This is a genomic window from Sporofaciens sp. SGI.106 (assembly GCF_050314255.1).
Taxonomy (GTDB): Bacteria; Bacillota; Clostridia; order Lachnospirales; family Lachnospiraceae; genus Claveliimonas.
This window is the reverse complement of record NZ_JBNPMZ010000023.1, coordinates 1-46,342: the sequence shown is the minus strand read 5'-3', so window position 1 is coordinate 46,342 and position 46,342 is coordinate 1. Positions and strand designations below refer to the sequence as shown.

The 46,342-nt window shown below is 44.4% G+C and carries 41 protein-coding genes; 39 read left to right on the top strand and 2 right to left on the bottom strand.

The features are described 5' to 3' along the window. Positions 1 to 95: 95 nt before the first annotated feature. The 13 genes from ACQRCC_RS13565 to ACQRCC_RS13505 all read left to right on the top strand — a co-directional run bounded on the left by ACQRCC_RS13565 (position 96) and on the right by ACQRCC_RS13505 (position 17,066). Positions 96 to 2,015: a phage tail spike protein gene (locus tag ACQRCC_RS13565; protein WP_427851296.1), complete on the top strand. Its 1,920-nt coding sequence runs from the start codon at positions 96 to 98 to the stop codon at positions 2,013 to 2,015. Then, the gene (locus ACQRCC_RS13560) at positions 2,015 to 2,437 is read left to right on the top strand and encodes a hypothetical protein (protein ID WP_427851295.1); all 423 of its coding nucleotides are present in this window, start codon (positions 2,015 to 2,017) and stop codon (positions 2,435 to 2,437) included. Before ACQRCC_RS13565 ends, ACQRCC_RS13560 begins: the two co-directional genes overlap by 1 nt. Then, positions 2,430 to 6,089, top strand: coding sequence for a hypothetical protein (locus ACQRCC_RS13555; protein ID WP_427851294.1), 3,660 nt, complete (start codon positions 2,430 to 2,432; stop codon positions 6,087 to 6,089). Before ACQRCC_RS13560 ends, ACQRCC_RS13555 begins: the two co-directional genes overlap by 8 nt. Then, positions 6,082 to 8,487 (top strand): leucine-rich repeat domain-containing protein, encoded by a 2,406-nt coding sequence (locus ACQRCC_RS13550; protein WP_427851293.1) that lies wholly within the window; start codon positions 6,082 to 6,084, stop codon positions 8,485 to 8,487. Before ACQRCC_RS13555 ends, ACQRCC_RS13550 begins: the two co-directional genes overlap by 8 nt. Before the next feature lie 14 nt (positions 8,488 to 8,501). After that, a complete protein-coding gene (locus ACQRCC_RS13545) occupies positions 8,502 to 9,365 on the top strand; it encodes a leucine-rich repeat protein (protein ID WP_427851292.1) in 864 nt (287 codons plus the stop codon). A 38-nt stretch (positions 9,366 to 9,403) separates the two neighbouring features. Next, complete coding sequence (locus ACQRCC_RS13540; protein ID WP_427851291.1) at positions 9,404 to 9,826, top strand: hypothetical protein; 423 nt, start codon at positions 9,404 to 9,406, stop codon at positions 9,824 to 9,826. Positions 9,827 to 9,917: 91 nt separating this feature from the next. After that, positions 9,918 to 10,148 (top strand): hypothetical protein, encoded by a 231-nt coding sequence (locus ACQRCC_RS13535; RefSeq protein ID WP_427851290.1) that lies wholly within the window; start codon positions 9,918 to 9,920, stop codon positions 10,146 to 10,148. Between the two features lie 86 nt (positions 10,149 to 10,234). Continuing rightward, positions 10,235 to 10,648, top strand: a complete 414-nt coding sequence (locus ACQRCC_RS13530) for a hypothetical protein (RefSeq protein WP_427851289.1) — start codon at positions 10,235 to 10,237, stop codon at positions 10,646 to 10,648. 58 nt (positions 10,649 to 10,706) lie between these two features. Then, a complete protein-coding gene (locus tag ACQRCC_RS13525) occupies positions 10,707 to 12,362 on the top strand; it encodes a glucosaminidase domain-containing protein (RefSeq protein WP_427851288.1) in 1,656 nt (551 codons plus the stop codon). A gap of 387 nt (positions 12,363 to 12,749) precedes the next feature. Further along, positions 12,750 to 13,679, top strand: coding sequence for a recombinase family protein (locus ACQRCC_RS13520; RefSeq protein ID WP_427851287.1), 930 nt, complete (start codon positions 12,750 to 12,752; stop codon positions 13,677 to 13,679). Further along, positions 13,676 to 15,250 carry a recombinase family protein gene (locus tag ACQRCC_RS13515; protein ID WP_427851286.1) on the top strand — a complete coding sequence of 525 codons (1,575 nt, stop codon included), beginning with the start codon at positions 13,676 to 13,678 and terminating at the stop codon, positions 15,248 to 15,250. The genes ACQRCC_RS13520 and ACQRCC_RS13515 overlap by 4 nt, the downstream gene beginning before the upstream one ends. Before the next feature lie 53 nt (positions 15,251 to 15,303). After that, positions 15,304 to 16,476: a recombinase family protein gene (locus ACQRCC_RS13510; RefSeq protein WP_427851285.1), complete on the top strand. Its 1,173-nt coding sequence runs from the start codon at positions 15,304 to 15,306 to the stop codon at positions 16,474 to 16,476. 134 nt (positions 16,477 to 16,610) lie between these two features. Further along, positions 16,611 to 17,066, top strand: coding sequence for an Rpn family recombination-promoting nuclease/putative transposase (locus ACQRCC_RS13505; protein ID WP_427851284.1), 456 nt, complete (start codon positions 16,611 to 16,613; stop codon positions 17,064 to 17,066). A 6-nt stretch (positions 17,067 to 17,072) separates the two neighbouring features. Here the strand turns inward: ACQRCC_RS13505 and ACQRCC_RS13500 are convergent, their stop codons facing one another. Together ACQRCC_RS13500 and ACQRCC_RS13495 are read right to left on the bottom strand one after the other, a co-directional pair. Further along, positions 17,073 to 17,285 (bottom strand): hypothetical protein, encoded by a 213-nt coding sequence (locus ACQRCC_RS13500; RefSeq protein WP_410044138.1) that lies wholly within the window; start codon positions 17,283 to 17,285, stop codon positions 17,073 to 17,075. After that, positions 17,254 to 18,999 carry an IS1634 family transposase gene (locus ACQRCC_RS13495; protein ID WP_427851283.1) on the bottom strand — a complete coding sequence of 582 codons (1,746 nt, stop codon included), beginning with the start codon at positions 18,997 to 18,999 and terminating at the stop codon, positions 17,254 to 17,256. The genes ACQRCC_RS13500 and ACQRCC_RS13495 overlap by 32 nt, the downstream gene beginning before the upstream one ends. Before the next feature lie 159 nt (positions 19,000 to 19,158). On the opposite strand from ACQRCC_RS13495, the gene ACQRCC_RS13490 reads away from it, so the two are divergent. The 26 genes from ACQRCC_RS13490 to ACQRCC_RS13365 all read left to right on the top strand — a co-directional run bounded on the left by ACQRCC_RS13490 (position 19,159) and on the right by ACQRCC_RS13365 (position 45,735). Then, on the top strand, positions 19,159 to 19,602 hold the full coding sequence (locus tag ACQRCC_RS13490; protein ID WP_427851282.1) for a hypothetical protein: 444 nt from the start codon (positions 19,159 to 19,161) through the stop codon (positions 19,600 to 19,602). A 197-nt stretch (positions 19,603 to 19,799) separates the two neighbouring features. Next, the gene (locus tag ACQRCC_RS13485) at positions 19,800 to 19,982 is read left to right on the top strand and encodes a hypothetical protein (protein WP_427851281.1); all 183 of its coding nucleotides are present in this window, start codon (positions 19,800 to 19,802) and stop codon (positions 19,980 to 19,982) included. 96 nt (positions 19,983 to 20,078) lie between these two features. Further along, positions 20,079 to 20,600: a hypothetical protein gene (locus ACQRCC_RS13480; protein WP_427851280.1), complete on the top strand. Its 522-nt coding sequence runs from the start codon at positions 20,079 to 20,081 to the stop codon at positions 20,598 to 20,600. A gap of 212 nt (positions 20,601 to 20,812) precedes the next feature. Further along, positions 20,813 to 21,139: a hypothetical protein gene (locus ACQRCC_RS13475; RefSeq protein WP_427851279.1), complete on the top strand. Its 327-nt coding sequence runs from the start codon at positions 20,813 to 20,815 to the stop codon at positions 21,137 to 21,139. A gap of 1,223 nt (positions 21,140 to 22,362) precedes the next feature. After that, positions 22,363 to 23,595: a DegT/DnrJ/EryC1/StrS family aminotransferase gene (locus ACQRCC_RS13470; protein ID WP_427851299.1), complete on the top strand. Its 1,233-nt coding sequence runs from the start codon at positions 22,363 to 22,365 to the stop codon at positions 23,593 to 23,595. A gap of 29 nt (positions 23,596 to 23,624) precedes the next feature. After that, on the top strand, positions 23,625 to 24,509 hold the full coding sequence (locus ACQRCC_RS13465) for a VanZ family protein (RefSeq protein ID WP_427851278.1): 885 nt from the start codon (positions 23,625 to 23,627) through the stop codon (positions 24,507 to 24,509). A gap of 4 nt (positions 24,510 to 24,513) precedes the next feature. After that, positions 24,514 to 25,236: a sugar transferase gene (locus ACQRCC_RS13460; RefSeq protein ID WP_427851277.1), complete on the top strand. Its 723-nt coding sequence runs from the start codon at positions 24,514 to 24,516 to the stop codon at positions 25,234 to 25,236. 27 nt (positions 25,237 to 25,263) lie between these two features. After that, a complete protein-coding gene (locus ACQRCC_RS13455; RefSeq protein WP_427851276.1) occupies positions 25,264 to 26,406 on the top strand; it encodes a glycosyltransferase family 4 protein in 1,143 nt (380 codons plus the stop codon). Further along, entirely contained in the window at positions 26,403 to 27,422 is a 1,020-nt protein-coding gene (locus ACQRCC_RS13450) for a DUF6625 family protein (protein ID WP_427851275.1), read from the top strand. The genes ACQRCC_RS13455 and ACQRCC_RS13450 overlap by 4 nt, the downstream gene beginning before the upstream one ends. A 23-nt stretch (positions 27,423 to 27,445) precedes the next feature. Further along, positions 27,446 to 28,663: a glycosyltransferase gene (locus tag ACQRCC_RS13445; RefSeq protein WP_427851274.1), complete on the top strand. Its 1,218-nt coding sequence runs from the start codon at positions 27,446 to 27,448 to the stop codon at positions 28,661 to 28,663. Between the two features lies 1 nt (position 28,664). Next, positions 28,665 to 29,072, top strand: a complete 408-nt coding sequence (locus ACQRCC_RS13440; RefSeq protein WP_427851273.1) for an acyltransferase — start codon at positions 28,665 to 28,667, stop codon at positions 29,070 to 29,072. 32 nt (positions 29,073 to 29,104) lie between these two features. Then, on the top strand, positions 29,105 to 30,202 hold the full coding sequence (locus ACQRCC_RS13435; RefSeq protein ID WP_427851272.1) for a glycosyltransferase family 4 protein: 1,098 nt from the start codon (positions 29,105 to 29,107) through the stop codon (positions 30,200 to 30,202). 105 nt (positions 30,203 to 30,307) lie between these two features. After that, positions 30,308 to 31,492 carry an O-antigen ligase family protein gene (locus ACQRCC_RS13430; RefSeq protein ID WP_427851271.1) on the top strand — a complete coding sequence of 395 codons (1,185 nt, stop codon included), beginning with the start codon at positions 30,308 to 30,310 and terminating at the stop codon, positions 31,490 to 31,492. Positions 31,493 to 31,527: 35 nt separating this feature from the next. Next, on the top strand, positions 31,528 to 32,496 hold the full coding sequence (locus ACQRCC_RS13425) for a glycosyltransferase family A protein (protein WP_427851270.1): 969 nt from the start codon (positions 31,528 to 31,530) through the stop codon (positions 32,494 to 32,496). 39 nt (positions 32,497 to 32,535) lie between these two features. Next, positions 32,536 to 33,600 (top strand): glycosyltransferase family 4 protein, encoded by a 1,065-nt coding sequence (locus tag ACQRCC_RS13420; protein WP_427851269.1) that lies wholly within the window; start codon positions 32,536 to 32,538, stop codon positions 33,598 to 33,600. 88 nt (positions 33,601 to 33,688) lie between these two features. Continuing rightward, positions 33,689 to 34,723, top strand: a complete 1,035-nt coding sequence (locus ACQRCC_RS13415; RefSeq protein ID WP_427851268.1) for a polysaccharide biosynthesis protein — start codon at positions 33,689 to 33,691, stop codon at positions 34,721 to 34,723. A 21-nt stretch (positions 34,724 to 34,744) separates the two neighbouring features. Next, positions 34,745 to 35,242, top strand: a complete 498-nt coding sequence (locus ACQRCC_RS13410) for a hypothetical protein (RefSeq protein WP_427851267.1) — start codon at positions 34,745 to 34,747, stop codon at positions 35,240 to 35,242. 389 nt (positions 35,243 to 35,631) lie between these two features. Then, on the top strand, positions 35,632 to 36,831 hold the full coding sequence (locus tag ACQRCC_RS13405; RefSeq protein ID WP_427851266.1) for a UDP-N-acetyl glucosamine 2-epimerase: 1,200 nt from the start codon (positions 35,632 to 35,634) through the stop codon (positions 36,829 to 36,831). A gap of 16 nt (positions 36,832 to 36,847) precedes the next feature. Beyond that, positions 36,848 to 38,044 (top strand): NAD-dependent epimerase/dehydratase family protein, encoded by a 1,197-nt coding sequence (locus ACQRCC_RS13400; RefSeq protein WP_427851298.1) that lies wholly within the window; start codon positions 36,848 to 36,850, stop codon positions 38,042 to 38,044. A gap of 491 nt (positions 38,045 to 38,535) precedes the next feature. Beyond that, the gene (locus ACQRCC_RS13395) at positions 38,536 to 39,492 is read left to right on the top strand and encodes a glycosyltransferase family 2 protein (RefSeq protein WP_427851265.1); all 957 of its coding nucleotides are present in this window, start codon (positions 38,536 to 38,538) and stop codon (positions 39,490 to 39,492) included. Positions 39,493 to 39,505: 13 nt separating this feature from the next. Next, on the top strand, positions 39,506 to 40,960 hold the full coding sequence (locus tag ACQRCC_RS13390) for a lipopolysaccharide biosynthesis protein (RefSeq protein ID WP_427851264.1): 1,455 nt from the start codon (positions 39,506 to 39,508) through the stop codon (positions 40,958 to 40,960). Next, on the top strand, positions 40,957 to 42,060 hold the full coding sequence (locus ACQRCC_RS13385; RefSeq protein ID WP_427851263.1) for a DegT/DnrJ/EryC1/StrS family aminotransferase: 1,104 nt from the start codon (positions 40,957 to 40,959) through the stop codon (positions 42,058 to 42,060). Before ACQRCC_RS13390 ends, ACQRCC_RS13385 begins: the two co-directional genes overlap by 4 nt. Positions 42,061 to 42,076: 16 nt before the next feature. Beyond that, the gene (gene rfbA / locus ACQRCC_RS13380; protein ID WP_427851262.1) at positions 42,077 to 42,961 is read left to right on the top strand and encodes a glucose-1-phosphate thymidylyltransferase RfbA; all 885 of its coding nucleotides are present in this window, start codon (positions 42,077 to 42,079) and stop codon (positions 42,959 to 42,961) included. A gap of 15 nt (positions 42,962 to 42,976) precedes the next feature. Continuing rightward, positions 42,977 to 44,008: a dTDP-glucose 4,6-dehydratase gene (rfbB, locus tag ACQRCC_RS13375; protein ID WP_427851261.1), complete on the top strand. Its 1,032-nt coding sequence runs from the start codon at positions 42,977 to 42,979 to the stop codon at positions 44,006 to 44,008. Positions 44,009 to 44,011: 3 nt separating this feature from the next. Further along, positions 44,012 to 45,217, top strand: a complete 1,206-nt coding sequence (locus tag ACQRCC_RS13370) for an ATP-grasp domain-containing protein (protein ID WP_427851260.1) — start codon at positions 44,012 to 44,014, stop codon at positions 45,215 to 45,217. A 74-nt stretch (positions 45,218 to 45,291) separates the two neighbouring features. Continuing rightward, positions 45,292 to 45,735: a GNAT family N-acetyltransferase gene (locus tag ACQRCC_RS13365; protein WP_427851297.1), complete on the top strand. Its 444-nt coding sequence runs from the start codon at positions 45,292 to 45,294 to the stop codon at positions 45,733 to 45,735. Positions 45,736 to 46,342: the final 607 nt, after the last annotated feature.

The following is a 46,342-nucleotide window of genomic DNA, read 5'->3' as shown; positions in this document are numbered from 1 at the left end:
CTCATTTATTCCATTATACGCTATTTCAGCAATGAAATCAAAATAGATGCAACGAGTTTTTCATTTGTTTACAACTCACGATTGGAGGTAAGTCCATGAAACCGATCTTATTCCCGGAGGGGCAGAAAGACTTCTCGACAAATGGTCTTGGACGCCTCCCGGATGCGATTTCCTGCAAGGTGACTGAAGAACGCAACGGTCAGTATGAGCTCCACATGGAGTATCCCATCGACGGTCAGCTCATGGAGGAAATCAAGTATTCCCGCATCATCTATGCCACCCCTGCGGATGGCAAACGTCCGCAGCCTTTCCGCATTTACCGCATCACCAAGCCGCTGTCCGGTGTGGTGGAGATTGATGCGGAACACATCAGCTACCAGATGAGCCATATCCCGGTGATGCCCTTTACGGCAAACGGTATGGACCCTGCCTTTGAGGGGCTGAAAACCAACTCCGCAGAGGACAACCCCTTCACCATAGAGAAAGAGGGCGGGTTTGGCACGGCGCTTGCCAATACCTTCAAGGTATCCGAACCCGGCAACCTCCGGGCGCTTCTGTTCGGGCAGGAGGGGTCCGTCATTGACACCTTCGGTGGAGAGTGGGAGTTTGACCACTTTGCCGCCATTCTCCACAAGAGCCGTGGTAAGGACAATGGCGTGACCATCCGCTACGGCAAGAACCTCACTGACCTCAAGCAGGAGGAGAACATCCAGAACACCTACACCGGCATCTGTCCTTTTTGGAAGGGTCAGGATGAGAACGGTGCGGATGTTGTGGTGTATCTGCCGGAAAAGGTGCTGCACTCCACCTCCGCAGCCAACTACCCGTACCAGAGAACCAAGGTCGTAGACTTTTCTTCTGACTTTCAGACTGCCCCTACGGCGGAGGAACTTCGGGCAAAGGGAGAAAAATATATTGAAAACAATGACATCGGCACCCCCACAGTGAGCCTGGATGTGTCATTCATCGCGCTGCATCAGACCCAGGAATACGCCGACATGACCCGCATCTACCACATCAATCTGTGTGATACGGTGACGGTCCTATTCCCGCTGCTCGATGTCAGCACCAAGGCCAAGGTAGTCAAAACGGTCTACAATGTGCTGCTTGATCGTTATGACAGCATCACCATCGGTGCGGTACAAAGCTACCTGTCCGCGACCCTTGCCGCATCCCAGGAGAAGGCGGTGGAAAAAGCGGTCGCCATATCCAGTTCTGCGGCCAGCGCGGACTATGTGACCAAGGCCACCTTCAATGCCTTATCCGGCGCGGTTGGCAATGCCCAGCGGGATATTTATCACCTGCAGGACTTCCAGAACGCCATTACCGGTGTGGCTGGCGGCTATGTGGTTATCACGATTGACGAAAACAAGCAGACGGATTGCCTGTATATCCTGATCGACTCGCCGGTCCTGTCTGCCGCGAAGAAGGTGTACCGCTGGAATGAGTCCGGCTTGTGCTACACCAGCGGCGGCATCGAAAAGGGAACCTGGGTGAAGATTCTGAATCCGGATGGCAAGGTGAACGCTGAAACGCTCCTTGGAATCCTTGCGGATGCTGCGGGAAAGAACAACTGGAATCTTACGACGGGCGAAATGAACCTGTCCGCTGAGTCCACCTTTGGGGGCAAGACGCTGGAAATTATGGTGGGGGAACTGATGCCGGATGTGTCCGAAGCACTGAATACGGCGCTCACCTCCTACGATGAAGGGCTTAATCAGGCAAAGGTCCTTGCAAAGCTCCAAAACGGAGACACCGGCTTTTACCTTGGCGCAGATGGACTGCTCCATATGCTGCCGGAACGGGTGGTAACGGATGGAGCCAATGTACCGGTCGCCTATCTGCCCACCACCATCGTGGATGGTGCAGTCACAAGCTACACGCAAGTGCGGGTAGTCAACGGTATCCTCTATCCACCGCTGGAAACAGAGCCTGATCCGGGAACCGGTGAAGGAACTACTGGCGAAACAGGAAGCACAGACAATACAGAAAATAGCGCAGAGGAGGTATCCTGATGGCTTCAACCAATATGCTCACGATGGCAATCTATCTGGACCCGACTCCGGGTGGGGTGGCTCCTGAGCTGCATCTGAAGGAAGGCGCAAGCAGTGTGCAGGCAGACCTTTACATTCTGGACGCTTCCTCATTTGTGGATGCCACGCAGAAAGACTGTGTGATTCGGGGAATCCGACCGGATGGCAGTGAGCTTTACAGAAGGCTCTACACGGGTGTCTTTGACACAAGACTTCGGATACATCTCTATCAAGGGGATGTGAAGGAGCTGGCGAAGGTGGCAGGAACCTACCGATGCACACTGACGCTGCTGGACACCAACGTACACCCAACCAGAGACCAATATATGAATCATAATTTCGTGACCGTACTTCCATTTACGGTCGTTGTTCATGAGAATGCAAGGAGGGACGAGAATGCTTAAAAGAACCTATGAATTGGATATGGTGCCGGGCGGCATTCCGCTCTCCATCCATCTGTCGCAGTACGATTCCGATGTGCTGCTGGTTTTCCAGCTGTATGCCAGCCAGGGTACGTTGGCCATCCCGGAAACCGGTGTGACGGCCCAGATTCGCGGCACCAAACTGGATGGCAACGGCATCTCGGCTGCGTGTACCTTTGAGGTTATCGACTCTGTGCCTACCGTTACAGCGCAGATGACCAAGCAGATGACCGCCATTTCCGGTAAGAACACCTTCGAGCTGGTGCTTACTGCCACAAGCGGTTCCTCGGAGTACAGCCTGCCCAGCGCCAACTTCTACCTGGAAGTGGAACGTGCCGCGCTGGACTACGACACCCTGGAATCCAAGTCAGAGATCAAGGAGATTCAGGAAATCCTCGCAGATGCAGACAGCATCATTGAAGCACTCCAGGTTTCCAAGGAGACCCAGGAGAAGATGGCCCAGCTCACCCAGCGGGCTGAAGATGCTGCCGCTGGCGCAGAGGAGGATGCCCAGACCGCTTCCCAGGCAAAGGAAGATGCGGTTGCCGCAAAGAATACTGCGGTTCAGACGGTGACCGGCTTTAACGATACGGTGAACAGCGCCACAGAAGCTGCGGTCAAGACACTCCAGGATGAAGGTGCCGCCCAGATCGAAGGCATCCAAAATGCCGGAGCTGGTATGGAGGAGTATGCCGCCGGTGTGGTAGATGCTGCAAAGCAGGAGATCAACGGAGCAAAGAACACAGCCGTTGAAAGCGTGGAGAATGCCGGAACCGCTGCGGTTGAAGAAGTGAATAGCACCAAGGATGCCGCCATGGAGACCATCTCCAAAGCCGCTGAGGAAGTTTCCAAGATCAAGACCGAAGCTGATACCACCGCAGCCATGGCAGTCCAACAGGCCAATGCCGCCATGAATGAAGTTGCCGCTGTGCAGAACACGGTCAATGAAGTGAAGTCCGGCTATGAAGCGATGGAAGCGATCCTCGGCACCAAGGTGGACGGCGGCTATGTGGAGAACGATTCCCTGTATCTGACCTCCAATGGAGAAGTGGTCGCCGGTCCTTTCACCGGGTTTGGCGGCTCTGGTACTGGCGGTGGTGGAGGCGGTTCCACCAATAATGCGGTACTTACGGTCACCAATGCCACCGGCTGGGTGTCAAGCACCATCGCATCCGGCGCATCCTGCGCTCTGTCCATCGAATGGAGCTCCATTGAGGATGGGCTGTCTACCGGCAACGGCTCCCTCACCATCAAGGTGGGCGGCGTGGTCAAGGCCATTCTGGATGTCGCGCAGGGTGTAGTGACCACCGATGTGAGCGAATACCTCTCAGCTGGCAGTAATTCCATCCAACTTCAGGTCATGGATTCCTATGGCAACAGCCGGGTGAAGAACTTCACCGTGACGGTGGTGGAGCTTTCCCTCACCAGTTCCTTTGATGATTCCACGGTGCAAAGCGGCATCCTGGCATTCCCTTACACCCCGTATGGCGCGGTCACCAAGACAGTGCATTTTGTACTGGATGGCGTGGAGCAGGAAACGGTCAGCACTTCCATCACCGGAAGACAGCAGACCTATATCATCCCGGCGCAAAGCCACGGAGCCCATACGCTGCGGGTGTATTTTGAAGCCACCATCAATGGAAATCTGGTCCGCTCCAACGAGCTCTATTATGAGATTATCTGGCTTGAGACCTTAAACCAAACTCCGGTGATTGGTTCAAGCTTCCATGAGACAAACATCATGCAGTATACCACCGTCACCATTCCCTATATCGTCTACAGCCCTTCTTCCCAGATGAGTGATGTGGTCATCAAGGTAGGCGAACGAGTGGTCAGCGAGATTACGGTGGACAGAAGTAAGCAGATATTCTCCTACCGTGTGAACAATGCGGGTGAAGTCACCATTACCATTTCCACGGGTGCTGTTTCCAAGACCATCACCCTATCCGTTACTGCCGCTCAGATTGATGTGTCTGCGGAAACGGAGAACCTGGGTCTGTATCTTTCCTCTGCTTCCCGATCCAACAAGGAAGCCAACCCTGCGGTGTGGACCTTTGGAGATATTGCGGCTGAATTCCACAATTTTAACTGGGCATCGGATGGCTGGCAGATGGACGAGGATGGCATCACGGCTCTTCGCCTGTTTGGCGATGCAAGGCTGACCATTCCCTATAAACCCTTCTCCCAGGACTTCCGTACCACCGGCAAGACCATCGAGATTGAGTTCGCAGCCCGAGATGTGCTGGATTACGATGCGGTGATTCTCTCCTGCCTGAACGGTGGCCGTGGTATTTCCCTGACTGCCCAGACCTGTATGCTCACCTCTGAGCAGAGTTCCATCTCCATGCAGTTCAAGGAAGAGGAACACGTCCGTGTGGGCTTTGTGGTGGAGAAACGCTCCGGCTTCCGTAGAATCTACTGCTATATCAATGGCGTGATGAGCGGTGTGGTGCAGTACCCGGCAGACGATGACTTCTCCCAGGTCATTCCGGCAGATATCACCATCGGAAGCAGCAAGTGTACCATGGACCTCTACTGCATCCGGGTGTACGACAATGACCTGACCTCCAAGCAGATGGAAGATAACTGGATCGCGGACACCCAGGACGGGGGATTGCTGCTGGACAGATATAACCGCAACAACGTCCGGGATGCCTACGGCAACGTGGTAATCTCCATGCTTCCGTCTGATTTGCCGTATCTGATTCTGGAATGCGCCGAGCTGCCCCAGTACAAGGGCGACAAGAAGACCTGTTCCGGGCAGTATGTTGACCCGCTGCATCCGGAGAAGTGCTTCACCTTTGAGGGCGCACAGATTGATGTACAGGGCACATCCTCCCAGTACTATGAGCGCAAGAACTACAAGATCAAGTTCAAGAAAGGCTTTATCCTTACGAACGGAACGGTTATCAATGGGTATCAGATGCGGGAGGATTCCTTTGCGACCAATGTGTTCTGTATGAAGGCCGATGTGGCGTCCTCCGAGGGTGCGAATAATGTGGAACTGGTACGTCTCTACAACGATGCCTGCCCATATAAAACCCCGGCGCAGAAAAAGGATGCGCAGGTGCGTCAGGGCATCGACGGCTTCCCAATCGTCATCTTCTGGCGCAATACCGAAACGGATGCTACGTCCTTCCTTGGAAAGTACAACTTCAACAACGACAAGAGCACTTCTGAGGTATTCGGCTTTGCCGATGGGGATGAATCCTGGGAAATCCTCAACAACACAAGTGACCGTGTCCTTTGGAAGAGCGCCGACTTCACCGGGACCGACTGGCTCAATGACTTTGAAGCCCGATACCCGGACACCGACCCGGCATACACCGATGCTACCCAACTGGCAGAGTTCGCAGCCTGGATGGTAAGCGTTGACCCGGAACAGGCAACGGGTGAAGCACTGGAAACCCCTGTGACCATTGTGGATGGGGAGAAAAGCACGACCTATACCACCGACAATGCGGCCTACCGCAAGGCAAAGTTTCGAGCAGAACTCAGTAACTTCGTGGAGCTGGATTCGGCTCTTTTTTATTACCTGTTCACCGAGCTTTTCCTGATGGTGGACTCCCGCGCAAAGAACATGTTCCCGTCCTTTATGGGTACGGAGATTCGCAAGGAGGATGCAAATGAATAAGAAGATCGTATTTCTGCCCTACGACATGGATACCGCGATTGGGATCAACAACGAAGGCTCCCTTGTGTTCTCCTACAATCTGGAGGACATCGATCAGACCGAAGGCGGTGCTGACATCTACAACGGTCAGCAGTCTGTACTCTGGAAAAACCTGCGGGAGATGTTCCCGGAAGAGCTGAGGGCCATGTATCAGACCCTTCGCTCCACCGGAGTGATCTCCTATGACAAGATCGAGAAGGCATTTGAGGAGCATCAGGCCAAGTGGCCGGAAGCCATCTTCAACGAGGATGCCTGGTTCAAATATCTCGCACCCCTTGAAGAGAAGGGTTCTGCGGCTTATCTTGCGATGCTTCTTGGCTCCAAGGCCGAGCAGAGAAAGTGGTGGCTGTATAACCGTTTCCGGTATATCGACTCCAAGTACAATGCCGGTGACTCTCTGACCGATGTCATTACCCTGCGTGGCTATGCCAAGTCCGACATCACCATCACCCCTTATGCCGATGTGTATGCCACAGTGAAATATGGTTCCTATCTGGTGCAGACCAGAGCAGAGAGAAACAAGTCCTATGTCATGGAGTGCCCCCTCGACAATGTGAATGATACGGAAATCTATATTTATTCCGCATCTCAGCTTGCCGATGTGGGCGATCTTTCTGCACTTCGTGTGGGCTATGCGGAGTTTGTCTACGCCACCAAGCTGCAGCAGCTGATCCTGGGCAACCCCTCCCAGTATTACACCAACGGCAATCTTCAGACGCTGTATCTGGGCAAGAACAAGCTGCTGAAGAAGCTGGATGTGCGCAACTGCACCGGCCTTGGAACCGGGGATCAGAAAACCGTGGATTTGTCCGGCTGCACGGGCATTGAAGAGGTGTATTTCGATGGCACCAAGATCACCGGTGTGACGCTGCCCAACGGCGGTGTGCTCCGAGTGCTGCATCTGCCGTCCACCATCACCTCGCTTATCATCCGCAACCAGAATGCCCTGACGGACTTTACCTGTCCGTCCCTTTCCAGCATCTCGACCTTGTGGCTTGAGAACGTGGGCAGCACGGTGGACACCAAGGCAATCCTGGAATCCCTGGGAACCGGTGCCCGTGTTCGTCTGTTTGGATTCCGGTGGGAGCTGGAACAGGCCAGTGAAATCTCAGATATGTTCGATATCCTGGATGACATGCGCGGCATCGACCAAAATGGCGACAATATGCCCACCGCCCAGGTGTACGGCACGATCTATGTCCCGAACATCACCGGCGACATCCTCGCCCATGCAAAGGACAGGTATCCTGACATCGCCATCACCTATGACCATGTATCGGCAGTGCTGACCTTTAAGGACAATGACGGAAGTGTGCTTGCAACAGAGACCATCCTGGATGGAGCAGACCCGACGATGACCCCGGCAATGGGCGACAAGGAAGATGGCCGGTATTACTATACCTTCCTGGGCTGGGGCAAGGTGCAGGACGGTGAAGTGGATGATAACGCGCTGAAGAACATCCAGGCAGACACGGTTGTGTACGCCATCTATGCGCTGGAGGAAAAGGTGTTCACGGTGCGCTTCTTCAATGGAACCGAGCTGCTTGCCACCTACAGCAATGTGGCTTATGGCTCCACCATCGAATACGACGAGATTCCTGTCTACAACGGTGTGGGAAATCCCGGTGATTATGTCTTCACCGGATGGAGCGTCCTGCCGGAGAACATCACCTCCAATATGGACTGCTATGCCGAGTATCAGTTTGTGGGTCTGTACTTCAGACAGCTGATGAACGGCACACTTCTGGCCTATGACGATACGGATAATCTGGAAACCATCGCAGACTATGCCTTTGCCGGTAACAGAAGCCTTGTGTCTGTCAACATGCCGATGCTCACTGCCATCCCTGAAAACTGTTTCAGGGGTTGTTCGGCCCTTTCCGAGATCAATCTCCCGAAGGTGCTGGCTACAAACGAGTACTCCTTCTATTATTGTGAATCCATCGAGCGCATCAAGCTTCCGGAGCTCACCATCATGAATGAAGGAACCTGCTTCCAGAACCTGACTGCATTGAAGGTACTGAGGCTTCCGAAGAACACCTCGTCTTTGGCAGGCAACAAGATTTTTGCCTGTAATGCTCTTGAACTGCTTGACCTGGGCCTGGTCACTGAAATTGGCGCAAATATCAACAGTTCTTCCTCCTGGGCAAAGCTGACCACTCTGATTTTGAGGAACGAGACCACTGTGGTCACCCCATACAGCACTACGGTCTTTAGCGCAAGCAGTCCGCTCGGTAAGGGTGAGGGTAAGATTCTGGTGCCGAGGTCTATGGTTGCATCCTATAAGGCGGACAGTACCTGGGGCGCATACACAGCAGAAATTTATGCCATCGAGGACTACCCGGAGCTGGCAGAGTAAGGAGGAAATGACAAATGGCGAATACGATGACAAGTTATACGGATGCCCAGATCATGAAGGCCCTTCTGACCAAGGACTTCTCCGGCATCGGTCGGGAGTTTGTGGATGATGTGATCACCAGTGTGAAGGTTGGCGCATTTACGGGAGCACAGAACCTTGACAAGGTGTCTCTTCCTTCTGTGAAGGAGGTGCACTACTGCGCCTTTCAGAATGCGGCCATCACAACGCTGGACTTGCCTTGGGGCGAACTGGAAGCCATTGGCTTCAGTGCCTTTGCCGGGGCAAGTGGACTGCCGCAAAACCCGGTGTTTTCCAAACTTACTGCACTCAGCAATGGTGCTTTTGCCGGGACAAGCGATAAGAAGAATACGGATCTTCGGACAATCTCCTTACCGCTATGGACTGGAAGCTCCTTTAGTGAGGGCAGTGGTTTTTCCAATTCGACTGGAGGAATCTTTGCCTATTGCACGGCTCTTACAAGTGTATCGGCACCGGAGCTTCAGTCACTTCCCACCCAGATGCTTTACTACTGCCAGGCTCTTGAAGAGGTTGTTTTCCCAAAGGTCAGCACCGTGAACAGCGGTGCCTTCAACTATTGCAGCAACCTGAAGAAGATTGACCTGGGCGGAGCCATTACCAGGCTCGGTTCGGCGTTCATGGCCAACGCAAGCAAGGTGACCGCCCTGATTCTTCGAGGGGTGACCACGGTTCCGACGCTTGGAAGCACGACGTTTAACAGTACCGCTGTCAAAAGTGGCAATTGTTATGTGTATGTGCCGAAAGCGCTGGAAGCTACCTTCAAGGTCGCAAGCAACTGGAGCACTTATGCATCCCAGATTCGGGCCATTGAGGATTACCCGGATATCTGCGGAAGCTAAATAAACCAAATCGCTCAAAAGAGCAGGAAGGAGTTCCTATGACAATCACTGAGGTTTTCGAGAAAATCACGGCAGGGGAGATGGCAGGGTGGGCATTGGCGGCATTGTTCGTCCTATTGTCCTTGATCCAGGTCAGCCCCATCAAGCTGAACCCCTGGGACAACATCTTCGCCTGGATCGGCAAGAAGATGAATGGGTCCACAGAGAAAAGGCTGCAAGAGGTGGAGAAGCAGGTGTCCGATATGTGGATCAACAACCACCGGCAGTGTATTCTCACCTTTGCCCGGGAGTGCCGCTCGGATATCAGCCACAGCTCCGATGAATGGAGCAATGTCCTGAATGTGGCTGAGGAATACGAGAAGTATGTGGAGGAAAAGCGTATCACCAACGGCATCATCAACCAGGACACCCAATATCTGCGGAAACTCTATCAGGAGCTTTCCATGGAGCACAAGTTTTGAGAACGCATCAGTTTTGAGAAAAGCACGACTTTCGGGCCGTGTTTTTTATTTTGCCGGGCCAGGCGATAAATGGCAGAAAGAAGGTACTTGTATGAAGAAGATTGATTGGGTCCGTAAGCTGACCAGCCGCAAGTTCTGGCTGTCCATCGCGTCCTTTGTCGCCATGCTGATGGTGGCGCTGGGCCAGCCCGAGGCAACCGCAACCCAGGTCACTTCCCTCATCATGGCCGGTGCGACCGTCATCGGTTACGTCATCGGTGAGGGCCTGGCTGATTCCGGCAACGCTGGAACCGGTGAGGAGGAAACCAAGGAAGGGGAGTAACCTTCCTGTCATTGGAGATTGGGGGAGTAGCATCCCCCTTTTTCCACACGTTATGGAGAACACGTTGAAAACCTAAGGAGGAACCTATGGCTACGAAAAAGACTTATACCGTCATGAAAGACGGCGAGGAAATCGAAAAGCTGACCACCCTGACCGCTGCCAAGAAGCTGGCGGATACGGAGGGCGCGGAGGTTTTCTGTGATGGCGAGTGCATCTACAAGGGCGAGGTCAAGGACGCGCCTGAGACGGTAATTGTCCATGCCGACCCTGTTGTGGCTGAGAAGCCCAAGCAGCCCGAAGTCACGGAACCGGAAACGGAGCGGTATCGCCTGAAGGCACTGATGAACGTCAGGAAGAAGCCTTCCCTGGATGCTGACATTCTGAGCACCAAACCGGAAAGTACGGTGGTCCGTGTGCTTGCTGTGGAGAACGGCTGGCTGCATCTGATCGATGGCAGCTTCATCCTCTTTGAGGACGGCAAGTACGCGGAGAAACTCTGATAACTGGTTCGTTTTGCATCGCTTTCATAGCGGTGCTTTTTTGTTAGGAGGTAATGCCATGAAATTGGTCGAGAGTATTTTGACAAAGAACCCTTGTTACACTGCAGGAAGAAAGATCACGGTTAAGGGCCTGATGCTTCACAGCGTCGGTTGTCCCCAGCCGAAGGCATCTGTGTTCGTAAACGGCTGGAACAGCGCATCCTACGACCGGGCATGTGTTCACGGCTTCATTGATGCCCTGGACGGTACGATTTATCAGACTCTTCCCTGGAACCATCGCGGCTGGCATGCGGGCGGCGCTGCCAACAACACCCACATCGGTGTGGAGATGTGCGAACCTGCCTGTATCAAGTACACCGGTGGTGCGTCCTTCACCTGCTCCGATACCGCAACGGCAAAGGCCTGTGCGACCCGCACCTATGAAGCAGCGGTGGAGCTGTTTGCCATGCTGTGCCAGAAGTACAATCTGAATCCGCTGGCAGACGGTGTGATTATTTCCCACAGGGAAGGTCACACGAGAGGTGTCGCATCCAACCATGGAGACCCGGATCATCTCTGGCGGCAGTTGGGCATGAGCTACTCCATGGACACCTTCCGCAAGGCAGTCAAGGACAAGATGTCCGGCGCAACTACGGAGGAGAAGCCCCAGGAGGTCGCTAAGACCCAGGGCACGGCATTTCTGAACCTCTCCACAGCAGATGCAGTGGCGAAGATCGGCAAGCTGTGTCAGACGGATATGAAAACCTCCGGTATCCTGGCATCCATTTCTGCGGCGCAGTTTATCCTGGAATCCGGCTACGGCAAGAGCGAACTGGCACAGAAGGCCAATAACTGCTTTGGTATGAAGTGTTCGCTGTCCGGCAACACCTGGTCTGGCTCCACCTGGGATGGCAAGAGCAAGCACACCATTGAGACCCAGGAGGAGTATACGGCAGGGGAGTTCACCACCATCACGGCGGATTTTCGCAAGTACGCCTGTGTAGAGGATTCCATTGCAGACCACTCCGCTTACCTGCTGGGTGCTAAGAACGGCAGCAAGCTCCGCTACGATGGCCTGAAGGGATGCACCGACTACAAGAAAGCCGCACAGATCATCAAGGACGGCGGGTATGCTACCAACTCCACCTATGTGGAGAAGCTCTGTAATATCATCGAGAAATACAATCTCACGCAGTATGATATGGCAGCAGCCCAGCCGGATACGGGGAATGATTCTGTGTCCAGTTTCCCGGCCACTCCGTTCAAGGTCCGTGTCCTGATCGATGACCTTAACTACCGCAGTCTGCCTTCTATGGATGGTGCAGTAAGGGGCCAGACCGGCAAGGGTGTGTTCACCATCACCAAGGTCACGGATGGCTGGGGCAAGCTCAAATCCGGCGCTGGCTGGATTTATCTGGGCAACCCGTCCTACTGCACGGTGCAGGGCGCGGCTTCTGCGGTCCCTGAGCAGAGCACCACTCCCGAGCAGAGCACCACTCCCGAACAGCCCACGGCATCCAACCTTCCCTACAAGGTGAGGGTCAGTGTTTCCGACCTCAACATCCGAAAAGGTCCCGGCACGAACTACAGCAAGACCGGCAGGTTCACCGGCAAGGGCGTGTTCACCATCGTTGAGGAAGCGGATGGCCAGGGCGCGTCCAAGTGGGGCTTGCTTAAGGCTTATGCGGGTAAGCGTAACGGTTGGATTGCGCTGGATCACACGAGTAAGGTGTAAATCAAGACAGCGAAGAACACGGATTTTAGCGGTAGTATAACCTATCAATTCCAGTAAAATCACAGCATAATCTGAACAATTATAGCCTCGTATCTTCTCCACTAATTCTACGGTATATGTTCCCATATGGACTTGCTATGTGTAACACATGACGGTAAGATGGGAGCAACCTAAGAACAGGAGGTGTGAAAAGATGCGAGGCTATTTCAATTTACAGGCGAAAAAGAAAGTAAGATTGCTGCGGATGGATAGAAGTGCTCCGCAGATTTCCCCAAAAACTAACTACAGAATGTGTCTGACACTCGGTGTAACAGCCGGGTGTCTTTTTTTACCCCTTGTCAGGTCGATAGATGAATGGACAAGGTGGGTCGGGAAGGAGGAACCGATATGAAGAAAGTCACGATGGAAGTGAAAAACCAGAAGGCAAAGGCGGATAAGTCAAAGGCGACTCGGGTTGCGGCTTATTGCCGTGTGAGCACCCTGATGGAGGAGCAGGAGCTTTCCTACGAATCCCAGTGCGCCTACTACGAGAACCTGATTGAGAGCAGAGAGAACATGGAGCTTGTGGGGATTTACGGCGACCAGGGATTTTCCGGGCTCCACGCTGAAAAGCGACCGGAGTTCCAGCGACTGATTGCGGATTGTACCGATGGCAAGGTAGACCTTGTGATGGTGAAGTCCATCAGCCGGTTTTCGAGAAACACCATCGACTGCCAGAAGTACCTGAATCTTTTGAAAGAGCATGGGGTGACGGTCTACTTTGAAAAGGAAGGGCTGTACAGCAACGACCCTCAGTGTGAACTGATTCTGAAACTTCTTGCTGCGGCGGCGCAGGAGGAATCCAACAGCATCTCCCAGACCATCAAGTGGGCCAATGAAAAGAACTGCGAAAGCGGGTACCCCACAAGGACTTGCTGCTATGGATATGTAAAGGCGAAAAGGCATACCGGGGAGAAGCACATCTGGGTGATTGATGAGGAGAAAGCGAAGCGCATCCGCCTGATGTTTGAACTGGCCGATAAGGGCCAAAACGCACGCGAAATCGCCAAATCCCTCCGCGAGTACGAGGAAGAGCATGGCGTTACCGCCAGATGGACCGCCAGCAATGTGAGATCCCGACTTCAAAATGAAGCTTACAAGGGCGACCTGCTGACAGGGAAAACGTACTCACCCGACATCCTCAGCGGGAAGCGTATGAAGAACAATGGACAGAGCCCTCAGTATTATATTGAGGAACATCACGAACCCATTGTCAGCCCGGCACTTTTTGATAGAGTGCAACGGAATATCAAGAAATATAGGAGGATAGGCGTATGAGACAGCAGAATGACCAGGTGGTTGAATCCACCATCGCCAAGGGGGTTAGCGTTATCCGCGCATCTGGAAGACCCAGAAAAAGCATCAAGCTCCCGGAAAAGAAGAAACTTCGTGTGGCTGCGTACTGCCGGGTAAGTAAGGATATCGAAGTACAGGAATCCAGCCTGGATACCCAGATGGAAACTTATGACCGCCTGATTTCCCAGCATCCGGATTGGGAGCTGGTCGAGATTTACGCGGACAAGGGCAGAACCGGCACCAGCACCAAGAAGCGTGTCGCATTCCAAAGAATGCTGCAGGATGCACAGGACGGCAAGATTGACAAGATTCTGGTGAAGTCCATTTCCCGTTTTTGCCGGAACACGGTGGACATGCTCAGTACAGTTCGGGAACTGCGGGACCTTGGTGTTGGGGTGGTTTTCGAGAAGGAGAACCTGGACACCACCAGTGTTGAATCGGAGCTGCTGCTCACGGTTTACGCAGCCTTCGCCCAGGAGGAATCCCTCTCCATCAGCGAGAACATGAGAGGCGGCATTCGCCAGCGTTTCAAGCTGGGCATCCCCAAGGTCAGCCAGGTCTACGGTTACGACAACCTTGAACGCGGGGTACTTAGCGTCAACGAGGAGAAGGCAGCTGTCGTGAGGAAAATATACCAGATGTACCTGGATGGAACATCTACCATAGAAATTGCAGACGCTCTGAACGAGCTGAATGTACCTCCGCCTATTGAATCCAGCGGACAGTGGTACCCCAATTCGGTGAAATGCATCATTCGGAATGAAAAATATGTGGGTGATTCCCTGATGCAGAAGTATTACACGTCAAGCCATCTGGAGCACGACTCCACCCCCAATAAGGACCTTGTGGTTGATCAGTATTACAAGGAAAATACCCACCCCGCCATTGTGGCGAGGGATGTGTATGAGGATGCCAATCTAATTCTGATGATGCGGGATATGAAAAGGGGAGGCAATACGTACCCTTACTACGGCAGGCTCCTTTGCCCCCACTGCGGTAAGCCGATGGTTAAGGTAAAAACTGGACGAGGGAAGAACCCCAGCTGCTGGATTTGTGGTGGGGATGGAGAAGCCGGAACCTATGTAGAACGGACGGATTGCCCGGTTTATTGGGTGAAAGAGCCCTACCTTTCCAATGCTGTGATTGGCGCGATGATGAGTTTGGATGCAGAGGGGCTGGACGAAGCTAATCGCAAAAATGTCGAATGGGTGCAAGAGCAGCTGAGAAGGTGGCCTTCGGTTGAGTTTGGCTACCTGAAGCGCCTGGTGGACCACATCACCTTCGATGGCTGGGATACCTTGAAGGTTGTGTGGGTCTGGGGAGAAGAGAGTAAAGTTCATTACCGTGTTGACCGGGTTTCGGATTATCCCGACCCGACCATCACGGAAGTGGATGGAAAGCTGCGCATTGGCCCTTTCCGCGTAGGTGGACACAGGTTGGATAACATTATTAATGCCGTTGAGGCTTTTCGGGAGGTGATCTTGGATACTCGGATTATTCCGGACAACAGCCAGAGGTTTTCCTGCCCACCGTTTATAGTGCGCTGGGAGTAAAGTTCGATAATGGATGAGTGTGGTGCAGATAACTTAGGAAGGAGATTCATAATATGAGAGTAAGAAAGGTATGCTCAGAGCGAGAACAGCGTAAACTGAATGTCGCGGCCTATGCACGTGTCAGCACCCTTTCCGAGGAACAGGATGAGTCTTTTGAAACGCAGGTGGAATACTACACCACGCTGATCAGCAACACTGAAGCCTGGAACCTTGTGGACATCTACGCAGACCACGGTAAATCCGGGCTTTCTGCGGATAAGCGCCCGGGGTTTCAACGCATGTTCCGAGATGCGATGGCGGGAAAGATTGACAAGATTCTTGTAAAGTCGATTTCCCGGTTTGGAAGAAACAGTCTGGAAGCAGAAACCTATGTCCACAAGCTGAAGGAGAAGGGGGTGGAAGTGTTCTTCGAGCGGGAGGGCATTTCCTCCTTCAACCCCCAATCGGATATGGTTTTCAGTTTCCTTGCTGCGGTAACCCAGGAGGAATCCAAGTCCATCAGCCAGAACATTCGGTGGACCTACGAGAAGCTGGCAGAGAAAGGAATCCGGCATCTTGGAAATAATCGGGTCCTTGGCTATGACGAGATTGACGGTGTCCTCACACCGAATAAGGACGCATGGGCGATACAGTTTATTTTCGAGGAATACGCCAAGGGGAAGTCGATAAGAAAGATTGCGGGTGAGCTGGAACAGCAGGGGTTCAAGACTCTGCGCGGATGCAATAGGCTTAGCGTTTCAGTAATCGAAGGGATTCTCCGAAACGAGATTTATAAAGGTGACCGTCAGATACAGAAAGCACCCCATGTTGATTTACTCACGCACAGACCTGAACCGGGTGCAGAGTATAAAACGTACTACCTGGAAGCCGACCACGAGGGCATCGTGAGCAGAGAGCTGTGGGAGAAGGTTCAGGAGGTCCTTGCAACACCGAAAAAGATACGCTCCAATAAGAACTCCCATTTTCTGAAAGGGAAAGTGATCTGCGGGGATTGCGGCAAGCCCTATGTGAGAAACAGCAGAAGGAATGCTAAGGGTGATTACAAAACCTGGGATTGCAAAGGCCGCAAGGGCGGGGGTGACTGTAGAAATATCATTTTGAAGGAAGAACGACTGCTTGAGTTGATTGAGAATAAGTTAGGTGCTTCCGATGAAGAAACCTGCGCCAGAATCGAGCAGATTTTTGTTTTCAGGGATGGTCGGATTGAGATTAGGATGCGGGATTGACAATAGAATCGGGTTTGTTCAAAGAAAATTTACGATTGGGTGATTTCTGGTCGTTGAATAAATAAGAGGAATGTGGTAAAATTATGACACAATAGGAGTAGTATACACTCCTGTTTGGAATGGGGTGATGGACATTGGGCCAGAAAGATATTGCAGAAAAAATACTTGAGGCTTACAACGACGTTTTCTCTGATATTGTTAATGTACTGCTGTTTAATGGGGATCAAATTCTAAAAGAAAACGAACTTGAAGACCAAGCTCCCAGATCAGCATACAAGGCTGATGGGAAGTACAGAGAGATTGAAAGAGACGTAGCAAAACGTTGGAAAAACAAAAATATACGATTGGCGTGCATTGGACTGGAAAATCAGACAGAGCCAGACGCAGATATGCCGTTACGGATAATGGGATATGATGGTGCTGAGTACCGGGCACAGCTGAATAATGAGAACCAAAGAGAACGATATCCCGTTATCACATTGGTTTTATACTATGGGTATGATAAACACTGGGATAAGCCACTTTCTTTACTTGAAAGGTTAGATGTCCCGGAAAAGTTTAGTGTTAACTTTGCAAAAAAGTTACACTAAAAACCTCTAGGGCTTCAAAAACGTCATGACTTCATCCAGACTTTTGCCACTTTGCAGGTAGGCTTCCATGATCTCCTCGGATTCGATCTGACGCTTCTGCTCCTGTAGATCTTTGAGTTTGTCTGCGAGCTTGTTGTATCGGTCTTGAATCTTGGTCATTTCAGCTTCTGTTTTGCTGATTTCCGATTCAATTGTTGCTGTCGATTTCTTCCGCGCCATTGTCACTTTCCTCCGTATTCATTAGAGATTTGCTTGAAGCCAGAAGCTTACTGATTTCATTAGCACTATCAAGGATGCTGTCCTCGTCGAGCCCAAACGAACTTAGGATTATTTTCTGTGTTCTGGTAACGGCGTGGTCGAGTTTATATATACCGCCATTTCTGCGGACCATTTCGATTTTTTCAAGCTCTCGAATCGCTGCAGGAACTGTCAGGTACTTATACCTCGACTCCATCTTTATCACCTGCTCTTTCAGCAGATTATAGATCCGGTTGCGCACGATAAGGGCAATGAATTCAATAAAAATTCTTGAGGAGGTGCTCTGCGCAGAGGGCGTCCGTTCGCTTCTTGCTCCGATAAAAGTTTTGTCAGACCGGAACAGCTTTTCGGAAATGTCCCTGCCCTTATACTGGATGAGGGCCTGTGCAGCGGGCATCTTTTCAGAAGTTATGATACAGAAGTAGCCGCAGAGCTTCAGCTCCCTTTCAATAACTTCGGATTTTTCCTCTGCACCCTGGAAAATCCCTTTTCTGTCATAGTGCAGATGGAAGTAGGTCTGATAGGTTTTGCCAAACTTTTCATCCCTTCCTACACGTCGTTCAAGGAACTGACGCATTTTTTCAATCATCTGTTCCAGACGCTCCCTTTCGGCAGCCTGTCTGGACGGACTGTAATAAATGTGGAAATACCGGTCCCTGGTGTCATCCTCAAAAAGACGGGATTTCACAGTGGTTCCGTATTCCCTGTATGCGCGGATCAGGTCAGACCGGTTGGTTTCAAATGATCCCTGCACTTCAAGAACCAGTGAGGATACAAGCGCCTTTCGGCCCTTGCACATGATAATGAATGTATATCCATTCCTATCGATGTACTGGATATTTTCTTTGCTAAAGTATCCACGGTCCAGGATGAAACCGATCTTCTCGTATCCGTAATCGATCACCTTATCGACCATGAAGGTGAACTCAGAAACATCAGTGACCGATCCAGAATACTCTTCATAGAAGAGTGGGACCCGGTTGGTCTTGTCCATCGCTATGGAAAGGTTGAATACCGGCAGGCCTTTGTCATCCTTAGCTTTGCCGAATTCAACGATATCAACTTCTCCGGCCTGACTATTCTTGTTTGTGGAATCATAGGAAATGTAGATCCTTTCCTTATGATTCCGGTTCCGATTCCAGTCATCCAGGAAGTTGATACACTGATCTTTCGTGATGGAATTCAGGAATCTGCTGACCTTGGAATCGCTGTAGATCTTCATCTTATCCGAGAAAAGCGGATGGGTGAAGGCGTAATCAGGATAGTACTGACCAGCATTCTCTTCATCAATGATCAGGTATGCCACAAGATCAAGGAGAAGACCGGTATCTTTTCCGAACCGCTTCTGCAGCATAGGCCAAAGCTTGTACTCATCAATCGCCTTTTGAACGATGATACATGCCCCGATCTTAAGACAGCAGCTTCGGTAGGCATACGGAAGCACCTCTGGAATCTCTGCATCCGGGAAGTAGAGTTGAAACTTCTCGTTAGGATACATGAGAGTTTCATCCGTAGCGGACTGCTTCCCGACAATGGAGCGTTGCGGTATGGAATAACGTTTGTCTTTGTTATACTCGCTTCCGTATTGATAGAGTACATAGACATTTTCACCTTTTCTTTTGGTGATGATTTTGCCTTTTACAACCGGAATTTTAACCGTCATATTGAGATACATGGCATCCTTTCATTTAGTGTAACTGTTACACTAAATATATCAGGATTTCTGTATCAATTCAAGCCTACAAATGGCGGAATTACGTGGCTTTTGAAGTTTTTTATGGTCGAGTAGAACATTTAGTGGAACTCGCCTGCAAAGTTAACATTTAGGCCGTATGTGAATGACTACAAGGTAAATCTGTTTGAAATTGCATATCTTAGTAGGGAACAGGCTAAGCTGTTTAAGAGTGACTTTCGAGTTGTGGCGGACTACTTCGTACAGATGCAAACAACCGGGACTTATATTGGAAGCCCGGAAGAGTTAGTCCATGTTCAGGAAACATTAAGTCTCATGTCAATCATGACAGGGGATCATCGATTTGAAGCTGTACTGTCTGATGATGACAGATCGAAAGGAGTAGTGATTAAAACTATGTGTGATGTTCTTGACAGAATTGAGGAAAAAGGCCGCATGGAAGGCCGCATGGAAGGCCGTATGGAAGAAAAGAAAGAGATTGCAATAAATCTGCATTCTATGAATATGAAGGATACCGATATTGCTAATGTGGTAAAGGTTTCACTTGATGTTGTGAGGAAATGGCTGGGGACTGCACCGGCATAAAATCGATTCTCAAACCTGTTTCGCATAGAGACGGAAGGAGGTCGAACCATCGTGTGTAGAGCAATTGAAACCTATGGAGGAGTAGTATACACTCTTATTGAAATTGTGATAAAAAAGAAGTATCACATGACACTTAATGACATATAATAGAAGTGAATTGTTCTGCACAGGGAATTACCTTACAAGGAGGTGCAAGTATGGCTACCTCAAGCATTTTTGCAAATGTAAAAATTACAGATCCGCGCAAAGCAGAGGCCTTCATTAACGCTTTGGATGCAGCAGCAAATGCCCCAAAGAAAGATGCAAAGGTGCCTACAAATTCTTTGGTCACAGATGCAGAAAAAATAAAGATGATGATGGCTAAGAGGAAAAAGAAATGAGTTTGTTTAACACCGTAAATATTGTTAGATTTGGCGGATATAATCGGGGAGGAAGAGGTACAGAGCATCCTCTCCGATTTTTCTTGCGAAAAGAATATGGAAATCGAGGTGTTCGTAAGAAAGATCGCTTTTGATTTTTCAAAAAAGAAGATGTCTGTTACATATCTTGTTTTCAATGAAGATACAGAATTGGCCGCCATATTTGCCCTTACACATAAAGCGGTTCAAATAGGCAATGACGGGCTTTCAAAAACGGCCAAAAAGAAAATGCAGAGATTTGCTCAGCTTGACGAAGAAAGCAACGCATATGTGATTTCAGCTTTTCTTATAGCTCAATTCGGAAAGAATTCTGGATACCACGGAGAGCCTCTATCCGGAAACCATCTGATGAGTATCGTTGAGGATGTTTTAGTTCAGTATTATAAAGAAAATCCGGAAGGAGTGGGTAAAATGTGTGAGGCAATGGATAGAATTGCAGAAAAAAGAGCGGTGGAAGCCAGAATTGAAAATGCTTTAAAAATGATAGCCAGAGGGAAGCTGACTCTGGAAGAGATTGCTGAAGACTCAGGCCTTTCCCTTGAGAAGGTGAAGGAACTGGCGGATAAGAGGACAGCGTAAACACAGAGCCTGCCAGGTTGCTGAAGACGAGCGGCTTGGTGGGCTTTTTTGTTATATATGGCTTGTGCTTTCTTATCACGCCCTTATCTTGCTCTGTTGCTCTTTTTTTATCCAATGGAGAATATTTCTCTTGCTATGTGCAAAGAATTCATTTATCCTCTGCGGTAAGGCCGCATAAAGCGGTTATACCACATAACGCAAGGAGAATCAAAATGGAACGACTACGAAACATAAATCTCAGTAACTACTCTTTTTCAATTCAAGAACAACCTGTCCTCGCTTTGATCAAGCAATACCTTTGCCTGACTGATGAACCCATCAAAGCGATTGATGCGGCTTTGAGTTCGAGGGCTGGACTGGAGTTCCTGATCGAGAGGGCAAAAGCCGCCGTGGAAATCAAAGACGAGTATTCACATGATATCAAGAAAGCACTGGCTCATATAGTTCTGCCGCTAGATTGCGAAAAGTGTGCGCGTATATATCAGGATAGGCTTGTGCCATTCCTAGAGGATTGCCGGAAGGAATTAGAGAAAAATTAGTTGAGTGAAAAGCCTCTGTGTTCCGTTATTAGTGGAGTAGGCGGGGAATCATCCCTACTGCTCCTGTGATAACGCGTCACAGGGGCTTTTATTATCAGAGTAGGGATTTGATATATATGCTCATATTATTAGAAAGTATACCACAGACATGAAACCCGCGTATATCACAGACAGCACCCTCAGAGTTACACTGGAGTGCTACCTGCGACCTACGCGGGCCTCTTTGATTTGTGTTACTAGATTCCCAATCTGTACAAGACAGTCTTCATATGCTTCACTTATCTCAAGTGAAAAAATATATGCAAAGTAGGTCTATAACGTCATAACAAGAAAACCGAATAAAAAAAGAAAAGTCCAGTAGACTACACATCAGATGTAGTCCGCTGGGCTTTTTCGCGTTCCGGCCTGTTTTCCATGGATTAATTTCTGGAGCTGAACTTTAGTTAAATTGCATAAAAACTATACATATTTCAGTATGGAGATTTAGTGACCTTGTATGGTTAGTCCCTAATCATCTATCAACCGTAAAAAAGTACCAATCCACACCCTCCATAATGCACCCGTATTCGTTATTATTCACTACTTTTCACCCATCCAACCTCAATACTACCACTCTACACCAGAGTGGTGAGGAGAAAAGAGGGGTTGGGGAGAAAAAGAGAGTGGCAGCGAGAGGGAAAAAGGAGTGGAAATGAGGATGCGGAGGAGAAAAAGAGGTGTAGAGAAGGTTAGAGAGGTGCATATCGACACCAATCCCTAATCATCTATCGACCCTCACTTTCACCTCCAATGCCTAATCATCTATCGACCTGAGAAAAATACCTGCTTCTCAACTACATACCCTAATTATCTGTCTACCTAACAATTTCGCCAATTTTACTACTCACTTTTTGGTGAGTATGACGGTGCGGGAGGGGTGGAAAAGGAGTGTGGAAAACACTCCAAACCAGGGTGATATGGAGAAAAAAGAGGTGCATGTAGGGGTGAATCCCTAATCATCTGTCTACCCATCCCTACTACTACATCTCACTTCCGCTCAACCACAAAACCACTCCACAAAACAGTGTGGGAATAAGGAAAGAGGAAGTGTGGAAATGGAGCAGATGAGAAGTGGTGAGATGGTGTGTGGATTAGGTTAAGTAGTTGAAAAGGGATATATGACCACACCGATGGTGTGGATAAGAGCAGATAAGAAAAGTAGAAAAGGCAAGGGGAGAACAATGATGGAAAAAAGAGTAATACCGTTTAGTCCACCGGACATTTCGGAGCTGGAGATAAATGAAGTTGCGGAAGCGCTGAGAAGTGGCTGGATCACCACAGGACCCAGGACGAAAGAACTCGAAAAGAGACTGGCTGAATACTGCCATACGAGCAAGGTTGTTTGCTTGAACTCTGCCACAGCTGCGGAGGAACTGAACTTCCGTATCTGTGGAATCGGTGAGGGTGATGAGGTCATCGTCCCTGCCTATACATATACCGCAAGTGCATCTGCCGCAATCCACTGTGGTGCAAAAGTAGTTTTTGTCGACAGTCAAAAAGACTGTGTGGAGATGGACTACGACAAGGTGGGGGAAGCGATTACACCCCGCACAAAGGCCATTGTAGCTGTGGACCTCGGCGGTATTGTCTGTGATTACGACAAGCTGTTTGAGGTTGTGGAGAAGAAGAGGGCGCTTTTCTCTCCTAAAGAAGGTAATTCTCTCGGCGCTCGAATCCAGAAAGCCATAGGACGAGTAATAGTCTTCTCGGACGCTGCACACGCGCTTGGTGCCTCTCGCAACGGCAAGATGGCTGGAGAGATAGCCGACTTCACGGACTTCTCCTTCCACGCGGTCAAGAACTTTACCACCGCAGAAGGTGGGGCTTCTACGTGGAGAGATATTGACGGAATAGATAACGAGGAAATCTATCATCAGTATCAACTTCTCTCCCTCCACGGCCAGAGTAAGGACGCTCTTGCCAAAACCCAGGTTGGCGCGTGGGAATATGACATCATTGGTCCTTGGTATAAATGCAACATGACCGACATCATGGCTGCGATTGGGTTAAAGCAGTTGGATAGGTATCCAGGTCTGCTGGCAAGGAGAGGGGAGATTATAAGGCGGTATGACGAGATGTGTGATGAGTTGGGTGTTAAGCATCTCATCCACAGTGGCGAGAACTTCCAATCTTCTAACCATCTCTACCTCACTCGCATTCCAGGAGTGAATGATAAAGAGCGTAGGGAAATAATAGTGAAGCTTGCGGAGCGTGGAGTGAACTGCAATGTCCACTATAAACCTCTCCCGATGATGACTGCTTACAAGGAGCTGGGATGGGATATTAAGGACTTCCCTAATGCGTATGAGTATTATGAGAACCTCATTACATTACCTCTCCATACGCTGTTGAGTGATGAGGATGTGGAGTATGTGATTGAGAACTTTAGAGAGGTTGTTGGGGAGTATTTGAAATAGTTTTTTGTCGTTTAGTATGATTTTTTTGGATGCTGAGTAGAAAGAAAGATTACATTTTCTGTAGTTTATTTGGGGCATACATAGCTGCGGTTCTGTGGATTACGCTGTTCTCAAGACTGGGAACAGAAAGAAGAAGCTTCCTCCTACCATTCCATTCCTATGTGGAAATCCTGAAAGGAGAATGGAGACCGTTACTGGAGAATATAGGGAATATAGCCCTCTTTATACCACTTGGAGTTGCTCTGAAGTGGAGCGGCGTGAAGGGTGTAAAGAAAGCTGGACTACTTGCTTCTCTTCTTATTGAAGTCCTTCAGCTCACCTTCGCTTTAGGAACATTCGAGTGTGATGACCTCATCCACAATACACTTGGCGCGGTTATTGGCGCATGGTGTGTTGGGAAGATTGGTGGGGAGATAAGGTTGAGAAGCCAGATGAGAAAAGTAATTCTGCTCTCCATGGTTTTGTGCTCTACGGTTCCTTTCTCCTATAGAGAAGTGCGGCACCAGAAGATGGTGAGATTAGCTGCTATATATGACCGGGAAGACGGTGCAAAGAATCTTCTTGTGTTAAACGGCAAGAATGGATACGCCTGGAATACGGATGTGTATGTCGAGTATTTAAACGATGGCAGTGTTCACATAAAGGGCACATCCGATAAAAGATCCTGGTGGCCGATAGGAGAGCTTACTTTGGAGCCCGGTATGTACTCGTTCTCTGGTTTGTCTGGCGTGGATAAGGACATAGTGGGATTAGAACTGGAAACCAATAATCATAGATTTGCACCAGATGTTGGCCCGATTGATGAGGTGAGATTCACCTTAGAAGAAACCACAAAGTTAATGGTTTATGTGAGTGTTTATGACGGATGCGATTGTGATGTCATAGCCACTCCAGTGCTTTATAAAGAGGGGTAATTGGATGATCTTGAGGAAATGGGAAGAACTTCCTGAGTTCATACGGACTGAAGAAGTCAGACCGTATTATGAGGTGTTAAAGAAAAAGAGGGTAAGCCTCGTCCTCAAGAGGATGATGGATCTTGTGGGAGGAGTAATACTCCTCGTACTACTCGCCATCCCTATGGCTGTGATTGCGGTTTTAATCAAGCTTGATTCCGAGGGTCCTGTGTTTTACAGACAGGAACGAATCACTACATACGGCAAACACTTTAGAATCCATAAATTCCGTACCATGGTGAGTAACGCTGACAAGATTGGCACAGCTGTGACTGTCGGTAATGATAGCCGCATTACGAAGATTGGCGCAAAACTTAGAGGTTGTCGCTTGGATGAGCTGCCACAGGTGTTGGATTTAATCTCCGGCAATATGAGCTTCGTAGGCACAAGACCCGAGGCTGTGAAATATGTGGAGAAGTATCAGCCGGAGTATATGGCCACACTGCTGCTGCCAGCTGGAATCACATCTGAAGCCAGCATTCGCTACAAGGACGAAGCGGAGTTGTTGGAAGCAGCAGACGATGTAGACCGAGTCTACATGGAAGAAGTGCTTCCGGGCAAGATGAAGTTCAATCTTCAGTCCATTAAGGAATTCTCCTTCATAGGAGAAATAGCCACCATGTTCAGAACTGTTTTTGCTGTGTTGGGGAAAGATTACAGCGATGAGGAACAGAAGAGCAGAGTGTAACACAAGGTTTTTGAGGAGATAAAGGAAATGAGCAAACCATTAATTGCATTACTTACAAATAACGATGATGACGTCTATTGCTTCAGAAAAGAGTTAATAGAAGGTCTACTGGCAGAAGGGTATGAGATGCTCATTTCTTGTCCCAATGGCCCAAAGTTTGAATTGATGAAGGACATCCCTTATATCTATGATGATCCTGTTATCGATAGACGCGGTACGAGTGTTGTCGCTGACGGTAAGCTGTTCCTTCATTATAGAAAACTGTTCAAGAAGTATAAACCGGCTGTGGTTTTGACTTACACAGCGAAACCGAATGTGTATGCCTCTGTTGCAGCCAGGACGCTCGGCATACCATACATAAATAATGTAACAGGTATCGGATCAGTCGTTAACATGACCGGTGTGAAGAAGGCATTTATTCTTTGGCTGTTCAAACTGGCATACAGAGGAGCTGCCTGTGTCATGTTCCAGAACGCTACCAACATGCAGTTGGCTTTGGATTCTGGAATGGTAAAAGGCGATTTTAAGCTGATTCCAGGTTCTGGAGTGGATTTGAAGAGGTATCCAATCCAGCCATATCCCGATGGTGGAGATGGAAAGACCGGAGATACGGTTGTTTTCAATTACATCGGTCGTGTTCTGCATGACAAGGGTGTAGACGATTATATTGAAGCAGCCAAGAGAATAAAGAAGAACTATCCAAATACCGAGTTCAATATGCTCGGCTTTATCGAACCAACGGAGATCCACTACGAGAAAGAACTGGCTGAGCTGGGTAAACAGGGAATTGTGAATTACAGAGGAAGCCAGAAAGATGTGAAGCCTTGGATTGCAAGAGCGCACGCCATCATTCATCCGAGTACATACGGTGAAGGTATGAGTAACGTGCTCCTTGAGAACGCAAGCTCTGGACGTTTCTTAATCACTACAGATAATCCTGGATGCCAGGAAACCGTTGTGAATGGCGAGAGCGGATTCATCTACCATGGCGGAGATGTTGATGCGCTTGTGGATAGAATTGAAGAGTTCCTGAAGCTCGACAACGAGACGAGGAAGAATATGGGACTTGCAGGTAGAAAACACGTTGAGGACAACTTTTCAAGAGAGATAGTTGTTGAGGCTTATAAAGAGAAAATTAAAAATGTACTAAATAAGAATGGTGAAATATGAAGGCAATTAAGTTTATAGTGCCATATTATGGTACCTTCCCAGCTAATTTTAAAGAGTGGGTATATACCGCCGGAAAGCTAGAAAACCAGAATATTTATTTTTTATTCTTTAGTGATTTAGATTTCCCCTGTGAAATACCTAGAAACTTTGAAGTAGTAAGGATGTCATTCAATGAATTGAAGGAATTATTTCAAAGAAATTTTGATTTTGCAATTAGCTTGGATAGCCCATATAAGTTTTGTGATTTTAGACCTAGCTTTGGCGAAGTATTTGCTGAGTATCTTAAAGATGCCGATTTTTGGGGGCATTGTGACGTTGATATGGTTTGGGGTGACGTCAAGTCGTTTATTACCGAAGAAACTCTTTCTATGTACGACAAAGTACAGTACATGGGGCACTTCGTTTTATATAGGAATGATAAACAAGTTAATTCATTATACAAAAAATCAGGGGCTTTATATCCTTATAAAACAGTGTTTTCAAGTAAAGAGTTCTATTCTTTTGATGAACATCCGGGGATAATGTCAATAATTATCAAAAACCCAATAAAAACCTATATATCAACTAATCAAGCTGATTTTTCGCCAGCATATAAGCGGTTGGTTGTTTCAAGAAAAGAGAATTATGATTATCAGATATTTTGTTGGATAGATGGACATATTTATAGATATTATGTGGATTTAGAAGGGCATTTGGGAAGAGATGAATTTATGTATGCTCATTTTCAGAAAAAGAAAATATATGAAACCAGAATGCCAAGTGTAATAGACGGGTTAAATTTTATAATTTCAACTAAAGGCTTTAAGATTATTGATAGAGAAATAGATGTTGAATTTGTGAAAGAGGAATCAGATTTTATATCCAAGGCCAGCGATGAGTTGGATATTAAAAAATATAGAAAAGGGAAAATAGCCGATTTCATCAAATGTAGTATTAAAAAGAAAATTATCTGGATTAAAATAAAACTTTATACCCGAAAAGTTAATGACTATTTCAAATCAATGATAATGCCGTAAACCGTATTATGAGGACAATATAAATGAAGAAAGCAATATTATATGTGGGTAATTTCTTTTATCCTGATGGAAATGCAGCCGGAAAAAGAGTATATGGGAATGTAAAGGTAATTGAAAAGTGCGGGTATGTTCCTATTATCTTTTGTTTCAAAAAGAATCAGACCACATACTTGGAGAAATCAATAGTAGATGGAGTGGTCACTTATACAATTCCATATAGCGATGGGATTAAAAGACTAAACAACAGAAAACCATATAATGCTTTCAAATCAGTTTATCAAGAATATAGTGCTCAATATGAAATAAGCGCAGTTATTATGTACACAACAATGGGAACTTTTGATCTAAATAGGATGATTATTTCCTATTGCAGAAGACAAAAAACAAAAACAGTATATGATTTTTGCGATTATTTTGACGTGATTCAAAAAGACAATCTGTTTAAGTACTATATTAAGTCAAGAGATCTAAAGGTATTAAAACAATCTGTTTTAGAACAATGTGATGGGATTATTGCTATCAGTAGCTTCTTAAGAGACTTCGTTTACAGGGAATGTCCCAAAATCATTATTCCACCACTTAGCGTTACTCGATGTGAAAAAAAGGAGATTATAAGACATCCAGATAGCATAACAATATCATATGCCAGTTATGTTTCCGATAAAAATAGACCTGTTGCAGAATGGAAAGACAGAATTGACTTAATGGTTGACATATTTCATGAGATAAAAATCAAATACCATCATGAAGATTTTCTGCTGAAATTCATAGGTTTTACCGAAGCGGATTTAATTGATATGCTTCCTTTTGAGTTAAAAGAAGAATATAGGAAAAAGATTAATGAACTTGGTGAGCAGATAGTGTTTTTAGGGCAGTGTGAGAATAAAACTGCGCAAAACGAAATACAGAATAGCGACTATACGATTTTGCTCCGTGATAGTAAAACATCAACAAATGCAGGGTTTCCAACCAAAATTTCGGAGTCGTTATCATTGGGGGTTCCTGTAATTACTAATTTGACAAGTGATATCGGGTATTATGTCATCAATAATGTCAACGGAATTGTTGTTCCAGGCCCGGCGTCAATAGAAGAAACAATAGAAATAGTTGATAGAACTATTAAAGAAGGAAATAAAAAATCACAGAAACTTAGAGATGAAACGATAAATCAGTCTCCATTTTTCTATATGGACTATGTAGAAAGAATGGGTTCGTTTCTGGATGAAATAAGAGGAAAGTAGAATGATTTTTAACAGATATCTTAGAATGGTAACCAAGCCACTTGCAGAATTGTATAGAAGGCTTTCTCCGGAGAAATATGCTCGTAAGATCGATGTAAACATTGGTGCTAATCCACATTTTTACGGCCCTATTTCGTGGGGGAGTGAGCCTTGGCTGATTACAATTGGTAATAATGTACACATCACTGGGAAATGCAAGTTCATAAATCACGATGGAGGCACGCTTATTTTTCGTGATAAAATTCCAGACCTGGAAATTACCAAACCAATTGTCGTAGGTGATAATGTATATATTGGCGAAGAAACTATGATTCTTCCAGGAGCACATATTGGAAATAACGTTGTGATTGGGGCACGAAGCGTTGTGACGTTTATGACATCTGATTGTACAAATCGATTCAAGGGATAGTAAATGGATACGTTCTCAGAATGGAGGAATATATGAAAACAATATTACATTGCTTTAAGATGCCACATGGTACATATATCGGTGGTATTGCTGCAATGATGAACAGTTATATGGCAAATAGTAGTTTATTCGAAAAAAACGGTTATGAGGAAATGCTATTTGACTATCAGAACCCCGTTATTAATAAAATAAAAATATCTCCGATAGAGACATGCATATACGGAGTATACCAATACAATAGTTTGAAGAAGAGACTTAATAAGGAATCTGTAAATATTGTACATATACATACATCAAGAAATTCTTTGTTTTTTAAGGATGTTTTATTGGGTCAAAGAATTCAAAAAAAAACTGGTGTTAAAGTTATCATGACAGTTCATGTAGGTGATATTTCTACAGTTTTTGAGAAAATACCTGACGCAATAAAAAAGTGGTTAATAGAGCTGATAAATAAGTATTTTTCAAAAATCATTTTTTTGACAAAAAGCATAGAAACTCAGTTTATTGATTCAGGTTTACAAAAAGAAAAAGCTGTCGTGTTATACAATTTTTGTGACATTAATGTTTCAAAGAGAAAGAAATCAGATTCGAATAAACCGCTTGAATTACTTTATGTCGGAATGATCAATAGAGCGAAGGGAATTCTAGAGTTGCTGGATGCACTCAATACGATTGATAATCATTATGATATACATTTGAGTATTTGCGGTGAGATTACAGAACCGAACATTGAAGAAGAATTCAAGCAAAAAATCAATAAACTATCGGGAAAAGTATCGGTATTAGGTTACGTTAAGGGAATACAAAAAGAGCAATTATTTGAAAATAGCGATGTTTTGGTGTTACCTTCACATCATGAAGGCTTTCCACTGGTAATTTTAGAAGCTCTATCAAGTGGGTGTTCTATCATAACTACACGAGTTGGTGCTATTCCAGAAGTGCTTGGCCGCGAAAACTGTATTTTTGTAGAGATTGGCAATTCCGATAGTATAAAGAATGCCGTTGAAAGAATGTATAACAACAAACAACTGATTTGTGATATGGGTAGTGCTAATTTACAACTTAGTGAGCGTTTTTCAAAAGAGAATCACATTAACCAATTGTGTTCAATATACAATGAAATTATTTAATTTCGTGTTAGAGATTAATGATTCAATTATTTATCACATCCCTATATAACTACGGCAAGTAATTATTTATGGGATATTGGAAACAGGGGAAAAGGAGAAGTAATAATGGTTTCACCAGATAGTTTAAAATCATTGGATGCAAAAGAAAGACGCATTAGACCGGTGATATATGTGTTTATATTATTTGAAATGGTTATGCTTCTCCAGACTACCTATAGTAATTTAGGTACAATTGTAACAGGGGCGTTGAGTGGCTTGTTAATCATGACTTACTTAATGGAAAGCCATTATATTAAAAAGAATTCTAGCATTGTATTGATATTTTGCTATGCGGGGCTATTATTTTTTTCAACGATATTCAGAACCAATATTACCTCAAAGCTCTTTCAGTTTTTTGTTTATGTAATCCTGTTTATTCTACTAACATCGTTGGAATTAAACGACAGAGAAGCGAGGTGGATTCTGAACGGGTTTGTCATTGCCAGCATTTTTTACTCAATAATGATTATTCTCTATAGAATCAATAATCCAACAACATATATTCATTCAAGAATAGTTATTTTAGGTTCAGAGATAGACCCAAACTATATCGGATTACCACTAATTGTTTCTTTTTCAATTCTATTTTATGAGGTATTACATCAGGATAAGAAAATACTCAAAGTGCTGGAGATTCTAATTTTGACATTAGCCGTTTTGCTCACATCATCTAGGGGTAACTTCCTAAGTTTAGCGGTTTGCGTCTTTGTTAACATTTTATTCTTTCTAAAAAGTAAAACACTTGCATGGTATAGAAAATTGATGATTCTGGTTTCAACCATTATTGTTTTTGCGGTTTTTTATAATTACGCAAGTAGTAACTATAATTCTTATCTCATGAGAATTTTCAGTTTTTCTTCTGATGATATTAGCAACGGAAGATATGCATTATGGAATGAAGCATTTGATTTATTGTGGGCAAACCCAATATTTGGAGGAGGGTATGAGGCCTTAGGGCGAGCAGTGAATAAAGGAGCACACAACACATATGTTCAATTACTATGTGATACTGGAATAATAGGTTTTGCAATTTTTATCAGTTTTCTTTTCGTTCAAATTAAGAAAAGCTATAAACATAACAAATGCCTATTCATTGGTCTTATAGGGCTTCTTTGTCATAGTTTCTTTTTGGGCGCTATATCATCAAGATGTTTTTGGGTCACACTAATAATGATCGTAATGATTATAAATTACGAAGAAGCAGGTACTATGGAATCACACATCTATGAGTGCGTTTATAGAGAAACTTAATCAGAGCAATGATGATTATTTGAGAGGTCATAATAATGAGCAAACCGTTTTTTTCAATATTAGTACCAGTCTATAGAAATGTTGAGTATCTTCGTGACTGCTTGCAATCGATTATAAAACAAGACTATGATGATTATGAGGTTATTGTTTGTTATCAAGGAGATACAGAACAAGATCAATCAATTCAGGACAATAGAATAAAAAATATATACTTAGAAAAACCGTCTTTATATTTAGCTAGGATAGAATCGTATCATAAAGCTGAAGGAGAATATGTCCTATTTGTGGATTCAGATGATGAGTTATTAGATGGCGCATTATCGTTCTTACATAGAGTTATTGTTAATAATGTGGATGTTGATATCATCCAGTTTGGTTACACATCGGTGAAAGAAAATAAGTCTAATAATGAATCAACTTCAGGATATAAAATGTTGAGCCAACAAGATTATCGATCTTATTTTCTTACTGAATTAGGAACGTACCCAATCTGGAGGAAATGCTTTAAGAGAAATAAGGTTGAATTTTATGACGAAGATATTTTCTTGGGAGAAGATGCTTTATTAAGTTTAGCATTTATCAATTCATCCCAAAAAATTCTAATAAGTGATGAGAAAATTTATTATTATAGACCAAATCCGAAATCAGGAACTTCCCGAAAACCGGTTAAACATGTAGATGATCTAGCTACATTTCTAGTTCATTCTATCCCATTTAGAAAGAGTAACGCAGAAATTGAAATGTTAATTTTTTCGTTTAGCTGGACGTTTTTAAATAATTATTGTAGTAATGAAACGTATGACTATTTTTCGCTGAACAATGTCAGGACAATATTTAAGTATATTGAAGAAAAAGAGTTTTGTAGTTACCCACTCTGCTATCGAAGGTGTTACAAAAAAGCAATGCAAAAACAAAGCAGCTTTAAATTTGAGTGGTTTATTTTAAGAGTATATATCAGATTATTTGGTATTAAATCTATAAAAATCAAGATAAAAAATAAATAAGTATACGTTTGAAGAACTACTGCAAGGAGATGAATTAATATGAGAATATTAGAGTTGACAGGATTTTGTGCAAACTATGGAAGTAACTTTATTCCTACATTGGAATGTCTCGACGAAACATGTCAAAAACTAGGACATGATTTATTTTACATTTTTTCGGATGCAAATCCATCACAAAAGTTTTTTGAATGGGAAATTCCGTTTTCCAATAGACATAATACTTCGTTGTTTGATTTTGGTTCAAAGAATTTTGAAAAAAATGTAGCCAATTATATTATTGAACATCAAATTGATGTTGTTCATGGAGACTTTATTCGAAGCATACAGTTTTCAAATATTAAAAAAATGTCCCCAAAACATGTGAAGTTTTATCAGCATATACACAACTCTATGTACAAGACAAAAAACTTGTATGAGTTTTGTAAGAGAATTAGAAATTTGCTTTTTCTTGATAAGTCAATATTAAAAATCTGCTGTTCAGAGTCTCTAGTTCCTTCGGCGGAATACATGTTTCCGTTTTCAAAAGTCGTTTCATGCAAAAATGCAATCGAGTTAAACAGGCTGGAACCCTCTGAAAGGAATGATTGTTCGACATTTAATATGTTGCTCTTTGGTCATAATTACTATGTAAAAGGTGTCGATTTGGCGATTGAAGCAGCAATTGAATTAAATAAGAAACATCCAGTACACCTTGATATCGTGATGTCGAACAATATGGAAAAGAATAAGAGGATTATTATCGAAAAATATGGCTGCATACCTTCGTGCATTTCAATTTTGGAGCCAGTTTCAAATGTTGTTGAAGTTTATAAGAACCATAAAGTATTCCTAAATGCATCCATTGAGGAAGGTATGTCGTATGCTAATATCGAGGCGTATTATTGTGGAAATTTGTGTGTCTATTCAGATATTCCTCAAAACAAAGAACCTGGTTTACCTAATGTGATTTATTTTACTTCTGGTTCGCTTGACAGTTTGATTACTGCTATTAATTGTGCATATAACAAAAGAGAAAGCTATGTTAATGATATTAATTATGTTGTAAACAATTTTTCTCTCCAGTCATGGGCTGATAAAATGGTAAAACTTATGAATCTGAACTAGTACTTTTCAAATCAACAAGACTATGAATGGTAATCCAAAACTATTGTTAAAGCTATGTGAATGGTTTTGGTTAACAGAGGAGGAAAAAATGAGTCTATTTAAGGATAAAATATTAATGATTACCGGTGGCACGGGAAGTTTCGGGAATGCTGTGCTCAACAGGTTCCTAGAAACCGATATCGGCGAGATAAGAGTATTCTCTCGTGACGAAAAGAAACAAGACGATATGAGGCATGACTTCCAAGTGAGAATGCCGGAAGTAGCTGACAAGATTAAGTTCTATATTGGAGATGTAAGAGATCTTCAATCGTGTAAAAATGCGATGCATGGAGTTGATTACATATTCCACGCTGCTGCTTTAAAACAGGTTCCATCCTGCGAATTCTTCCCGATGGAAGCCGTGAAAACCAACATCATCGGCACTGACAATGTATTGACTGCTGCTATTGAAGAAGGGGTAGAAGCTGTCATCTGTCTTTCCACAGACAAGGCTGCGTACCCGATCAATGCAATGGGTAAGTCCAAGTCTCTTGAAGAGAGTGTGGCTATTGCAAAGAGCAGATACAGCGGAAAAACAAAGATTTGTTGCACTAGATATGGCAATGTGATGTGTTCAAGAGGCTCTGTAATTCCACTCTGGATTGATCAGATCAAGGCAGGTAATCCGATTACAGTCACTGAACCAAACATGACCAGATTTATCATGTCTCTGGAAGAAGCAGTTGATCTAGTCCTTTACGCATTCGAGCATGGCGAAAATGGTGACCTTCTCATCATGAAAGCTCCTGCATGTTCTATAGGCCTCCAGGCAGAAGCAGTCTGCGAAATGTTTGGTGGGAAAAAAGAGGATATCAAGGTAATCGGTATCCGGCATGGTGAGAAGATGTACGAGACATTGCTCACCAATGAGGAATGCGCAAAAGCTATCGACTTAGGCGGCTTCTATAGAGTTCCTGCGGACAACCGTGGGTTGAATTATGATAAGTATTTCAAGGATGGAGATGCAGAAAGAAATACACTCACTGAGTTTAACAGCAACAATACAAGATTGTTGGATAAAGAAGAAATCAAAGCAAAAATGATGGAGCTTACATATATTCAGGAAAGACTGGCTGAGGAGTAAATATAGAAAGGGGATGGAGTGATGAAAAGGCTTGTAATTCTAGGAGCAGGTGGATATGGTCGAACTGTAGCTGATGTAGCGCATCAACTGGGCTACTCTACCATTATCCTCGATGATGCCAATCCAGCCCATCCTCTTTCATCCTTTCAATCCTATATCAACCCAACAACTTCTTTCATCCCTGCCTTCGGTAACAATACTTTCCGGCTGGAGTGGATAAACAGGATAGAAGAGAATGGTGGACAACTCGCCAAGCTGATTCATTCAACAGCCTATATTTCTCCAACCGCTACAATCTCCCCAGGTTGTGTCATCCTTCCACATGCAATCATCAACACGGATGTTGTTGTAGGTAAAGGTTGCATAATCAACCTCGGAGCCATAGTTGACCACGGGTGTATACTAGAAGAAGGAGTACATATCTGTCTTGGTGCAATTGTGAAAGGCGAAAACCGCATAGAACGGTTGAGCAAGATAGAAGCTGGTGAAGTGGTGGAAAGAGGACAATATCCACTGTAAGAAGAGTCTTATTATGTTAATATCATAGTAAAGAATTACTTGGTCATTTATTTGTATTGTGCCAATTTGGTTGTGTTATTTGACCGTGACCTTTAAGCGTGAATTTCTTATTCATAAAAAGTCTTTTGAGTTATCGATTGATGGAGGTAAGGTTATGAAGGCTATTGCTGAGACACTTGTGTTGATTTGGATGGGGCGATTCGTGGGTGTACGTGCGGTTTATGACCATCGAACAGCATAACAGCTATCAAAGGATCACAATACGCTAAATATATGAAACAAACACCCGTAGGTCGTCCCTCCGAACCGCACCAATTTGAAATTAACCCCACCTGTGGCAAATATCCACAGAGAAAAAGTGGTCGATTGGCCACAGGAGGATAGATAAGATGAGCGTTGAGCAAAATTTTAAATGGAAGAATAATGGTAGAACAAAGGTTATGATCGGCTGCGGAACCAGACCCGAGATTATTCGTTTGGCTGCAGTGATAAAAAGATGCAGAGAATATTTCGATTGCTGTGTCGTTTACTATAATCAAAATTGGGATAGAAATCTCTCCACAGTATTCTGGGAAGACTTTGAGTTGAGGAATGAGAAGGGAGAGTTTGGCCCGGATATTCTGGTTCCTGTCGTTGGCGAGAATCTTGGCGTGACTTGTGGCAATATCCTGGGCAGAAGTTATGAACTGCTAAGTGAACTGCAGCCAGATGGTTATCTTGTACTCGGTGATACCAATTCCTGCCTGAGCGCTATCAGTGCGAAAAGACTTCACATCCCTCTCTTCCATATGGAAGCCGGGAACCGCTGCAAAGACGAGTGTCTTCCTGAGGAGACTAATCGTCGCATAGTCGACGTTATCTCCGATGTAAACCTTTGCTATTCTGAATTCGCAAGAAAGTATCTGGCAGATACTGGTCTTCCTAAAGAGAGAACATATATGACCGGTTCTCCTATGGCCGAAGTGCTAAGGATGAATCTGGCGAAGATTGAAAAGAGTGATGTGCTGGAAAGGCTGGGCCTGAAGAAGGATAAGTATATCCTGCTCTCTGCTCATCGTGAGGAGAATATCGACACAGAGAAAAACTTCATTTCTCTATTCACAGCGATCAATGCTCTGGCTGAAAAGTATGATATGCCGATTCTGTATTCATGCCACCCACGCTCAAAAAAGAGACTGGAAGCAACCGGTTTTAAGCTCGATCCTCGTGTTCGAGTAAATGAACCTCTCGGTTTCAACGACTTCAATAAACTGCAGATGAATGCTCTGGCGATTGTATCTGACTCCGGTACGCTGCCGGAAGAGAGCAGTTTTTACCTCTCCATTGGTCACCCGATTGCAGCTGTGTGTATCCGTACATCTACTGAACGACCTGAAGCTCTTGAAGCAGGAGATTTCATCCTTGCCGGTATCACAACCAACGAACTGCTGAATGCCACAGATATGGCTATCGAGATGAAACAGAAAGGTGTACTTGGCAAACCATGCCCTGACTATGTGGATGAAACTGTGTCCATGAAAGTGGTGCGAATCATCCAGGGATACGTGAACGTAGTCAATAAAATGGTATGGAGAAAAGATCAGAAATAGTGAAAGAGGGGAAATGATGAAGATATTGGTTACCGGAGCAAAGGGTATGGTTGGAACTGCTCTTTGCAATAACCTGAAAAATATAAGAGATGGGAAGAATAGGACGAGGCCTGCAATCCAGGTAGAGGAGATTTACGAATATGATGTGAATTCCACTCCTGAAGAGTTGGACGAGTACTGCTCCAAGGCAGACTTTGTCTTCAACCTTGCTGGTGTGAATCGTCCCGAGAACCCTGAAGATTTCATGAAGGGGAATTTTGGATTTGCGAGTGTATTACTCGATACTCTCAAGAAACACAACAACAAAGCTGGTATCATGCTTTCTTCTTCCGTGCAGGCTACCCTTGCGGGAAGATTCGGCAATTCAGAGTATGGTAGAAGCAAAAAGGCAGGAGAGGAATTGTTCTTCAACTATGGTAAAGAAACAGGAGCTCCTGTGTATGTCTACAGATTTGTGAATCTGATGGGCCATTCCAGACCGAAGTATAACAGTGCCATCTCAACCTTCTGCTGGGCTGTGGCAAACGATGAGCCATTTACTGTGAACGACCGCTCCACAGAACTCGAAGTTCTGTATATCGATGACCTGGTAGAAGGCATGTTTGACCTTCTTGAAGGAAAAGAGCAGCACTGTGAGTTTGATGATGTGGAGACGGTACTCCAGGAGAATGGAAAATACTGCTGTGTTCCAGTCACACACAAGGTGACGTTAGGAGAGATTGTAGACCTGTTGGAAGAGTTCATACAGCAGCCTATTTCGCTCCTCATGCCCAAGATTCCTGATGGATCTTTCGCAAAAAAGCTGTTTTCTCTTTACTTGACTTATCTTCCGAAAGAGAAGATGAAGTATGGTTTGAAGATGAACTGTGATGATAGAGGTTCTTTTACAGAACTCATTCATACCACAGACTGTGGACAGGTTTCAATTAACATATCCAAGCCTGGTATTACCAAAGGTCAGCACTGGCACAACTCCAAGTGGGAGCAGTTTATTGTTGTTCATGGTCATGGATTGATCCAGGAAAGAAATATCAATACCGGAGAAATGGTGGAATTTGAAGTCAGTGGAGATAAGATTGAATCTATTTATATGATTCCTGGCTGGACTCATAATATCATCAATCTTTCTGACACAGAAGATCTCGTCACGGTTATGACCTGCAATGAGGTGTTCAATCCGTCTCATCCTGACACATTCTTTGAGAAGGTGTAAACAAGAGAAGAAGCTTAACCTCAATCGGACATATGGAAATAGTATCCGTATTGCTGAAATCATTACTGCATGCGTAACAAGGTCTTATATTAAAAAATTATTGTCATAATTGGTTTCCCTACAAAATCGATAAGCTATAGGGATGTAGAGCTCTTTATCTGTCTGTAGAAATAGAGGAATAAAGCAAAATTGAGATATATAAAATATCGAAAATTGTTTCAGTCTATTATCCTGAAAACTATGTGGCCACTACACAAGATTAATTATCATCTATCCGTATTTAAAAGATTATTGTGACAAATGATGGTTCAATAGATGAAAGTGAGTTGCCCGTGATAACCATAATAAATATGATCAAATTATTTTATATTTCATATGTTAATCAAGGAGAAACGGACAAACATGTAAGGCACAGATGGGCAGCCGTTGCATAGCAATATAGAAGAATAAAGATAGGAGGGTACATCGAGCAAGCATGCTCGACATATGATATGGGTGAAATAGAAGTAAGTGTATATTGTCTAGCATATAATCATGAAAAGTACATTAGAGATGCTTTAGAGGGATTTGTTAAGCAGAAGACAACGTTTAGATTTGAAGTAATTGTCCACGATGATGCATCGACCGATAATACTGCAAGTATAATTAAAGAATATGAAATAAAATACCCTGAGATAATCAAGGGGATTTACCAAAAAGAGAATCAATACTCTCAGGGCGTAAATATTCTAGAGAAATACATATATCCCAAAATTCGGGGAAAGTATATTGCAATCTGCGAAGGCGATGATTGTTGGATTGATGAGAAAAAACTTCAAAAGCAGTTTGATGCGTTAGAAAAACATCCGGAATGTGATATGTGTGCACACAGAGCAAAATTGTTTGATTGTTCAAAGAATATGGTGGCAAAGATCTTTCCAGCAATCTCCAAGGAGAGAGTTTTAACAGTTGAAGAAGTAATCTACGGTGAAGGTGGTTTTCTTCCAACAGCATCACTATTTTTTCGTAAGGATATTTTGATGAATCCTATGGATTTTCAGAGAATATGGAGTATAGATTATACTATACAAATTAGAGGTGCGTTGCGAGGCGGGATATATTTTATTCCTGAAACCATGGCAATATACCGCTGGAAATCAGATGGTTCATGGACTTTAAGAAATAGTGATGTGAAGTCCCAAATAATGCTGAATGAGAAAAAGGAAAAAATGCTACTAGAGCTAAACAAAGAAACAGCCGGTCGTTATAAAGACATAATCGAGAAGCGATTGAGGAAAAATGAGTTCTATAAATTAATTCTAATAGGGGATTATAGAGCAGCAGTACAAAAAGAGAATAGGTGTTTTATGCAAGAATTATCTCCGGTTAAGCAAGCAAAGCTCTACATAAAAGCCTATTTCCCATTAATTGACAGGCTTTATCAAACGATAAAAGGAAGAAAGCGTTAAGTGGTTTTATAAGATGAGTCAAACAAATAATAAATCTGTTATTGCAAATTTCATATGGCGCTTTGCGGAACGCAGCGGGGCACAACTTGTAACCTTTATCGTCTCTATAGTACTGGCTCGTCTATTAATGCCAGAAGACTATGGGACAATTGCACTTGTTACTGTTTTTACAACAATAATGCAGGTGTTTGTGGATAGCGGATTGGGCACAGCTCTTATTCAGAAGAAAGATGCAGACGATTTGGATTTTTCATCTGTGTTTTACTTCAACTTTGTAGTTTGTATTGTCTTGTATCTAGTAATGTTCTTTGCTGCACCATTTATTGCTGCGTTTTACAACATGCCAGAACTTACGCCAGTTGTTAGAGTGATTAGCCTTACAATCATCATCTCTGGTATTAAGGGTGTACAACAGTCTTTCGTCTCGCGCAACATGCTGTTTAAGCGATTTTTCTATGCTACGTTAGGCGGAACCATTTTTTCTGCTTTCTTAGGTATTGCTATGGCGTATGCAGGATTTGGATTCTGGGCTATTGTAGCACAGCAGCTTTCAAACACCGCCATAGACACATTAATCCTATGGATTACAGTAAAATGGCGGCCAAAGCTTATGTTCTCTTGGAATAGATTAAAAGGCCTTTTGAGTTTTGGTTGGAAAATGTTATGTTCTGCATTGCTTGACACTGTGTATGGAAATTTAAGGAATCTTCTGATCGGGAAGATATATTCATCATCTGATCTTGCATTTTATAACCAAGGGGATAAATTTCCTAAGCTTATTGTATCTAACATAAATACTTCTATCGACTCCGTTCTTTTACCAGCTATGTCAAAAGAGCAAGATGATAAGGATAGAGTTAAAAAAATGACTAGGCGCTCAATTATGGTCAGTTGCTACATAATGGCACCTCTAATGATTGGATTGGCCTGCTGCGCGAGCAACATAGTGGTTGTAGTGTTAACAGAAAAATGGCTTCCTTGTGTTTTCTTTTTGCAGATATTCTGTATTACTTACATGTTTTATCCGATTCACACAGCCAATCTAAATGCGATAAAGGCTATGGGAAGAAGCGATTTATTTCTGAAAATGGAGATTTGGAAGAAAGTAATCGGAATGATTCTCCTCTTAGCTACCTTGTGTATAAGCGTTAAGGCTATGGCTTATTCGTTATTAATTAGCACATTTGTTTCGATGATTATAAATACATGGCCAAATAAGAAACTATTGGATTATAGTTTCATTGAACAAATGAAAGATATATTGCCTTCTATTTTGCTGGCTGTAGGAATGGGCGTTGTTGTATATTTCATCGGCCTTCTTAATCTTCCAACACTACCTCTTTTGCTTATCCAGGTAATTTGTGGTGGTGTGATATATGTTGCTGGATCAGCAATTTTTAAATTAGAACCATTCCTTTATTTAATTGGCATTATAAAGCCAATGATTCAAAAGAGGAGGAAAGTATGAGCAATATTTTAGTAACACGTTCTTCCATGCCTTCATATGAAGAGTATTGTGAAGAAATAAAAGAATTATGGGATACCCATTGGCTGACCAACATGGGTCCTAAGCATAAACAACTACAATCACAACTAGAGGAGTACTTTGGTATCCCTCATGTTGCCTTGTACACCAACGGTCATCTTGCATTAGAGAATGCAATCGCAGCACTAAATCTACCAAAAGGAGGAGAAGTAATTACAACTCCTTTTACTTTTGCATCAACCACTCATGCGATAGTAAGAAACGGACTGGTTCCTGTGTTCTGCGATGTAAAAGAAGATGATTATACCATCGACACAAAGATGATGGAGGAATTGATTACAGACAACACTGTAGCAATTGTTCCGGTGCATGTATATGGCAACATGTGTGATGTGGAAGAAATTGATCGAATCGCAAAGAAGTACGGTCTCAAGGTAATCTATGACGCTGCTCATGCTTTTGCGGTGAAGTACAAAGGTCAGTCATCCGCATCTTTCGGAGATGCTTCAATGTTCTCTTTCCATGCAACAAAGGTGTTCAACACTATTGAAGGCGGCTGCGTATGCTTCAAGGATGACTCCTGGGTGCAGCTCCTTAACGATATGAAGAACTTTGGTATCCATGGCCCTGAATCCGTCGAATACGTTGGTGGAAACGCCAAGATGAATGAATTCCAGGCTGCTATGGGTCTGTGCAACCTTCGTCATTTGGATGAGGAGATTGGCAAGAGAAAGAAAGTAGTCGAGAGATATAGGGAAAGGCTTGAAGGTGTAGAAGGTATTAAGCTTTCTGTCATCCAGAAAGATGTGGAGAGCAACTATGCATACTTCCCGGTTGTATTCGACGGCTATAAATACACCAGAAACGAAGTCTTTGAAAAGCTGGCAGAGCAGGGAATTGGGGCAAGAAAATATTTCTACCCACTGACCAATAGTTTTGAATGCTACAGAAACTACCCGACTGCCGGAACGGAAAAGACCCCGGTGGCTCAGCATATGGCATTGAGGGTACTTACGCTTCCACTGTATGCAGATTTGAGTTTAGAAGATGTAGATAGAATTTGTGATGTGATTTTAGGTTAAAAACGAGGTGACGCATATGAAAGGTATCATATTGGCAGGTGGCGCAGGAACAAGATTATATCCGTTAACAATGGTGACGAGCAAGCAGCTTTTACCGGTCTACGATAAGCCAATGATCTACTATCCGTTGACAACTCTAATGATGGCGAATATCCGTGATATTCTGATTATTTCCACGCCAGAGGACACACCACGATTTGAGTCCTTGTTGGGAGACGGTCATCAATTTGGAATCAAACTTTCATATGCGGTTCAGCCAAGTCCTGATGGATTGGCACAGGCATTTATCATCGGTGAAGAGTTTATCGGTGATGATGCGTGTGCAATGATTTTAGGAGACAACATTTTCTACGGTAACGGGCTTGGTAACATGCTAAAAGGAGCTGCCAAGAGGGCTGATGAAGGCAGAGCATCTGTATTTGGTTTCTATGTGAATGACCCGGAGCGCTTTGGTGTTGTCGAGTTTGATGAGAACTATAAGGCACTTTCTATTGAAGAGAAACCTGCCAATCCTAAATCTAACTATGCAGTTACAGGCCTTTACTTCTACCCATCTGGCGTAAGTGAAATGGCCAAGCAGGTTAAACCGAGTGCAAGAGGTGAACTTGAAATCACCACGCTGAATCAGATGTATCTGGGGAAGGATGTTTTAGATTGTGACATCATGGGAAGAGGCTTCTCATGGCTTGACACCGGTACAATGGATAGCTTGATGCAGGCAGCAGGATTTATTCAGACAATCCAGAACATGCAGGGAATCATTGTGGCTTCCCCTGAAGAAATTGCATATAGATATAGGATGATTGATAAAGAGCAGTTACTTAACGCTGCAGAGAAATACGGCAAATCCCCATATGGCCATCACCTGAGAATGGTTGCAGAGGGTAGGATGCCGAGATGATAAGAGGATAGAAAGATGAAGAAAACAGTACTTGTTACCGGCGGTGCCGGATTTATTGGATCGAATTTTATATATCTTCTGTTAGAAGAAAGACCTGAGTGGAAGGTAGTATGCGTGGATGCACTTACATATGCAGCGAATATCCACACGCTTAACGATGCACTTACTAACCCAAACTTTGTGTTCTACAAAGAAGATATTAGAAATAGAGAAGGAGTATTTTTAATCTTTGAGAAAGAGCATCCGGATATTGTTGTCAACTTTGCCGCAGAGTCTCATGTAGACCGTTCTATCGAAAATCCTGGTATCTTCTTGGAGACAAATATCTTAGGAACCCAGGTAATGATGGATGCTTGTCGGAAGTACGGAGTTGAAAGATTCCATCAGGTTGGTACGGATGAGGTGTATGGCGACTTGCCACTTGACAGGCCTGAACTTTTCTTCACAGAAGAGACACCAATCCACACATCATCGCCTTATTCGACTTCTAAGGCTTCTGCTGATTTGTTGGTTCAGGCATATCACAGAACTTATGGATTACCGGTTACCATCAGCCGTTGCTCCAACAACTATGGCCCATATCAGTTCCCGGAGAAGCTCATTCCTCTGATGATCAACAATGCAAGTCAGGATAAAAAGCTTCCGGTTTATGGTGAGGGGCTAAATGTTCGTGACTGGTTGTACGTTAAGGATCACTGCTATGGAATTCTCGCTGTGCTAGAGAAGGGCAAGGTTGGTGAAGTTTACAACCTGGGCGGTCACAACGAGAAAGCCAATATCGAGATTGTAAAGATAATTCTGAAGGAACTAGGAAAGCCGGAGAGTCTGATTACATATGTTGCGGACCGTAAAGGTCATGACCAGCGTTACGCTATTGATCCTACAAAGGCTAATAAAGAACTTGGCTGGGGCCCTACCACGATGTTTGCTGATGGTATCAAACTTACCATCCAGTGGTATAAGGAACACATGGATTGGATGGCAGAGTGTACATCTGGTGAGTATATGAATTACTACGAGCAGATGTACGGGAATAGAGGTAAATGAATAATGAGGAAGATATTATTGTTGGGTGGTTCTGCGCAACAGATAATAGCAATAAAAACAGCAAAAAGACTTGGTTACTATACTATCCTTTGCGATTTCCTCCCGGATAATCCCGGTCAGTATGCTGCTGACAAATTCTATTTGGTTTCTACAACAGATAAAGATGCTGTGCTTAAAGTTGCAACAGAAGAAAAAGTGGATGGTGTTTTAGCCTATGCATCAGATCCTGCGGCGCCTACTGCGGCCTATGTTGCGGAGAAACTCGGTTTACCAGGATCACCCTATGAATCTGTAGAGATTCTTTGTAATAAGGACAAATTCAGAAGCTTTCTAAGCCAAAATGGCTTCTGTACTCCAAAGGCAAGAGGGTATACAAGTATTGCGGATGCATTGGTAGATATTCAGTCTGGATTTTTTAAGCTACCAGTAATCGTCAAGCCAGTGGATTCATCAGGAAGTAAGGGAGTTGGGAGAGTCGATTGTACAGAAGAAGCAAGTGCAAAACTGAATTATGCAATGTCTTTTTCAAGAGGACATAGAATTATTGTTGAAGAATATGTAGAAAAGCTAGGATATCAAATTGCGGGTGATGGTTTGTCGATTGATGGAAAACTAGTTTTCAGATATTTTGCAAATGATCATTTCAACTCCAAGTGTGTGAATCCGTTTGTGCCTATTTCTGCATCTTTTCCTTACGAGCAGCCTAAAAAAGTACAGGAAAAAATCCACAACGAAATTCAGAGGCTTTTAACTGCACTGAATATGAAAACCAGTACCTATAATTTTGATATGCGTATCGATAAGGACTATAACGTATATTTGATGGAAGTAGCACCAAGAGATGGTGGTAACTATATTCCAGACGTTATTAAATATGCTACTGGAGTGGATTTGGTAGAATGTTCTGTTAAAGCAGCTATGGGAGAAAGAATCGAAACTTCATCTTTTGGGGAACCAGAAGGATTCTATTCATATTTTGCCGTTCATAGCTTAAAAGATGGTATTTTAGATAAGGTTGAATTTACAGAAGAAGGACAAAAACACATTCTTGAAAATCATTTAGTGAAGCACTCTGGAGACGAGATAAAATCTTTCACTGGTGCAAACACTACATTGGGATGTTTAATAATGAAGTTCGATTCCTTTGAGCAAATGATTCATATGATGGACAACTCGGAGGAATGGTGCAAAGTTATTTTGAAGAATTGAGGATAGTATGAAAGAAATTGGCGGTTACATAGAGCTTGATCAGGAAAAAAACCGGTGATTTGTGAGTGGAAAAAATGATTGTAGAAGTACATAGTAAAAATCAAATTGCGGAAATTCTAACAATGTTTTCCGGATGCTTATATACTCTATCAACAGGTCAAGTAAGCGTAGAGGAGATAGCAGATAAATTCTATAAATATGCACGTGTTATTGTGTATAGGAAAGACGATGAATTTGCGGGGTTTGCTGGATTTTACTGTAATGATAAAAAGGATAAAACTGCCTATATTTCCCTAATTGCTGTTGACTCCAATCATCGAAACAGTGGAATTGGAAAGGCCCTGGTAAATGAAGTGGTTAAAACGGCAAAAGAGTCAGGAATGAATATAATAAAACTTGAAGTGAGAAAGAATAATCAAAATGCTGTATTATTCTATAAAAGCTTAGGATTTATGATGTCGGATGACACTTCTGAAGAATCGTATTATATGTACCTAAACATAATTGAGAGCGCGTGATACTGTCACCAACCTCGCAATTTTCCTTCTCATCCCAGCCTTCCAATTTTCGCCCTCTAAAACATAAAATAAGCAGCCGAAGCTGTGGATGAGAAAAAGTGGTGAAGGACCACAATGATGCACTTAATCCCTTCTCATCCCCTGTGTTTTCTTCTTTTCGTCCACACCTACTTTTATTCTATTCTTATACACTCTGTGTTGTTCTTCTATTCTTCTTCTCCTTCACCACCTTGTGTGGTATGGTGGGGAAGAGTGTGGAGAAGAGATGTTGGTAGGGAAGAAAAGAAGAGCGGTAGTGAAGTGTGGATGAGAAGAGCGGATGACCACAGCGATTGATTTGAAAAGCCCATTAGAATATTTCTTTTGGGCTTCTCTTTCTTATGAACCTCTTTCTTATGAACCCAATATTAGCGTGTGGGTATCGTTTTGATATATGGCGCGGCAGTGCAGAATAAGCACAGCAGTGTTGATAAGCACAGCAGTGAAGAACATATCATGCAGCAGTGAAGAATATATCGTGCACCTGTTCTCACACTCTTGCGCCCGGCTTGAAAAAAGTCAAAGAATATGGTAATATATTATCGGTAGGCATGAGACATTTATCTCT

What these genes read in the sequence shown, in the direction of transcription:
- ACQRCC_RS13565 (WP_427851296.1), top strand. Translation starts at nt 96, where the DNA reads ATGAAACCGATCTTATTCCCGGAGGGGCAGAAAGACTTCTCGACAAAT.
- ACQRCC_RS13560 (WP_427851295.1), top strand. Translation starts at nt 2,015, where the DNA reads ATGGCTTCAACCAATATGCTCACGATGGCAATCTATCTGGACCCGACT.
- ACQRCC_RS13555 (WP_427851294.1), top strand. Translation starts at nt 2,430, where the DNA reads ATGCTTAAAAGAACCTATGAATTGGATATGGTGCCGGGCGGCATTCCG.
- ACQRCC_RS13550 (WP_427851293.1), top strand. Translation starts at nt 6,082, where the DNA reads ATGAATAAGAAGATCGTATTTCTGCCCTACGACATGGATACCGCGATT.
- ACQRCC_RS13545 (WP_427851292.1), top strand. Translation starts at nt 8,502, where the DNA reads ATGGCGAATACGATGACAAGTTATACGGATGCCCAGATCATGAAGGCC.
- ACQRCC_RS13540 (WP_427851291.1), top strand. Translation starts at nt 9,404, where the DNA reads ATGACAATCACTGAGGTTTTCGAGAAAATCACGGCAGGGGAGATGGCA.
- ACQRCC_RS13535 (WP_427851290.1), top strand. Translation starts at nt 9,918, where the DNA reads ATGAAGAAGATTGATTGGGTCCGTAAGCTGACCAGCCGCAAGTTCTGG.
- ACQRCC_RS13530 (WP_427851289.1), top strand. Translation starts at nt 10,235, where the DNA reads ATGGCTACGAAAAAGACTTATACCGTCATGAAAGACGGCGAGGAAATC.
- ACQRCC_RS13525 (WP_427851288.1), top strand. Translation starts at nt 10,707, where the DNA reads ATGAAATTGGTCGAGAGTATTTTGACAAAGAACCCTTGTTACACTGCA.
- ACQRCC_RS13520 (WP_427851287.1), top strand. Translation starts at nt 12,750, where the DNA reads ATGAAGAAAGTCACGATGGAAGTGAAAAACCAGAAGGCAAAGGCGGAT.
- ACQRCC_RS13515 (WP_427851286.1), top strand. Translation starts at nt 13,676, where the DNA reads ATGAGACAGCAGAATGACCAGGTGGTTGAATCCACCATCGCCAAGGGG.
- ACQRCC_RS13510 (WP_427851285.1), top strand. Translation starts at nt 15,304, where the DNA reads ATGAGAGTAAGAAAGGTATGCTCAGAGCGAGAACAGCGTAAACTGAAT.
- ACQRCC_RS13500 (WP_410044138.1), bottom strand. Translation starts at nt 17,285, where the DNA reads ATGGCGCGGAAGAAATCGACAGCAACAATTGAATCGGAAATCAGCAAA.
- ACQRCC_RS13495 (WP_427851283.1), bottom strand. Translation starts at nt 18,999, where the DNA reads ATGTATCTCAATATGACGGTTAAAATTCCGGTTGTAAAAGGCAAAATC.
- ACQRCC_RS13485 (WP_427851281.1), top strand. Translation starts at nt 19,800, where the DNA reads ATGGCTACCTCAAGCATTTTTGCAAATGTAAAAATTACAGATCCGCGC.
- ACQRCC_RS13480 (WP_427851280.1), top strand. Translation starts at nt 20,079, where the DNA reads ATGGAAATCGAGGTGTTCGTAAGAAAGATCGCTTTTGATTTTTCAAAA.
- ACQRCC_RS13475 (WP_427851279.1), top strand. Translation starts at nt 20,813, where the DNA reads ATGGAACGACTACGAAACATAAATCTCAGTAACTACTCTTTTTCAATT.
- ACQRCC_RS13470 (WP_427851299.1), top strand. Translation starts at nt 22,363, where the DNA reads ATGGAAAAAAGAGTAATACCGTTTAGTCCACCGGACATTTCGGAGCTG.
- ACQRCC_RS13465 (WP_427851278.1), top strand. Translation starts at nt 23,625, where the DNA reads ATGCTGAGTAGAAAGAAAGATTACATTTTCTGTAGTTTATTTGGGGCA.
- ACQRCC_RS13460 (WP_427851277.1), top strand. Translation starts at nt 24,514, where the DNA reads ATGATCTTGAGGAAATGGGAAGAACTTCCTGAGTTCATACGGACTGAA.
- ACQRCC_RS13455 (WP_427851276.1), top strand. Translation starts at nt 25,264, where the DNA reads ATGAGCAAACCATTAATTGCATTACTTACAAATAACGATGATGACGTC.
- ACQRCC_RS13450 (WP_427851275.1), top strand. Translation starts at nt 26,403, where the DNA reads ATGAAGGCAATTAAGTTTATAGTGCCATATTATGGTACCTTCCCAGCT.
- ACQRCC_RS13445 (WP_427851274.1), top strand. Translation starts at nt 27,446, where the DNA reads ATGAAGAAAGCAATATTATATGTGGGTAATTTCTTTTATCCTGATGGA.
- ACQRCC_RS13440 (WP_427851273.1), top strand. Translation starts at nt 28,665, where the DNA reads ATGATTTTTAACAGATATCTTAGAATGGTAACCAAGCCACTTGCAGAA.
- ACQRCC_RS13435 (WP_427851272.1), top strand. Translation starts at nt 29,105, where the DNA reads ATGAAAACAATATTACATTGCTTTAAGATGCCACATGGTACATATATC.
- ACQRCC_RS13430 (WP_427851271.1), top strand. Translation starts at nt 30,308, where the DNA reads ATGGTTTCACCAGATAGTTTAAAATCATTGGATGCAAAAGAAAGACGC.
- ACQRCC_RS13425 (WP_427851270.1), top strand. Translation starts at nt 31,528, where the DNA reads ATGAGCAAACCGTTTTTTTCAATATTAGTACCAGTCTATAGAAATGTT.
- ACQRCC_RS13420 (WP_427851269.1), top strand. Translation starts at nt 32,536, where the DNA reads ATGAGAATATTAGAGTTGACAGGATTTTGTGCAAACTATGGAAGTAAC.
- ACQRCC_RS13415 (WP_427851268.1), top strand. Translation starts at nt 33,689, where the DNA reads ATGAGTCTATTTAAGGATAAAATATTAATGATTACCGGTGGCACGGGA.
- ACQRCC_RS13410 (WP_427851267.1), top strand. Translation starts at nt 34,745, where the DNA reads ATGAAAAGGCTTGTAATTCTAGGAGCAGGTGGATATGGTCGAACTGTA.
- ACQRCC_RS13405 (WP_427851266.1), top strand. Translation starts at nt 35,632, where the DNA reads ATGAGCGTTGAGCAAAATTTTAAATGGAAGAATAATGGTAGAACAAAG.
- ACQRCC_RS13400 (WP_427851298.1), top strand. Translation starts at nt 36,848, where the DNA reads ATGAAGATATTGGTTACCGGAGCAAAGGGTATGGTTGGAACTGCTCTT.
- ACQRCC_RS13395 (WP_427851265.1), top strand. Translation starts at nt 38,536, where the DNA reads ATGGGTGAAATAGAAGTAAGTGTATATTGTCTAGCATATAATCATGAA.
- ACQRCC_RS13390 (WP_427851264.1), top strand. Translation starts at nt 39,506, where the DNA reads ATGAGTCAAACAAATAATAAATCTGTTATTGCAAATTTCATATGGCGC.
- ACQRCC_RS13385 (WP_427851263.1), top strand. Translation starts at nt 40,957, where the DNA reads ATGAGCAATATTTTAGTAACACGTTCTTCCATGCCTTCATATGAAGAG.
- rfbA (WP_427851262.1), top strand. Translation starts at nt 42,077, where the DNA reads ATGAAAGGTATCATATTGGCAGGTGGCGCAGGAACAAGATTATATCCG.
- rfbB (WP_427851261.1), top strand. Translation starts at nt 42,977, where the DNA reads ATGAAGAAAACAGTACTTGTTACCGGCGGTGCCGGATTTATTGGATCG.
- ACQRCC_RS13370 (WP_427851260.1), top strand. Translation starts at nt 44,012, where the DNA reads ATGAGGAAGATATTATTGTTGGGTGGTTCTGCGCAACAGATAATAGCA.
- ACQRCC_RS13365 (WP_427851297.1), top strand. Translation starts at nt 45,292, where the DNA reads ATGATTGTAGAAGTACATAGTAAAAATCAAATTGCGGAAATTCTAACA.